We start from the raw sequence: 57,055 nt of genomic DNA, 5'->3' as shown, positions 1-57,055 counted from the left end.
ACGATGTCAAAGGGAATCTGGCGGTCCAGCGCCGGGTTGTCACGCAGGGTGAAGGTGACGCCATGGCGGCGAAACAGCAGATCAGCCTCGCGCTGACGGGCGGACAACGCTTCGTCAGACAAACCATCCAGCCATTGGGCGTAGGCAGCATAGTGCGCGCGCGGCGTGGCGCCGTCGAACATTTCATCATAAAGCCCAGGATTGGGCGGGGGCAGGCTGGGCATGGCGGCGCATTCCGGGCAAACAAGCATCAGCCCGATATTCAGCAAGGGGTGTGCCATGCTGGCGCGCCCGGACAATACGCTGCGGATGGCGCTGAATGCGCCAACGCGCACCATAATGGTGCGCGTTGTACGGGATACGCCGCGCGGCAAGGCGCAATACCTGAAGAGGAGATGCGCCAAGCACCACTCACCCCCGTGCAGCACTCACGGCCAAGCGCGTGGCCGCAGACCGTGCGACGCCGTCAGGAGAGCCGGGCCGTTCAGCGCACCTGGCCATCAATCGCCTGGGCAATCACTTGCGCCCAGTGCTGGGCCAGGGTTTTGTCCTCAGCCTCGACCATCACCCGCACCACCGGCTCGGTGCCGCTGGGGCGCAACACCACGCGGCCGCAGCCGGCCAGCGCGGCTTCGGCTTCGGCCAACGCCGCCGCCGACGCGCCTTGCCAGTCCATGCCGGCTTGCAGACGGACATTGATCATGGTCTGCGGGAAGGGCTGCCAGTCGCGACACACGCCAGCCAGGTCGGTGTCCAACACTGACAGGGCGGTGAGCACTTGCAGGCTGGAAATAATGCCGTCGCCAGTGGTGTGGCGGTCCAGGCACAGCAAATGGCCAGAGCTTTCGCCACCCACCTGCCAGCCACGCGCCAGCAATTGCTCCAGCACATAACGGTCGCCGACCTTGGCGCGGGCAAATTCGATGCCCTGGCGCGCCAGCGCCTGTTCCATGGCCAGATTGGTCATCACCGTGCCAACCACGCCGCCTTCCAGCTGGCCGGCGCGCTTGCGCGCCTTGGCCATCACGTACAGCAGCTGGTCGCCGTCGTACAGCCGGCCAGCGCGATCCACCATCATCAGCCGGTCGCCATCGCCGTCCAGGGCAATGCCATAGTCGGCATCGTGCGCCAGCACCGCCTGTTGCAGCGCCTTGGTGTGGGTGGCGCCGCAGTGGTCGTTGATATTAAAGCCATTGGGTTGGGTGGCGATTTCAATCACGTCGGCGCCCAGCTCGTGAAACACTTTGGGGGCAATGTGATAGGTGGCGCCGTTGGCGCAGTCCACCACCAGCTTCAGGCCGCGCAGGTCGCGGTCGTTGGGGAAGGTGCTTTTGCAAAACTCGATATAGCGGCCCTGGGCGTCGGTCAGCCGCTTGGCGCGGCCCAGCTCGGCCGAGGGGCGCACTTGCATCGGCGTGTCGATGCGCGCTTCGATTTCCAACTCCAGCGCGTCGTCCAGCTTGACGCCGCCTTCGGCAAAAAATTTGATGCCATTATCCTGATAGGGATTGTGCGAGGCGGAAATCACCACACCGGCCTGCAAACGCAGGGCGCGGGTCAGGTAGGCGATGCCCGGCGTGGGCAGCGGGCCAGCCAGATAGACATCCACGCCGGCAGCGGCAAAACCGGCTTGCAGCGCGGCTTCCAGCATATAGCCAGAAATGCGGGTGTCTTTGCCAATCAACACGCCAGGGCGGTGGCCGCTGTCGTGGTTGATCAACACCTGGCCGGCGGCGTAGCCCAGCCGCAAGACAAAGTCCGGGGTAATCGGCGCTTGGCCGACTTCACCGCGAACGCCATCGGTGCCGAAGTATTTGCGTGCGCTCATCGTGTCCTCTTGAGGTGATGCAGGGCGCGCAGGCAGGCTGAGGGCTCAGCATGGGCGCGCGCCGGGATGATGTCCTGATTCTACCCGTTCCACGCCATGCCGTAAGCATTAAAGTTTTGCCAAGACGCACAATGCTCAGCACGCGCGCTGCGCGTCGCGCATCGCATGCCACACCGCCAAGGCATCGCGGGTGGCGGCCACATCGTGCACGCGCACCACTGCCGCGCCATGCTGGCACGCCAGCACCGCCGCCGCCACACTGGCCGCCACCCGCGCCGCCGGTTCGCTCTGGCCCGTGACGGCGCCGAGCATGGATTTGCGCGACAGCCCCGCCAATACCGGGGCCAGACGGGCGCACTCGCCCAGGCGCGCCAGCAAGGCGTAGTTGTGCTCGACGGTTTTGCCAAAGCCAAAGCCGGGGTCCACCAGCAGGCGCTCGCGGGCAATGCCACCAGCCAGCGCGGCGTGCACGCGTGCACCCAGGTAATCAATCACCTCGGCCACCACATCGCGGTACTGCGGCGCGCGTTGCATGCTCTGCGGCGTGCCCTGCTTGTGCATCAGGCACACGGCGGCGGACGAAGCCGCCACGGCGGCAATCGCGCCGTCGTCTTCCAACGCCGCCACGTCGTTGATCACGTCCACCCCCAGCGCCAGGCCGGCGCGCATCACCTCGGTGCGGCGGGTGTCCAGCGAAATCGGCACATCCAGCTCGCACAGCGCTTCCAGCACCGGCAGCACCCGATCCAGCTCCTCCTGCACCGACACCAGCGGCGCATTCGGGCGGGTGGATTCGCCGCCCACATCCAGCATGTCGGCGCCTTCGGCCAGCATGGCCTCGGCGCGGGCGCGGGCGGCGGCCACGCCCTGATAGCGGCCGCCATCCGAGAACGAATCCGGGGTGACATTCAGAATGCCCATGATCAAGGGGCGATCCAGCAACAGGACAAAGCGGCCGGCATGCAGGGAAGCGGCGGACATGTTTTCAGCTCCATAAAAAGCGGCGCGGCAGCCGAAGCTGCCGCGCGAGGGGATGGCGAGAAAGAATCAGACTTCCTGCGCCGGTTTGATGGTGGGCGTGGCCGGGGCGGGCGGGGCCGGCGGCGTGTTGCCCGAGCCGGTGTTGCCAGCCGGACGCGGCGGGCGCGGCGGACGGCCTTGCATGATGTCTTCGATTTGCTCGGCGTCGATGGTTTCCCATTCCAGCAGCGCAGCGGTCATCACTTCCACCTTGTCGCGATTTTCATCCAGCAGGCGACGGGCCAGGGTGTACTGGTCGTCGATGATGCGACGGATTTCGTTGTCCACCTGCTGCATGGTGGCTTCCGACAGGTTTTTGTGCGTGGTCACTGAGCGGCCCAGGAACACTTCGCCTTCGTTTTCGCCGTACACCATCGGGCCGAGCTTGTCGCTCATGCCGTAGCGGGTGACCATGTCGCGGGCCATCGAGGTGGCGCGCTCGAAGTCGTTGCTGGCGCCGGTAGTCATCTGGTTCATGAACAGCTCTTCGGCAATGCGGCCGCCGAACAGCACCGAGATGCGCTGCAACAGATAGTCACGGTCGTAGGCGTAGCGGTCTTGCTCCGGCAGCTGCATGGTCACGCCCAGCGCGCGGCCGCGCGGGATGATGGTGACTTTGTGCACCGGGTCAGATTTGGGCAGCAGCTTGGCGACAATGGCGTGGCCAGACTCGTGGTAAGCGGTGTTTTTCTTTTCCTCGTCGGTCATCACCATGCTGCGGCGCTCGGCGCCCATCATGATTTTGTCCTTGGCGGATTCGAAGTCTTCCATGTCCACCAGACGCTTGTTGCGGCGGGCGGCAAACAGCGCAGCCTCGTTGACCAGGTTGGCCAGATCGGCGCCAGAGAAGCCCGGCGTGCCGCGCGCGATGATTTCCGGTTTGACGTCCACCGCAATCGGCACCTTGCGCATGTGCACATTGAGGATCTGCTCACGGCCGCGAATGTCCGGCAGCGGCACCACCACCTGGCGGTCGAAGCGGCCCGGGCGTTGCAGCGCCGGGTCGAGCACGTCCGGGCGGTTGGTGGCGGCGATCACGATCACCGTGGAATTGGTGTCAAAGCCGTCCATTTCCACCAGCAGCTGGTTCAGCGTTTGTTCGCGCTCGTCGTTGCCGCCGCCCAGACCGGCGCCGCGCTGGCGACCCACCGCGTCGATTTCATCGATAAAGATGATGCACGGCGAGTTTTTCTTGGCGTTCTCGAACATGTCGCGCACGCGGGCGGCGCCGACGCCGACGAACATTTCCACAAAGTCCGAGCCGGAAATCGAGAAGAACGGCACCTTGGCTTCGCCAGCAATGGCCTTGGCCAGCAGGGTTTTACCAGTGCCGGGGCTGCCGGCCAGCAGGATGCCGCGCGGGATGCGCCCGCCCAGCGTTTGATAACGGCTGGGGTCGCGCAGGTAATCGACGATTTCCTTCACTTCTTCTTTGGCTTCGTCGCAACCGGCGACGTCAGCAAAGGTGACGGTGTTTTGTTCTTGATCCAGCATGCGCGCGCGGCTCTTGCCGAAGCTGAACGCCCCGCCCTTGCCGCCGCCCTGCATCTGACGCATGAAGAACACCCACACGCCAATCAACAGCAGCATCGGGAACCAGGAGATGAAGATATTCATCAACAGCGACGGCTCTTCTTCCGGCTTGGCCGAGAAGCGCACATTGCTCTTGATCAGCTGGTTGACCAGCTGCGGATCGTAGGGGGCGTAGGTGGTGAAGGCGCTGCCGTCAGCGCGGCGGCCCTTGAGCCACTGCCCGCGCAAGGGGTGGCCCTCAATCACCACGGACTGCACGCGGCCCGCTTCGACATCGCCAATGAAGGTGGAATATTCGACCTGGTTTTGCGTCTCTTGACGCTTGCTGAACTGGTTGAACACCGTCATCAGCACGAGGCCGATAATGACCCATATGGCGATGTTTTTACCGATGTTGTTCAAAGCGGACTCCTTACTGTGCCCTGGCCTGCCAAAAAATATAGCCGGGCTGTTTCCTGGCAGAAAAACTTCATCAGAAACAGCGCCTTTTTCATTGTAAACCCTGAACCGCAGCCTGTCAGCGCCGATTTTTGCCCAGCAGGTAGATTTCGCTGCTGCGGTCGCGTGAGGCTTTGGGTTTGCGACTGAGCACCTCGGTAAAGGTTTCTCGCATCGCCTTCAGGAAAGCATTGAATTCGCTGCCCTGAAACACCTTGACCAAAAAATGTCCGCCAGGTTTCAGGTGTTCCTGGGCAAACATCAGGGCCAGCTCCACCAGATAGGCGCTGCGCGCCTGATCAATGGTGCTATTGCCAGACATGTTGGGGGCAATGTCGGAGATTACAAGGTCAACCGGCCGACCTTCCAGCAGTTGCACAAACTGCGCCAGCACGTCGTCCTCACGAAAATCGCCCTGAATGAACTGCACGCCGGCAATCGGATTCATCGGCAGGATGTCCAGCGCCAGCACGCGGCCGCGTTCGCCCACCTTGTCAATCGCCACCTGCGACCAGCTGCCCGGCGCCGAACCCAGGTCGGCCACGGTGATGCCGGGACGCAGCAGTTTGTCTTTTTCGTCGATTTCCAACAATTTGTAGGCGGCGCGCGAACGGTAGCCATCCTTTTGCGCCATATGCACATAAGGGTCGCTTACATGCTCTTGCAACCATGCCTTGCTGGTTTTGCTGCGTGCCATACAGTAAACTCGTGTTTTGAAACTGTTCTTTATAGACAACGAATACGATGAAAATCGAACTCTCTTCTGATCAGCGCAGTCATCTGAAAGCGCTGGCCCATTCGCTTAACCCGGTGGTGATGATTGGCAACAACGGTCTGAGCGAAGCGGTGATGCGTGAAATCGCCGTCAACCTCGACGCCCACGAACTGATCAAAATCCGCGTGCTGGGCGACGACCGCGAAGCCCGCGTGGCCATGTTCGAGCAAATCTGCGACGAACTGGGCGCCGCCCAGGTGCAGCACATTGGCAAGCTGCTGGTGATTTATCGCCCGACCGGCGACGCCAAAATCGCCCTGCCCAAAAGCAAGAAAAAACCCGCCTGATCAACCCCCTGAATTCCCGCTCAGGCGGGAATGACGCGATTTTCGCGGGGGATTTCAGGCAAGTAAAAAGCGGCGAGCTCACCTCGCCGCTTTTTTTATGCACAGCAGGCTGACGCCAGGCATGCGGCCGCAGACAGCGCAGCCAGTCACGTTGAAACACGAGGGTTCATGCTCCACGACGAACCCCTCGCCGCGCTACACCACGTCATTCCCGCGCAGGCGGGAATCCAGGGGCATCCACAGCGTGCTGGCTATCCGGCACGCTCAATGCCCACCGCGCACGCTGTGGCGCGGTCTGGGTTCCCGCCTTCGCGGGAACGACGCCTTGGGTGAAACTTATGCCGAAAGCGGTCTACGCACCAGTCAATCGGTTCAGATCATGGTGACTGAGCCACGCTCAATCGCCCCGGCGGCGCGGCCACAGCACCCAGGCCAAACCCAACAGGCTTTGCAGCAAATACACGCTGCTGGACACGCCATGCCAGGGGCCAAAGCCCAGGCCGAGCATCTGCGCTGGCGCGCCAGCGGCGTCCACCGGCACGGCCTTGAGCCGCTCGATCACCGGGTGAATCAGCCACTGATTGGCCAGCGAGCAGGCCAGCATGGCCCACACCAGCCGGGCTTCGCCGCGCCGCAGCCCGGCGCCGCCGTGGCGCAAGGCGTAAAACCCCAGCCACACCAGCGCGCAGGCCAGGCCCAGCCACTCCACCAGGGTGAACACCCGCCCGGCCAACTCGCCGGCCAGTTGGGTGTCCAGCCGGGCAAACAGAATGGGGGCCACGCCCCAGCCGGCCAGCCATTGGCCGCCAATCCACAGCGTCATCGCCAGTTGGCGCAAGCGGCTGTTCCAGCTGCGTTCATCCATTGCCCAGGCTCCTGGAGTGGGGGCTGCTCAGTTACAGATATTGCACGTCCAGCACTTCGTATTCACGCAGGCCGCCCGGCGCTTGCACTTCGGCCACGTCGCCGGCTTCTTTGCCAATCAGCGCGCGGGCAATCGGCGAATTGACCGACACTTTACCCAGTTTGATGTCGGCTTCGTCGTCGCCGACGATCTGGTAGCGCACTTCGTCGTCGGTTTCCATGTCCAGCAGCTGGACGGTGGCGCCAAACACCACGCGGCCATCGGCGTCCAGGGTGGACGGGTCGATGACTTGCGCATTGGACAGCTTGCCTTCGATTTCGGCGATGCGGCCTTCCACAAAGCCCTGACGCTCTTTGGCGGCGTCGTATTCGGCGTTTTCCGACAGGTCGCCATGGCTGCGCGCTTCGGCGATGGCGGCGATCACACTCGGACGCTCCACGCTTTTCAGGTGTTGCAGCTCGGCCTTGAGCTGCTCGGCGCCCACCACGGTCAGCGGAACTTTGATCATTTTGCTTCTCCAGGGAAGCCGGCGACAGGCCGGTTTCCACACAATAAAAGGCAAGCCGCCGTTGAAAAACGGCGGCTTGCGAAGGTTCGTCTGTAGAACGGAATGCCCCGATTGTAGCGGCAAGCCCGGCGGTTTCCAAGTGCGAAAACCGCCAGAACATGTCATCGGGAAGTCAAACGCGCGCCGATGGCAAAACGCCAGGCGCGCGCCGCCGTGAAACCGCCGGGCCGCAGGCCCGGCAGTGCAGGCAATTACAGCTGGCTGTGCAGCGACTGCACGCTGTACACGCCCAGGTCTTGCAGATGACGCATGCCAATGCACACGGCGCGCGCGCCGGCCAGGGTGGTGTACTGCGGAATGCGGCCTTGCAGCGCCGAGCGGCGGATGGAATAGCTGTCTTGCACCGCCTGACGCTTTTCGTCCACGGTGTTGATCACCAGACAAATTTCGCCATTCTTGATCATGTCCACCACATGCGGACGGCCTTCGGTGACTTTATTGATGGCGGTCACCGGCAGGCCCTGTTCGCTGATCATTTGCGCGGTGCCACGGGTGGCCACCAGCTCAAAGCCCAGGTCCAGCAGGTCGCGGGCCACTTCAACAATGCCGTTCTTGTCCGACTGGCGCACCGACAGGAACACCTTGCCCTGTTTCGGGAAGCGATCGCCTGCGGCCAGCTGGCTCTTGACGTAGGCTTCGGCAAACGAGCCGCCCACGCCCATCACTTCGCCAGTGGATTTCATTTCCGGGCCGAGAATGGTGTCCACGCCCGGGAACTTGATGAACGGGAACACCGCTTCTTTGACGGCGAAGTACGGCGGAATCACCTCGCGGGTCACGCCCTGGGCGGCCAGGGTGATGCCGGCCATGCAGCGCGCGGCGATCTTGGCCAGCGGCTGGCCGGTGACCTTGGAGACAAACGGCACGGTGCGCGAGGCGCGCGGGTTGACTTCCAGCACGTAGATGGTGTCGCCCTGAATGGCAAACTGCACATTCATCAGGCCCACCACGTTCAGCGCCTTGGCCATGGCGATGGTCTGGCGACGGATTTCGTCCTGCACCTCAGCGCCCAGGCTGTACGGCGGCAGCGAGCAGGCGGAGTCGCCAGAGTGCACGCCGGCTTGCTCGATATGCTGCATGATGCCGCCGATGATCACCTGTTCGCCGTCGCTGATGGCGTCCACGTCCACTTCGATGGCGTCGTTCAGGAAGCGGTCCAGCAGCACCGGGCTGTCGTTGGACACCTTCACCGCCTCGCGCATATAGCGCTCCAGGTCGGCCTGCTCGTGGACGATTTCCATGGCGCGGCCGCCCAGCACGTAGGACGGGCGCACCACCAGCGGGTAGCCGATTTCAGCGGCCAGGCGGATGGCTTCTTGCGGGTCGCGCGCGGTGCGGTTGGGCGGCTGCTTGAGGTTGAGCGCGTGCAGCATCTTCTGGAAGCGCTCGCGGTCTTCGGCGCAGTCGATCATGTCCGGCGTGGTGCCGATGATGGGCACGCCGTTGGCTTCCAGCGCGCGGGCCAGTTTCAACGGGGTTTGGCCGCCGTACTGCACGATCACGCCGATGGGTTTTTCCACATTCACCACTTCCAGCACGTCTTCCAGCGTCAGCGGCTCGAAGTACAGGCGGTCAGAGGTGTCGTAGTCGGTGGACACGGTTTCCGGGTTGCAGTTGACCATGATGGTCTCAAAGCCGGATTCGCGCAGGCTGAGTGCGGCGTGCACGCAGCAGTAGTCGAATTCAATGCCCTGGCCGATGCGGTTCGGCCCGCCGCCCAGCACCATGATTTTCTGGCGGCTGGACGGTTGCGCCTCGCACTCTTCTTCGTAAGTCGAGTACATATAGGCGGTGTTGGTGGAGAACTCGGCCGCGCAGGTGTCCACGCGCTTGTACACCGGGCGGATGCCGGCGGCCCAGCGCTTGTTGCGCACCGCGCCCTGATCCACGCCCAGCAGTGCGGCCAGACGGCGGTCGGAGAAGCCCTTGCGCTTCAGGCGGCGCAGGGTGTCGGCGTCCAGCGCGTCCAGGGATTGGCCCTTGACGGCGGCTTCTTCGGCCACCAGGTCTTGCAGCTGGGCCAGGAACCACGGGTCGATCTTGCACACTTCGAAGATTTCGCGCGCGCTCATGCCAATGCGGAAAGCATCGGCCACGTACAGCAGGCGTTCCGGCCCCGGCTCGCCCAGTTCGCGGACGATGGTTTCGCGGTCGGTCGAGCGCTCGTCCAGGCCGGACAAGCCGGTTTCCATGCCGCGCAGGGCTTTTTGCATGGATTCCTGAATCGAACGGCCCATGGCCATCACTTCGCCCACCGACTTCATTTGCGTGGTCAGGCGGTCGTTGGCCTGCGGGAATTTCTCGAAGGCAAAACGCGGAATCTTGGTGACCACATAGTCAATCGACGGCTCGAACGAGGCCGGGGTGGCGCCGCCGGTGATGTCGTTTTTCAGCTCGTCCAGGGTGTAGCCCACCGCCAGCTTGGCCGCCACCTTGGCGATCGGGAAGCCGGTGGCCTTGGAGGCCAGCGCCGAGGAGCGCGACACGCGCGGGTTCATTTCAATGACGATCATCTCGCCATTGTCCGGGTTGATGGCGAACTGCACATTCGAGCCGCCGGTGTCCACGCCGATTTCACGCAGCACCGCCAGGCTGGCGTTGCGCATGATCTGGTATTCCTTGTCGGTCAGCGTCTGCGCCGGGGCCACGGTGATGGAGTCACCCGTGTGTACGCCCATCGGGTCGAAGTTTTCAATCGAGCAGATGATGATGCAGTTGTCGGCGCGGTCGCGCACGACTTCCATTTCGTATTCTTTCCAGCCCAGCACCGATTGCTCAATCAGCAGCTCGTGGGTGGGGCTGGCTTCAAAGCCGCGTTCGCAGATGGTGACGAACTCTTCTTTGTTGTAGGCAATGCCGCCGCCCGAGCCGCCCATGGTGAACGAGGGGCGAATCAGCGTCGGGTAGCCCACCTGCGCCTGCGCGGTCAGCGCCTGCTCCATGGTGTGGGCGACAAAAGACTTGGGGCAGAACAGGCCGATTTTTTCCATCGCCAGCTTGAACTTGCCGCGATCTTCGGCTTTGTCGATGGCTTCTTCGGTGGCGCCGATCATTTCGACGCCAAATTTTTCCAGCACGCCATTGCGCGCCAGGTCCAGCGCACAGTTCAGCGCGGTCTGGCCGCCCATGGTCGGCAGCAGCGCATCCGGGCGTTCCTTTTCGATGATCTTGGCCACCATCTGCCAGGTGATCGGCTCGATATAGGTCACGTCGGCCATGTCCGGGTCGGTCATGATGGTGGCCGGATTGGAGTTGACCAGGATGACCTTGTAGCCTTCCTCGCGCAGCGCCTTGCAGGCCTGGGCGCCGGAGTAGTCGAATTCGCAGGCCTGGCCGATCACAATCGGGCCAGCGCCGATAATCAGGATGCTTTGGATGTCTGTACGTTTGGGCATTCTTGCACTCTACACAATCAATTTATGAATTCGAACGATTTGCTGTTAGTTCAGGCTGGCGCTGGCCAGCTTGGCGCCAAAGCCGACAAACACCGCGCCAGCGGCGCCAGACAGCGAGGCGGCCAGCTTGCGGCGGCGGCGAAACGCGTCCGCCAGGCGGGCGCCGGCGATGATGACGGTGGTCAGATACAGCGCGCTAAAGCACTGCAAAATGCCGCCAAGAATGGCAAAGGTCAGCGCCGGATAGGCGTAGTTCGGGTCAACGAACTGCACGAAAAAGGACACAAAAAACAAGATGGCCTTGGGGTTCATCAAGCTGATGACCAAAGCCCGCACAAAAGGGTTGGCGGCATTCACCGCCCGCGCCGGGCTCACCTCGGCCAACTGGCGCTGACGCCAGGCGCGCCAGGCGCCCAGCAGCATATTCACGCCCACCCAGGCCAGATAGCCGCCGCCCAGATACTTGACCACGGCAAACAGCGCCGGATTGGCTTTCAGCAGCCCGGCGGCGCCCGTGGCGGCCAGCGTCATCAGGATGAAATCACCGACAAACACGCCAGCGGCCCCGGCAAAACCGGCCTTCACCCCGCGCTGGGCCGCCACGGACAACACATACATCGAGTTGGGGCCCGGCAGCAGCACAATAAAAATCGTGCCCAGAATATAGGTGGTCAGGTCGGTGATGCCGAACATGCTGTGCTCCCAGGGTCAGGCCGGCTGGCGTTCCGCCATGGCGGCCGTAAAGCGGTCAAACAGATAGGCCACATCGTTCGGGCCCGGGCTGGCTTCCGGGTGGCCCTGGAAAGAAAACGCCGGACGGTCGGTCAGGGCAATGCCCTGCACGGTGTGGTCAAACAGGCTGCGGTGCGTCACGCGCACATTGGCCGGCAGGCTGGTTTCGTCCACCTGGAAACCGTGGTTCTGGCTGGTGATCATCACCCGGCCGCTATCCAGATCCTGCACCGGATGGTTGGCGCCGTGATGGCCAAACTTCATCTTGCTGGTCTTGGCGCCAGTGGCCAGGCCCAAGAGCTGATGGCCCAGGCAAATGCCAAACACCGGCAGACGGGTGTCGAGCACCTGACGAATGGCGGCAATGGCGTAATCACACGGCTCGGGGTCGCCCGGGCCGTTGGACAGGAACACGCCGTCCGGATTCAGCGCCAGCACCTCGGCCGCCGGGGTTTGCGCCGGCACCACCGTCACCTTGCAGCCGCGTTCGGCCAGCATGCGCAGGATGTTGTGCTTGACGCCAAAATCGTAAGCCACCACATGGAACTTCGGCTCGGTCTGCGCGCGGTAGCCGTGGCCCAGCGCCCATTCGCGGTCGGTCCAGGCGTAGGGCTCGGCGCAGCTGACCACCTTGGCCAGATCCTGGCCGGCCATTGAGCCAAAGCCGCGCGCCAGCTCCACCGCGCGAGCGGCGTCCACTTCACCGGCCATGATGCAGCCGGCCTGAGCGCCTTTTTCGCGCAGCAGGCGGGTGAGCTTGCGGGTGTCGATGTCGGCAATGGCCACCGTGCCATTGCGGGTGAGGTAATCGCCCAGCGACTCTTGTGCACGGAAATTGCTATGCAGCAAGGGCAGATCGCGGATGATCAAGCCCGCGGCAAACACGGCGCGCGACTCGGCATCCTCGGCGTTGGCGCCCACATTGCCGATATGCGGGTAAGTCAGGGTGACCAGCTGGCGGGTGTAGGACGGATCGGTAAGAATTTCCTGATAACCGGTGATGGCGGTGTTGAACACCACTTCACCGACGGTATGGCCGGTCGCGCCAATTGCGCGGCCGGTAAAGACAGTCCCGTCAGCCAAGGCAAGAATTGCGGGAATCGTGGACACTGGCTGCTCCTGATACATTTGATTTTAAAGGCTTGATGCGAATAACGGGACAAGGCGTATTCCGCCCGTCCCGTTTTGATAAACTTTCGGATTGTACCTTTTTTTGACCCTCATTCGCAACTTTGCGGCAGCGCAACACGCGTCGCCGATGCGTCACGACCAGTCAGAATCCGGACACCCTCCAGGCTGATGCCGGCGCGGCGCTGTCTTGGGTTGTAGTGCATGCGGGGCGGGGAGGCAAGGGAACGCGGGGGAGATGGCGCACGCGAACAAGCGGCATATACTGTGCGCATCCGGCACGGCATGGCTTGCGGCTGTGCAGCTTTTTTCTGTGTTAAAGGTCTTTTCCGATGCTGCGCACCCTGACAATCCAAGGCTTTAAATCCATCGCCAATCTTGAGCTGGAGCTTGGCCGAGTCAATTGCTTTATTGGCGCCAATGGCGTGGGCAAAAGCAATGTACTGGAGGCACTGGGCATTCTTGGCGCGGCAGCCAGCGGCGTAGTGGACGACGAAAGCCTGCTGCGCCGAGGTGTGCGCGCCGGCACGCCGCGCTTATACAAAACCTCGTTTGCCGGCCTGCGCACCCCGCCGCACATCAGCATGGGCATCACCGCCAGCCCGCACGCGGCGTATCGCATCTCCCTGCTCAATCCGCTGGATGCGCCAGAACCCGCCTGGGCCTACAAAACCGAAACCCTGAACGATGGCGAGCGCGATATTGTCTCTGCCGGCGTGCGCAGCCAAGCCAAATCGCTGAACCCCAAAGCCGGGCTGGCGGCGCTGAAACGGGTGGAGCTGGCCGAGGACAACCCCGCAGCACAACTGATGCAAACCCTGCAAGACTACGCCATTTACTGTCCCAACACCCCGGCGCTGCGCGGCATTGCCCCCGACCCGCAAACCCGCGCCCCCGTTGGCCTGAACGGCGGACGCCTGGCCGAAGGCTTTGCCGACCTGCAACGGGCGCTGCACGCAGACAACCCACCCGGCGAAGCCATGCTGGATGACATTCTGACGCTGATCGACTGGGTGGATGAGGTCGAAGTCAGCCAGCACGCCAGCACCCTGCTCTCCAACCAAGTGCCGCGCGGCAAGTGGATGCTGAAATTCACCGACCGCTTCATGAACGCCAACCGCAACACCCTGACCGCCTACGACGCCAGCGAAGGCGCGCTGTATATCCTGTTCTGCGCCACACTCTGCCTGGCGGAATACGGCCCAAAAGTGTTTGCCATCGACAACCTCGACCAAGCGCTTAACCCCCGGCTATTAAGCCGGCTGGTCAGTCACCTGGCCGCCTGGCTGGAGCATCGCGACCCAGATCAACAGCTGCTGTTTACCGCCCATAACCCCGCTGTGCTGGACGGGCTGGATTTAAACGACCCAGAAGTGCGCCTGTTTGCCGTAGACCGCACCCAACAAGGCCACACCTCGGTGCGCCGCATCGTGCTATCCGAGCCCTTGCGCCAGTTGCTGCACAACTACCCACTCTCCCGCCTGTGGATGATGGGCCACCTGGGCGCGGTGCCAAATGTCTGAGCCTTTGCGCATTGCCCTGGTGGCGGAAGGGCCGACAGACCAACCGTTGATTGCAGCGGCGTTGAACGCCATCTTGCCCGGCCAGCCATTTGTGCTGACGCAATTGCAGCCAGAACCCACCTATCCGCAACTGGGCACGGGCTGGGGCGGGGTACTGAAATGGTGTCATACCGCTGGCGCACGCCATACCGGGCCAATAGACAGCGACCCCACGCTGGAATTGTACGATTTGCTCATCATCCATCTTGATCTGGATGTTTGCGGCAAACAGTATGCCGATTATCCGCAGCTGCCTGACGATGAACGCAGGGCAAACTGGGGCGCGCTACCCATTCACTACTGCTGCCCACCCGCCAGCACCGACGCGGATAAGCTGGCCAGCGTGCTGCAAACCTGGCTCACCCCGGCCACCATACCGCCCATAAGGACGCACCGTGCTATGCCTGCCGGCGCAATCATCGGGAACCTGGCTGGCCGTGGCGACCCTGCCGGACGAACACGCTCAGCTATGCGCCGCGCCCGGCTTAGAGTGCAACACCCAGCTGGAAACATGGCTCTCCGAACTCGCGCCCAAGGCACACAAGATCAAGAAAACCCAGCGGGAATACCGGAAGCATGCACCCGCAATTCAAGAACGGTGGAGCGACATCAAACAGCGCTGTAGGCAAGCGAAGCGGTTTGAATTTGATGTGCGGCAGGTGTTTGAGATTGCCCGGCTAAACATTAACGCTGTTACACTTGGTGTTTGAGACCGCCCATAATCCATTTGGTGAACCCATACCTTTCCAACAAAGGAGCATCTATGAGAGACAAAATTCACATTGAACAAAATCACGATCACATTGGTGGCAATTTCAAATGGGAGATAGAGCCAACGTGTAAGTGCGGAAAGATCAAAGACGCCACAGAAGAAAAATTTGTTTTCGTAAGCAATTTTACTAACAGGGGATTTAATCAGTTCTACATGATGCCTGTCACCGCTGATGGATATCTATTTCGAGACGATGGGGTGCAAATTTCGCATTGTCCTTGGTGTGGCGATGAAATCAAGGGGAAAAAGAAATACCCATCCAAGTGAAGCAAAGAACTTTAGCCGGTTGCTCTAACTATGCATTCGAGGTGACCTGTGCGAAAAACCGCCCAGGCACCTCAACTTCACGTTAGTCAACACAAATACTTCACTCAAAAACTCACCATGTATCTAAACACCACCCAATTAACCGCCCAAGAAAACTATCGCCATCTTGTCGGCGGCATCATCCCTCGGCCAATCGCCTGGATCAGCACGGTTTCCGCAACGGGTGTTACCAACCTGGCTCCCTACTCATTTTTTACCGTGGCCAGCTGCAATCCTCCCGTCCTGCTGTACACACAAATCACGTCGAGAAGCGGCAAGAACAAAGACACGCTCACAAACATTCTTGCCACGAAATCCTGTGTGATCAATATCGTGAGTGCGGCATTGCTGAAAAAAATGAATGCCACATGCGAAACCTTTCCACCCGAAATCAGTGAGTTCTCAGCGGCGGGGATCGAATCTTGTGAAAGCCGATTTGTTGCGGCGCCGGCAGTGGCTGCATCAAAAGTTCGCTATGAGTGCGCGCTTCGAGAAGTGATTCAGGTGTCTTCCGAGCCATCGGGCGGCAGCGTTGTTTTGTTGGATGTGCTTGGGATCTACGTTGCCGATGATGTGCGCGTTCAATCAGACATCAGCCATGATCTTCTTGATGCGGTGGGTAAACTTGGCGGTGATGGGTACGCATATACGCGAGAGACCACGGCCCTTGCCCGACCTAAATCTGTAACCTAAAGCATGTTTCTAACCATCCCATAGCAGTAAAACCAGAGCCCATATCTAAAAACTTATACCCCAAACAAGGAAAATTGATGTTTACACCAAAATATTTTAACGTACATTGGTATGGTCCATACGTTACAGAGGAAGCTGGCAATCTGACAGACCCAAATCTTGTGCTGTATATGATCTGCGGCACTCATGGCATGTATGGAAAGAATGTGCCTCTTTATATTGGCAAAACAATTCGATCCATTACCCAAAGACTGAAAGAGCATGACTGGATAAATCGTGAACCAGATCCAGTACAAATTTATGCAGCCGCGATTAGCAAGCCTTTTTTAGCATGGGATGAGCTCAAGAACGAATATGCGTACCCAGCCCCCGAAAATCAAATCATTGAGGAAATTGAATCTTTGATTATCTTTGCCCATCAACCGGTCTATAACACCAGATCCAAAGGAGGGCGTCAAAGTCTAGATCACGACTTTGTTGTTTTCAATACGGGTCGTCGCTCTACATTACTCCCAGAAGTTTCCTCCATGTACTGGTATGGATGAGCGAATGGCGAGCCAGGCAAAAACATATTACCCATAAAAAACACCCCCACAAAAAAACCCCGGACAGTCCACCCGTCCGGGGTTTTTCACTTCTGACTACAATTTACTGCCTGGCGCCCTCAGCTCAAAACGCCGCTTCATCCAGCGCCAGCACCGATTCCCCACCGTGCAGAATCGCCACGGTCAGGCCACTGACTTGCGGCAGCAGGTGTTCGCCGTAAAAACGGGCGGTGATCAGTTTGGCGGTGAGGAAGTCCACGTCGGCGCCGTCTTCGGCCAGTTTGGCTTGGGCGGCGAGGGCGGCGCGGGCCATTTGCCAGCCGCCCAGCACGATGCCCATCAGCTTGAGGAAGGGCACCGAGCCGGCTGCCGGCAGGCGCGGGTTGCTGGCAAAGTGGGCGAGCACAAAGTCCACGCAGCTGCTGGCCTGGTCAACGGCGATGTTCAGCGCGGCCTGGAAGGCTTGCAGCTCGGGGCCGGCGTCGGCCAGGCGGGCGGCCACGGCTTTGACTTCGGCCAGCACGGCGCGGGCGGTGGCGCCGTTTTCCGAGGCCAGTTTGCGGCCGATCAGGTCCAGCGCCTGGATGCCGGTGGTGCCTTCATAAATGGCGGTGATGCGGGCGTCGCGGTAGTACTGGGCGGCGCCGGTTTCTTCGATAAAGCCCATGCCGCCGTGTACTTGCACGCCCAGCGAGGTGATTTCGTTGGCTTGCTCGGTGTTCCAGCCCTTGACGATGGGGATGAGGAAGTTCACCAGCGCCTGGTTGCGGGCTTTTTCTTCCGGGTGGGGATGGGTGGCGGCGCGGTCCAGCGCGGTGGCGGTGTAGTAGGCCAGGGCGCGTTGGGCTTCGATCTGGGCGCGCATGGTCATCAGCATGCGGCGCACGTCCGGGTGCTTGATGATGGCGGCGCTGGCCGGATTGGGGCTGCCCAGTTCGCGGCTTTGCACGCGGTCGCGGGCGTAGGCCACGGCGTGCTGGTAGGCACGCTCGGAGATGGCCATGCCTTCCACGCCCACGCCCAGGCGGGCGTGGTTCATCATGGTGAACATATAGCCCAGGCCCTTGTTCAGCTCGCCCACCAGATAACCGATGGCGCCGCCTTGGTCGCCAAAGCTCATCACCGCGGTGGGGCTGCCGTGGATGCCCAGCTTGTGTTCGATGGACACGCAGCGGGCGTCGTTGCGCGCGCCCAGCGTGCCGTCGGCGTTGACCAGGTATTTGGGCACGATAAACAGCGAAATGCCCTTCACCCCCGCCGGGGCGTCCGGCAGGCGGGCCAGCACCAGATGGACGATATTATCGGCCATGTCGTGCTCACCCCAGGTGATGAAAATCTTTTGGCCGGTGATGGAATACGTGCCATCGCCATTGTCCACGGCCTTGGTGCGCACCTGCGCCAGATCAGAGCCGGCGTTGGGTTCGGTCAGGTTCATGGTGCCGGTCCACTCGCCGCTGGCCATGCGCGGCAGGTAGGTGGCTTTCAGGTCTTCGCTGGCGTGGTGATGGATGGCTTCGATGGCGCCCAGGGTCAGCAGCGGGGCCAGCGAAAACGACAGATTGGCGGAACACCACATTTCTTCGGTGGCCATCGCCACCAGCGCCGGCAGGCCCTGGCCGCCCACGTCTTGCGGGGCGCGCAGGCCCACCCAGCCGCTGTCGCGGAACTGGTGGTAGGCGTCGGCAAAGCCTTCGGCGGTGGTCACCTGGTAGTCTTTCCAGGTGTTGCCCTTGTCGCCGTTGCGGTTGATCGGGGCGAGCACCCCTTCGGCAAACTTGGCGGCTTCGTCCAGAATGGCGTCCACCAGTTCGACATTGCAATCTTCGTAGCCGGGCAGGGTGCACACCGCCGGCAGCTCGGCCAGTTCAGACAGCACAAAACGGATGTCCTTGAGCGGGACTTGATAGGTCATGCTTACTCCTCTGCGATGTAGAAACGGCCACCACTCAGAGTTCTCTCCGCCAGACGGGCGCTCTGACTCTACTCTGGTGACAGCCGTGTGGATTCACCCGCCGGGTTGTCCGGGCAGGCGTGGCGACCGACGCTTCTGGCGGCGTCTGGGCGCCGGCCCTGTGTGGCCAGGGCCATCCGCGCGTCTTGCTTACTTGGACAATTCGGTCATCAGTTCCGGCAGCACGCTGAACAGGTCGCCCACAATGCCGTAATCCGCCACCTGGAAGATCGGGGCTTCTTCGTCTTTGTTGATGGCGACGATGACTTTGGAGTCCTTCATGCCGGCCAGGTGCTGGATGGCGCCAGAAATGCCCACGGCCACGTACAGCTGCGGCGCCACCACTTTGCCGGTTTGGCCCACTTGGTAGTCGTTCGGCGCGTAGCCGGCGTCCACAGCGGCGCGGGATGCGCCCACGGCAGCGCCCAGTTTGTCGGCCAGCGGCTCGATCACGGCCTTGAATTGCTCAGCCGAACCCAGTGCGCGGCCACCAGACACCACGATCTTGGCGGCAGCCAGTTCCGGGCGGTCAGACACGGTGAGTTCCTGGCTGACAAAGCTGGACAGGCCAGCGTCGGCAGCGCCAGAGACGGCTTCCACGGCGGCGGCGCCACCGGAGACAGCGGCGGCTTCAAAGGCGGTGGTGCGAACGGTGATCACCTTGATGGCGTCGCTGGATTGCACGGTGGCCATCACGTTGCCGGCGTACACCGGGCGCACAAAGGTGTCGGCGCTTTCCACAGCGGTGATTTCGCTGATCTGGGCGACGTCCAGCAGGGCAGCCACGCGCGGCAGCAGGTTTTTGCCAAAGGTGGTGGCCGGGGCCAGCACATGGCTGTATTGCTTGGCCAGATCCACCACCAGCGGGGTGAGGTTCTCGGCCAGCGGGTGGGCCAGGGCGGCGGCGTCAGCCAGCAGCACCTTGCTCACGCCAGCAATCTGCTTGGCGGCGTCCGCAGCGGCGGCGCAGCCAGCGCCAGCCACCAGCAGGTGGACATCGCTGCCCAGCTTTTGCGCGGCGGTGACGGTGTTCAGAGTGCCAGACTTGATCTGGCTGTTGTCGTGTTCGGCGATAACCAGGATAGCCATAGTATTACAGCACCTTTGCTTCGTTTTTCAGTTTGGCCACCAGCTCGGCTGCGTTGGCCACCTTGACGCCGGCGGAGCGCTTGGCCGGCTCGGCGACTTTCAGGGTTTTCAGGCGCGGGGTCACGTCCACACCCAGATCGGCCGGGCTGGTTTTGTCCAGCGGCTTTTTCTTGGCGGCCATGATGTTGGGCAGCTTGACGTAGCGCGGCTCGTTCAGGCGCAGGTCGGTGGTCAGCACGGCCGGCAGGCTGAGCTTGACGGTTTCCAGACCGCCATCCACTTCGCGGGTGACGTTCACCGAGCCATCGCCCAATTCAACCTTGGAGGCAAACGTGCCTTGCGCCCAGCCCAGCAGCGCGGCGGTCATCTGGCCGGTTTGGTTGGCGTCGTCATCAATGGCCTGCTTGCCCAGAATCACCAGTTGCGGGGCTTCTTTGACGGCCACTTGCTTGAGCAGCTTGGCCACGGCCAGCGGCTGCAATTCAGCGTCGGTTTCGACGTGAATGGCGCGGTCGGCGCCCATGGCCAGCGCGGTGCGCAGGGTTTCTTCGCACTGCTTGACGCCCATGGAGACGGCGACGATTTCGGTGGCCTTGCCGGCTTCTTTCAGACGAACGGCTTCTTCGACGGCGATTTCGTCAAACGGGTTCATCGACATCTTGACGTTGGCAACATCAACGTCAGACCCGTCCGCTTTAACGCGGACTTTCACGTTGTAATCCACAACGCGTTTCACGGCGACTAGGACTTTCATATTCCTCCAGCTGCAGATGTGTCAGTGTGAGTGGCTAAAAACATGCCCTGCACGGGCGCCCGCACGCACGCATGCGCGCGCGCAGCCGATTTTTAAACGACTGTTTGAATGTACTCTGCAAACTCGCTGATGGCAAGTGGGCAGTGTGCAAGGCAAATTGCATTTTTGCGCGGCTGACCTCAGAATGGCAAGTTCCACGTTGCAGTGCAACATAACCGAGGAGTCAGTCGTGCCTACTGTTTACTTCGAAGATCTCTCCGTTGGTCAGAGCGCCGAATACGCCAAAACCGTGACGGAAGCGGACATTCTGCTGTTTTCTGCCGTATCTGGCGACAACAACCCGGTGCATCTGAACGCCGAGTATGCCGAAAACTCGATGTTCAAGAGCCGCATCGCCCACGGCATGCTCTCGGCTGGCTTCATTTCTGCCGTGTTGGGCACCCGCCTGCCGGGCGAAGGCGCCATCTACCTGGGCCAGACGCTGAAGTTCAAGGCCCCGGTGCGCATTGGCGACACCGTGACCGCCACCGCCACCGTGGCCGCGCTCGATCCGGCCAAAAAGCGCGTCACCCTGACCACCGTGTGTAAAGTCAAAGACACCGTGGTGATCGAAGGCGAAGCCGTGGTGATCGCCCCGAGCAAGGCCTGAGTCATGGTGGCGCTGCGCGTAGTCCCGGTCACTGACGAAGCGGGACAGATCATCGAGCCGGCGCTGCTGGCGGCAGCTGGCGAGGTTCACCGCCAGCTGCGGCCGATGCTGCCCGAAGACTACCCGGCCAAAATGGCACGGGTGTTTGCCGGCGGCGCGCGCATGGTGGTGGCCGTGCACGACGGGCGCGTGCTGGGCCTGGCCTTGTATCGCCTGTACGAAAACACCTACGAAAACCTGCGGCTGTATGTGGACGATCTGGTGACCGATCAAGCCACCCGCTCGCAGGGCGTGGGCGGCGCCTTGCTGGACTGGTGCGAAACGCTGGCCCGCTCGCGCGGCGCCGAGTGGCTGGCGCTGGATTCTGGCACCTGGCGCACCGACGCCCACCGGCTGTATTTCCGCAAGGGGATGGTGATTTCGTCCTTCCACTTTACCCGTAAGCTGGCCGACGGGTAAGAGTCGCAAACAAAACTCTCCTGGCCTTGTTGCACGACCTTGCCGTACTTCTTGTACTGTCTACGGTCGTGCGCCTCGCCAGGACCGCTGCGCTGAGTTTTGTGCGCGACTCACCATCCTGGTGCGACGCGCGCGTGCAATAGCGCGCCTGCGTCGCCCCGTCGCGCTACAATCCCGAGCAAACATCTGTTTGCGAGCCGTCCTGATGAACCACCCCGAACATGTGCTGGCGCACCTGACCTTCTGGCGCAAAGAAATCTCCCAGCAATTGGCCGAATGGATCGAGCACTGCGACGGCGCGGTGGCGGTGGATCGTCACGCCCGTGTGGTGTGGATCAGCAAACCCTATCTGGAAGCCCTGGGCCTGACCCGCCCGGAAGACGCGCTGGGCCGGCATATTCTGGAGCTCACCCCGCATTCGCAAATGCCGGAAGTGGTCGAAACCGGCCGCCCCATCCTGCTGGACATCTGGACAATCAGCGAGCGCAGCTTTGTGATTTCGCGGGTGCCGCTCAAGGACGAGCACGGCGAGGTGATTGGCGCGCTGGGCTTTGTGTTGTATGAAAGCAGCAAACACATCAAGCCGCTGCTGGCCAAATTCGCCCGCCTGCAAAGCCAGCTGGAATGCACGCAAAGCGCGCTGTTGCAGGCGCGCAGCAATAAATACACCCTGGCCGATATGGTGGGCCACTCCAGCGCCATGCAGCAGCTCAAGCGCGCCGCCCGTCAGGACAGCACCGTGCTGCTGCTGGGCGAAACCGGCACCGGCAAAGAGCTGCTGGCGCACGCCATCCACGCCGAATCCGCCCGCACCGGCAAGCCGTTTGTCGCCATCAATGTCGCCGCCATTCCCGATAGCCTGCTGGAAGCCGAATTATTTGGCGCCGCCGCCGGCGCCTACACCGGCGCCGACCGCAAGGGCCGTCTGGGCAAAATCCAGCTGGCCGACGGCGGCACGCTGTTTCTGGATGAAATCGGCGATATGCCGCTGAACCTGCAAGCCAAGCTGCTGCGCGTGCTGCAAGAAAAAGAAGTCGAGCCGCTGGGCAGCAATCGGGTGTGTCCGGTGGATTTGCGGGTGATTGCCGCCACCAGCGCCGACCTGCCGCGCCGGGTGGCCGACGGCAGTTTTCGGGCAGATTTGTACTATCGGCTGAACGTGCTGCCGCTCACCCTGCCGCCGCTGCGCCAGCGGCTGGACGACCTGCCCAGCCTGTGCGAATTCATCCTGGCCCGGCTGGCGGAAAAAACCGGCTCGCTGCCGCGCGACATCGACGCCGCCGCGCTGGCGCTGCTGCGCGAACAACGCTGGCCGGGCAATCTGCGGCAATTGCGCAACACCCTGGAACAAGCCGTGGCGATGACCGACGGCGACACCCTGGGCGCCGCCGAGCTGCGCCCCTTTCTGCCCGACCCCACCCCGGCCGCGCCGCCTGCGCGCACCCTGGCCGACGCGGTGGCCGCCACCGAGCGGCAGATGATTCAGGCCGCGCTGGTCGAGCAACAAGGCCGGGTGGTGGACGCCGCCCGCCAATTGGGCGTCTCACGCGCCACCCTGTATAAAAAACTGGCGCAGTACGGGCTGGGCGGACACGAAGGCTGACGCCAGGCCGGGCGAAAACTCCGCTGCAAACGCTGGACAAGCCCCCTGTCGCCACCAATAATCAGGAGTTTTACCTAGCGCCCGCGTCATCCCGCACAGCGGGCCATCTTGATTGATTGCCGTCATGTCCGAGCCCACCGCCCCCGATCTTGCCGCCCAACTCCAGGCCGCCATCGCCCATCACCAAGCGGGAGAACTGGCCGAGGCCGAGCAAGGTTACCGCGCCATTCTGGCCGAACAAGCCAACCACCCCGACGCCTGGCACAACCTGGGCATTCTCGCCCTGCAAGTGGAGCAGCACGACACCGCGCTGGAACTGCTGCGCGGCGTGCTGCAAGCCTACCCTCAGCATGGTCAATTCTGGATCAGCTATCTACAGGCGCTGATGCGCATCGGCCAGTTCGACCTGGCCCGCGCCGTGCTGGCACAAGGCCGCGAATTGGGCCTGGACGGCGAACCGGTGGACGCCATCGCCCGCCAACTGGAGCTTTTGCCCGGCGCCGCACCAGACACGCCAGGCGAAGCCACTCCGTCAACCGATACGGCAGCGCAGACCGACACCCCGACTCAGGAAGAAACGCCGACGGCAGCGGAAACCGCAGAACCGGCAGACATCCGTGAGCCAGTGGAAGAGCCTACCCCGACAGAACCGCTGGCGCCGACGGCAACAGAAACCACAGAACCGGCAGACATCCGTGAGCCGGCGCAAGAGCCTACCCCGGCAGAACCGCTTGCGCCGACAGCGACAGAAACCGCAGAAGTACCGGAGCAGCAGGGGGCTGAGGTATCGGCAGCCATGCCCGACCAGCCAGAAACCATGACGCCAGCCGCCGCCTTTGAGCCCACACCGATGCCAGCAGAGGCCGAGACAGACCACGATCCCCAAGCATTGGCGCAGGGGCTGGCCGCGCTGGCCGCACAGCGTTACACCGAAGCCTGGCGCAAACTGCGTCAGGCCAGCCGCCAGCAGGGAGACGAAGTGGAAGTCTGGCTGGCGCTGGGCGAGGCATGCCAGGGGCTGGGCCGGCTGGATGAAGCCGCCGAGGCCTGGCGGCAGGCGCTGACCCTGGAGCCCGCCAACTGGGCGGCAGAATCTGCACTGTTACGTCTGAGCCAGCTGCAACCGGCGCTGTCGGCCGCCGCTGCCGCCGAGCGTCACCTCAGCGCTGGCGCCACACTGGAAGCCCACTGGCCCGAGCCCGCCGCGCCGACACCGCGCCAGGCACACGACGCCTTGCGCGTGGGCTTTATCGGCCCTGGCCTGTGCGACCACCCGCACGCCCAGGTGCTGTTGCCCCTGTGGCAAGCGTTGGCCAGCAGCTCGCTGGAAGTCTGGGCCTATCACGATGCCGTGCAACACGACGCCATCACCGAGCGCCTGCGCGCCGCCTGCGCCGGCTGGCGCGAGGTAGCCGGGCTGGACGACGACAGCCTGCTGGCGCAGATCATCGCTGACGAAATCGACATTCTGGTGGATTTGCACGGTCATCAGCCGGGCAATCGGCTGGCAGTGTTTGCCCGTCAGGCCGCTCCGCTGCAAGTGGGCTGGCTGGGTCATGCCGACGGCAGCGGGCTCAGTCGCATGCACTGGCGGCTGACCGACGCCGCCACCCACCCGGCCGGCGTCGAGGCGCAGCACCGCGAACAGCTGTGGCGGCTGGCCGACGGCCAGTATTGCCACCAACCACTGTGGCATGTGCTGCAACAGCGCCCATCCAGCGATTACGCCGTGCGCGGCGCACCGGCGCTGCATCGCGGCCATGTGACCTTTGGCGCTTGCCTGCCGGCCGCGCAACTGAATGGCGAAGTGATTGCCCTGTGGGCACAGGTTCTGCATGCGGTGGCCGATTCACGCCTGCGCCTGGAACTGCCCGGCCTGGATGCCAGCGACAGCCCGCTGCATGTGGCGCTGAGCACCCAGTTTGCCGAGCGCGGCATTGGCGGCCACCGTCTGCAACTGTTGCCGCACGACCCCAGCCGGCTGGCGGTGCGCGCCCACGATATTGATATTGCGCTGGATAGCTTTCCGGTGAGCGTGGGCCTGTCGGCGTGCGAGCTGCTGTGGATGGGCGTGCCAGTGATCACCCTGCCCGGCGCCCGGCCGGCCTCGCGCGCGGCCGCCAGTCTGCTGACCACGCTGGGCTGCCCGCAGTGGATTGCCCACAGCAAGGTGGACTATGTACGCATCGCCAAAACCCTGGCCAGCGATTTGCCGCAACTGAACCGCACCCGTTTGAGCCTGCGGGTGGAGATGGAAAGCAGCCCGCTGCGCCAGCCGCAGCGCTTTGCCGAACAGGTGGAGACGGCCTTGCGTGGCATGTGGGCGGCGCGCAGCTAAGCGCCGCTCATTGCACACAACACGCCCCCGACAGCCGCTGTCGGGGGCGTGTTTTTTGATGGCAAGCCAGGTGGCCAACCCCAGCGCAAGCCATTGTCTCGAATCCCAGACAAACCCGTCTACAAAACGAGACAATTTATCACAATATAAAACAATCAGTTAGCGCCATCCTCGGCCAAGATTCCAACTCAGTGGACAGTTTCTGGCGCAAATCGCCCGCTTTTGCGGGCAAAACACACTGATTTTTTTGAGTTTCCCTTGTAGATCAGCCCATTAACCCGCTTGGCCCCGCTCTTGCAATGCCGGCCCGCCGCGCGAGCGCAGGCAGCCACCCCGGCTGCCGCCCCACGCGACAGCCCAATGGCGCAGACCGGCGGGTGTGTGGAGCGCGTGCACAGACGTGCGGCACAACAACTACAAGGGAGAAACACATGTTTCATCACACTCTGCGCCTGAGCGCGCTGGCGCTGGCGTGCGCCAGCCTGGGCGCCCTGGCCGACACCACCATTTACGGCAAGATCAACCTCTCGCTGGAGCACGTCGCCGCGCGCGGCGCCGGCAATGGTCAGGACATCCTGCCCATGCAGCGGGTCACCAGCAATTTGTCCTATCTGGGCTTCAAGGGCGAAGAAGACCTGGGCGACGGCCTGAAAGCGGTGTGGCAGGTCGAGCAGGACATCAACCCGGACAACTGTGCGGGCAGCTGCGGCGGCTTTGCCAACCGCAATTCTTTTGTTGGCCTGAAGGGCAGCTGGGGCCGGGCGATTGCCGGGCGCTACGATATGTACTGGACTTCGCATATCGCCGGCATGGAGAGCCGCATCATCAACGCCGGCCTGGCCGGGTCGATTCTGTCGGTGTTTGGCACCTTTGGCGGCTACAACCCCACGCCCGGCAACAGCAAGCGCGGCACCGCCGCGCTGATGGGCGGCCGCGCAGTGAATGTGCTGCGCTACGACACCCCCAATCTGGACGGCTGGACGGGCAGCCTGAGCTACGCCACCGGCGAAACCCGTGGCGCCAGCGGCAGCCCCAGCGCCTGGCAAATCGAATCCGACTACAAAAAAGGCCAGTTGGTGGCCAATCTGGTGTATCTGCACGCCAATGACAGCAACGGCAGCCTGACCAACACCAGCGGCGCCGCCTACGATGGCATGCGCACCGACGCCGCCAAGCTGGTCACCGCCTGGCGCTTTGACCAGGGCACGCTGCTGGGCCTGGGCGCGGAATACCTGGCCACCCGCTACCCGGAAGGCGGCCGCGTGCGGCGCATGGCCTACGCCATGCACCTGGGGCAATCGCTGTCGCCCGCCGCGTATGTGGGCATGACGGTGGGCCGCGCTGGCCGGGTGAATAGCTCGGTGGCGGGCGCCGCCAACACCGACGACACCGGCGCGCGCTTCATCAGCATGATTGCCAGCTATAACCTCTCCAAGCGCACCATGGTCTACGCCGAGTTTGCCCGGCTGTATAACGCCGCCAACGCGGGTTATTACTTTGTCTCCACCGGCAACCTGAACGCTTCGGGCCTGAGCGCCGGCAAGGGGGCGGATCCGCGGTCGTTGATGATTGGCATGAACCACACTTTCTAAGCGCCATTCACCCCCACAACAAACAAACCGGCGGCGCGCCGCCGGCCAACAACACCAGAGGAGATTGACATGAGCTTCACCATCGCCGCCCACGCCGCCGCCCAGGCCTATGGCTATCCGCTGCTGATCAAGCAGCTGCTGCACACCACGCTCACCCAGGCCAGCCAGCAAGAAATTGTCTACGCCGACCGCTTTCGCTACACCTATGCCGACTTTTACCAGCGGGTGCAGCGGCTGGCCCAGGCGCTGACCACGCTGGGCGTGGGCATGGGCGACACCGTGGCGGTGATGGACTGGGACAGCCATCGCTACCTGGAAAGCTATTTTGCCGTGCCGATGATGGGCAGCGTGCTGTTCAATGTGAATGTGCGCCTGTCGGAAGACCAGATCATCTACACCATGAACCACGCCCGGCCCAAGGTGCTGCTGGTGAATGCCGAATTCCTGCCGGTGTTCAACGACATCCGCGCCCAGCTGGAATCGGTGGAACACGTCATCCTGCTCAACGACGGCGCGCCGCAGGACGCCGCCGCGCTGGGCATGGCCGGCGAATACGAAGCGCTGTTGGCCGCCAGCCCGGCGCAGTTTGATTTCCCCGACTTTGACGAGCACACCCGCGCCACCACCTTTTACACCACCGGCACCACCGGCCTGCCCAAGGGGGTGTTTTTCAGCCATCGCCAACTGGTGCTGCACACCCTGTCCGCCGCGCTGGGCCTGGCCAGCAACCCTGAGCATGGCCGCCTGCACCGCGAAGACGTGTACATGCCGATTACGCCGATGTTCCATGTGCACGCCTGGGGCATTCCGTATATCGCCACCCTGCTGGGCATCAAGCAGGTTTACCCCGGCCGCTACCTGCCCGAGAGCCTGCTGAACCTGATCGCACAAGAAAAAGTCACCTTCTCGCAGTGCGTGCCCACCATTTTGCACATGCTGCTCACCCACCCGCGCGCCAAGGAGATTGATCTGACCGGCCTGAAAATGGTCATCGGCGGCTCGGCGCTCACCGAAGGGCTGGCGCACACTGCGCTGGCGCGCGGCATGGATGTGTTTGTCGGCTACGGCATGTCGGAAACCTGCCCGATCATGAGCTTGTCCCGCCTGACCCGCGAGCAACTGACGCAGGACGCCGCTGCGCAAATTCCGCTGCGCATCAAAACCGGCCAGGCCATCCCGCTGGTGGACCTGCGCATTGTCGATGACAACATGGCCGACCTGCCGCACAACGGCAGCCGCACCGGCGAAGTGGTGGCGCGCGCGCCCTGGCTCACCCAGGGCTATCTGCACAACCCGGCCGCCTCGGACGAGCTGTGGGCCGGCGGCTATTTGCACACCAACGACATCGGCATGATGGACGAGCGCGGCGTGCTGCAAATCACCGACCGCCTGAAAGACGTGATCAAAACCGGCGGCGAGTGGATTTCCTCGCTGGAGCTGGAATCCCTGCTCACCCGCCACCCGGCGGTCAGCGAATGCGCGGTGATCGCCATCCCCGACGCCAAATGGGGCGAACGCCCGCTGGCGCTGGTGGTGCTCAAGCCCGAGCAGCAAGCCAGCGCCGACGAGCTGCGCGCCCATCTGCGCGACTTTGCCGAGCAAGGCCATATCTCGCGCTGGGCGGTGCCCGAGCACATCCGCTTTGTCGATGCGCTGGCGCGCACCAGCGTGGGCAAGCTGAACAAACGCGCGCTGCGCGAGCAGTTTGTTCAGCAAAGCCAGGGCTAACAGCCTCCTTGGGTTGCCGGCCCGCCGTCCCCGTCGGCCGGCTTACCCCCATGTTGGAGCGGGCGCTTCCGCATGGCCTGCACCCCCGCGACAGCGGGGGTGTTTTTTTGCCTGTCTACAGGTTCACGCCCGCCCCCGCCGCACCCGCCACAGCAACCCATACCCGCACGCCAGAAACCCGCACATGCCCAGCGCCAGGGTAAGCGGGGAATCCCACAGCAGGGGCGAGATCACCCCGGCCACCAGGCTGGAGAACAGTGTCTGGGTGAAGCCTTGCAGTGAGGAGGTGGCGCCGCGCAGACTGGGGAAGCAGTCCATCAGGAAGAGGGTGACGGTGGGGGCGACCAGCGACATGCCAACGGTGTAGCAGGCCAGCGGCAGCACGCTCCAGGGCAGGGCGGGCGGCAGCCACAGGTTGTACAGCAGGTTGCTGACGGCGGCGATGGCCATCAGGCTGTAGCCCAGCGAGACGATTTCGCGCGGGCTGCGGCGGCCGGCCAGGCGGCCGGAGAGAAACGCGCCCAGCATGATGCCGCACACCGCCGGGCCAAACAGGTAGATGAATTGCTGTTCGTTCAGCCCCAGATGGCGCATCAGGAACACCGGGGCGGAGGGGATGTACAGAAAAAACCCGCTGAAATTGCACGCCACCGCCACGGCGAGCAGGCGGAATTCGCGCTGGCCGGCCACCAGGCGGTAATTGGCCAGCAGGGCGTGCGCTTGCAGCGGCTGGCGGGCGTGGCTGGGGTGGCTTTCGTGCAGAAACAGCCAGGCGGCCAGGGTGAGCGCGGCGCCGATCAGCGCCATGAAGATAAAAATCGAGTGCCAGCCAAACGCGCCAAACAGCCAGCCGCCAATCACCGGGGCGATGGCCGGCGACAGGGAAAACAGCATGGTGACGTGCGACATCAGCTTTTGCGCGGCCGGGCCGTCCAGGGTGTCGCGGATCACCGCGCGGCCAACAATCAAGCCGGCGCCGCCGGATAGGCCTTGCAGGGCGCGAAACAGCAAGAGCTGCGGCAGGGTTTGCGCCAGCGCGCAGCCCAGCGAGGCCAGGGTAAACACCAGGGTGGAGGCGACAATCACCGGCTTGCGCCCCAGCGCGTCAGAAATCCCGCCGTGCCACAGCATCATCAGGCCGTAGCAAAACAGATAGACGGTCAGCGCCTGTTGCATGGCCACCGGCGAGGCGCCCAGCGCGCGGGCGATGGTGGGCATGGCCGGCAAAAAGGTGTCGATGGAAAACGGCCCGAGGGTGGCCAGGGCGGCCAGCATCAGCGCCAGGGCAAAGTGACTGCGTTGCGGGGCGGCGGTCATGGAGTGGGGTCTCGGGTGAGGGGCGGCGGTCAGCGGCCGCCACAAAAGCAAAACCCCCGATGGCGCAAGCGGCATCGGGGGTGACAGGAAGCGCCGGAATCAGGCGCCGCCGCCGTTCTGTTCGTTGTCGAGGAAGCTCTTCAAGCGTTCGGAACGGGTGGGGTGGCGCAGCTTGCGCAGCGCCTTGGCTTCGATCTGGCGAATGCGCTCGCGGGTGACGTCGAATTGCTTGCCGACTTCCTCAAGGGTGTGGTCGGTGTTCATTTCGATGCCAAAGCGCATGCGCAGCACCTTGGCCTCGCGCGGGGTCAGGGTGTCGAGCACTTCCTTGGTGGCCTCGCGCAGGCTGGCGTACATGGCGGCGTCGGACGGCGCCATGGTGACGGCGTCTTCGATAAAGTCGCCCAGATGGCTGTCGTCGTCGTCGCCAATCGGGGTTTCCATGGAGATCGGCTCCTTGGAGATTTTCATGATCTTGCGGATCTTCTCCTCGGGCATTTCCATGCGCGTCGCCAGCTCGGCCGGATCCGGCTCCAGGCCGGTTTCCTGCAAGATTTGCCGGCTGATGCGGTTCATCTTGTTGATGGTTTCGATCATGTGCACCGGAATGCGGATGGTGCGCGCCTGGTCGGCGATCGAGCGGGTGATGGCCTGGCGAATCCACCAGGTGGCGTAAGTCGAGAACTTGTAGCCACGGCGGTATTCGAACTTGTCCACCGCCTTCATCAGGCCGATATTGCCTTCCTGGATCAGGTCGAGGAACTGCAAGCCACGGTTGGTGTACTTCTTGGCAATCGAGATCACCAGACGCAGGTTGGCCTCGATCATCTCGCGTTTGGCCATGCGCGCCTTGGATTCGCCCAGGGCCATCTGTTTATTGATGTCCTTGAGCTCTTTGATCGGAATCATCGCCTTTTGCTGCAACTCGCCCAGCTTGCTCTGCTTTTCGATGATGGCGTACTTGAAGCGCTCGAGTGCATTGCTGTAGGGCTTGCCCACGGCGATTTCGCGCTCCACCCAGGCCGGATCGTTTTCGCTGCCGGGGAAGGTTTCGATGAAGCGGGCGTGCGGCATCTTGGCCTTCTGCTCGCAGATGTCCATGATTTCGCGTTCGAAGCGGCGGATTTCATCCACGCTGCTGCGCAGGCTTTCGCACAGGGCTTCCACTTGCTTGACCGAGAAGCGCACCTTCATGAATTCGGCGGTGATGGCTTCTTGCTGCTCAAGATAGGCCTTGCTCTGGCTGCCGCTCTTTTCCAGCGCTTTGAGCATCTTGACGTACAGGGCTTTGACCACGCCAAAGTGCTCAAGGGTTTGCGCCTTGAGTTCTTCCAGATTGGCGTTGTTGACCGCAGCGGCGGCTTCGCCGTCTTCGTCTTCTTCCTCGTCGTCTTCTTCATCGGCGAGCAGTTCTTCGTCGCTGGGCTCGGCGAATTCGGCAGCTTCTTCTTCCGGGGCATCCGGGTCGATGAAGCCGTCGATGAGTTCGTCCACGCGCATCTCGCCCGCTTCGATGCGGTCGATCAGCGCCAGCACTTCGGCCACGGTGCCGGGGCAGGCGGAAATCGCCTGAATCATGTGCTTGAGGCCGTCTTCGATGCGCTTGGCGATTTCGATTTCGCCTTCACGGGTCAGAAGCTCCACCGTCCCCATTTCACGCATATACATGCGCACCGGGTCAGTGGTGCGGCCGAATTCGGAATCCACGGTGGAAAGCGCGGCTTCTGCTTCTTCCACGGCGTCTTCGTCCGCCACCGCCGGGGTGGCGTCGGACATCAGCAGCTGTTCGGCATCGGGGGCTTCGTCGCAGACCTGAATGCCCATATCGGTGATCATGCCGATGATGCTTTCGATCTGCTCGGCGTCGAGCACGTCTTCGGGCAGGTGGTCGTTGATCTCGGCGTAGGTCAGGTAGCCGCGTTCCTTGCCCAGTACGATCAGTTGTTTTAGCCGCTTGCGGCGCTCGTCGGCGTTGTCCGCGAGCGTTTGCGCTTTGATTTCAACATCCTTATCGTTTTCGGGAGTTGCCGCCATTATTGCGTCCTGGAAAAATCGAGCTGAAAAATCAGAAAATTATAACACAAATCAAGACCGACTTGGGCCGGCTGACATCCTGAGCAGTTCAAGCAGGCGACGTTTTTCTTCATCCGTCAGGCCCTGATGACGTTCTTTTTCGGTCAGCCGCTCCAGTTGGGCGTGACGGATATTGTCCGCCAGCCGTCGTGAAGCGTCGCTGACCTCTTGCGGCAAGGCGTCGGCCAGGTCGCCGTCCTGCCAGGCTTGGACCAGCAGGGGGCGCAAGCGTTCGCCCAGTTCGGTGTCGCGCAGGCGTTCTTCCAGCTGCGCCGGGCTGGGCGGCGTGGCTTCGGACTGAATCAACAGCGCCAGCGCCAGCAGCGCTTGCAGTTCCGGCCCGCATTCGGCTGGATCGATGTCCAGCTGCACCTGCGCGGCCAGCGCCGGGTTGAGCGCCAGCCAGCGAATCAGCCGGCGCACCAGCGAGGGATCATGCCGGGGGCCGCGCGCGCCGCCGCGCGGATGGGTTTTTTTGCCAAAGCGCGGCGTGCGCCCGGTCAGGCGGTCCAGCTCGTTCAGGTCGATCTGCGCGAGCTCAGCCACCCGCCGGCGCAACATCACGCCCAGGGTCGGGGCGCCCACTTTGGCCAGCAAGGGCGTGGCCAGCTTCACCAGCTCGGCGCGACCTTCCTGCGATTGCATATCCACCCGCCGGGTCAGCTCGTTTACCAGGTAGGCGGACAGCGGCAGGCTGTCGCGGGTTAAGGCTTGTTCAAATGCGTCGCGGCCAAACTCGCGCACATAGCTGTCCGGGTCGTGCTCGCTGGGCAAAAACAAAAAGTGCAGCGCCTTGCCATCCACCAGCGCTTCCAGGCTGTTTTCCAGCGCGCGCCACGCAGCGCGCTGACCCGCGGCGTCCCCATCAAAACAATAGAACACATGGTCAGCCTGGCGCAGAAGTTTTTGCACATGGGTGGGCGTGGTGGCGGTGCCCAGCGCGGCCACGGCGTAGTCAATGCCGTATTGCGCCAGCGCCACCACGTCCATATAACCTTCCACCACCAGCACGCGGCCAGCGTCGCGGATGCCCTGGCGCGCTTCGTACAGGCCGTACAGCTCGCGGCCCTTTTCAAACAGCGGGGTTTCCGGCGAGTTCAGGTATTTTGGCTCGCCCTGATCCAGCACCCGCCCGCCAAAGCCAATGATGTCGCCACGGCTGGAGCGGATCGGAAATATGATGCGATGACGAAAGCGGTCGTAACGGCGGCCATCGTCGTGGCGCAGCACCAGGCCGCACTCCACCAGATTGTCGTCCAGATAGTCGTCAAACGCCTGTTGCAGCGGCGTCCAGCCGTCCGGCGCATAGCCCAGGGCAAAGCGCGCGGCGATTTCGCCGGTCAGCCCGCGTTTTTTCAGGTAGGCAATCGCCTCGGGCGAGCGCTTGAGCGACTGCTTGTAAAAGCGCGCCGCCTGGCCCATGCACTCCAGCAGGCTGGGTCGCTGGCGCGCCGCCTGTTGCTGCTGCGGCGAGGCCGGCGCCTGCGGCACGGACATGCCCACTGACGCGGCCAGCTCGTTCACCGCGTCGATAAAGCCCAGCCCGGCGTGCTCCATCACAAAGCGGATGGCGTTGCCGTGTGCGCCGCAGCCAAAGCAGTGGTAAAACTGCTTGCTGGGGCTTACCGAGAACGACGGGCTTTTTTCTTTGTGGAACGGGCAGCAGGCCATGTAGTTCTGGCCGGCCTTTTTCAGCGGAACGTAGCGCTCCACCACGTCAACAATGTCAACGCGGGTCAGTAATTGGTCAATGAAATCCTGCGGAATCATCGCGCCGCCCTGGCTGGCGTCAGCGCGTCAGCCGCGCCTTGATGCGGGCAGACACCGCCGCCATGTCGGCGCGGCCGGCCATCTGGCTTTTGACTGCGCCCATCACCTTGCCCATGTCCGGCAGGCCGGCCGCGCCGGTGCTGGCCACGGCGGCTTCGATCAGCGCGTCGATTTCGGCGTCAGTCAGCGGCTGCGGCAGGTAGTCGGCCAGCACGGTCATTTCAAAGCGCTCGCGATCGGCCAGATCCTGGCGGTTGGCGGCTTCGTATTGCGTCACCGAATCCCGGCGCTGCTTGAGCATTTTGTCCACCACGGCAATGATGGCGGCGTCGTCCAGCTCGATGCGCTCGTCCACTTCTTTTTGCTTCATGGCCGCCAGCAGCAGGCGGATGGTGGCCAGACGCTCGGCCTCGCGCGCCTTCATGGCGGCTTTCATATCATCGTTGATGCGGGCTTTCAGGCTCATGAGATGCTCCAGAATGTCAGGGCCGGGCGGGCGGCCAAAGAGTCGCTAACAAAACCTGCCTGGCGTGCTTGCCCGACTGTGTGTGCAGTCTGCGGTCGGGCATCTCGTCAGGCGCGTGACGCTGAGAGTCGCTCACAAAACCCAGCGCAGCGGCCCTGGCTAGGCGTGTGCAGACAGTGCAAGCAGTACGGCAAGGTCACACAACAACGCCAGGGGGTTTTGTTAGCGGCTCTAAGTTTGGTTGGTGACGCTAAACGGGCAAAAGCAAGGCCGTGCAAACGCCAGGCCAGAAATAGAGAAACCGCGAAGCTTGCGCTCGCGGTTTCGTGCAGTCGCGACTGAGCAGTCGAACGATCTGTCGAGATCAGTACAGCTTCGGCGGCAGGGTCTGGCTGCGCAGGCGCTTGTAGTGGCGCTTGACGGCAGCGGCGAGCTTGCGCTTGCGCTCGGCGGTCGGCTTCTCGTAGAACTCGCGGGCGCGCAGCTCGGTCAGCAGGCCAGTTTTCTCAACAGAGCGCTTGAAACGGCGCATGGCCACTTCGAACGGCTCATTCTCTTTCACGCGAATGCTGGGCATGAAAAATCACCAATCCTTAAGATTTATCTAAATTAAAAAATACAACACTGAGCCAAAGAGTGTAAACCAGCAAGCCGGCTTTGTAAAACAGATGGATGCGCTGAAGGGGGCGACAACAAGGGCTGTCGCGGTAAGGCGACAGTGACAGAAAGGATAGGCGGGCGCGCATCGTGTCCGCCGAGCTTACCCGCACTGCGCCCCACGGCCAGCGCACGCTGGCCATGATCGCCTTGGCGACGGTGACGGCATGAGCGGGCGCGCGAATGGCCAGTAAAACGCAGCGAACAGCGCGGGCAAGCCAAGCCGCCCGCATCGCCGCGAAGCTTATTTGCAGGAGGTAATCAGCCCGGCGCTCGGCGAGCTGGGGCTGCCGTGGTAGAGCTTTTTCGGCATGCGCCCGGCCAGATAGGCCTCGCGGCCGGCTTGCACGCCCAGGCGCATGGCGTGGGCCATGCGAATCGGGTCTTGCGCGCCGGCAATGGCGGTGTTCATCAACACGCCCTGGCAGCCCAGCTCCATGGCGATGGCGGCATCGCTGGCAGTGCCCACACCGGCATCCACCAGCACCGGCACCTTGCTTTGCTCCAGAATCAGTTGCAGGTTCCACGGGTTGAGAATGCCCATGCCCGAGCCGATCAGGCTGGCCAGCGGCATGATGGCGCAGCAGCCGATGTCTTCCAGCTGGCGGGCGACGATGGGGTCGTCCGAGGTGTACACCATCACGTCAAAGCCTTCTTTCACCAGCGTTTCGGCGGCTTTCAGCGTTTCGGTGACGTGCGGAAACAGCGAAGTCGGGTCGCCCAGCACTTCCAGCTTGACCAGGCGATGGTCGTCCAACAGCTCACGCGCCAGGCGCAGGGTGCGCACGGCGTCGTCGGCGGTGTAGCAGCCGGCGGTGTTGGGCAGCAGGGTGTAGCGGCCCTTGGGCAGCGCGTCGAGCAGGTTGGGCTCGTCCGGGTTTTGACCCAGGTTCACCCGGCGAATCGCCACGGTGACGATTTCGGCGCCAGAAGCGTCCAGCGCTTCGGCGGTTTGGGCAAAGTCACGGTATTTGCCGGTGCCAACCAACAGGCGCGAACCATATTCGCGGCCGGCGATGATAAGCGGATCTTGCATGGAGCGTCCTTTGTAATGCAGTTCAGCACACAGAATTCAGGCAGATAAAGTCGGGCGGCGGCTATAGCCAGTCACCTTGAAGCACGAGGGTTCATGCGCTACGACGAACCCCTCGCCGCGACACCGAGTCATTCCCGCGCAGGCGGGAATCCAGGCGTGCCTACAGCGTACTGCGGTCTACGCGCCGGCCCGTCGGTTCAGATCATGGAGACTGGCTACTAGGCAGCGGGCTTGGCGCGACACTTAGCCGCCACCCACCGCCACCACCAACTCCAGCCGATCGCCATCGGCCAGCCATTCTTGGTCGTGGCGGCTTTTCGGCACGATATCGCCGTTGCGCTCAATCGCCACGCGCTTGCCGGTCAGCGACAAATGGGCAATCAAGCCAGCGCACGTCATCGCCGCCGGCAGGGTTTTGGCCTCGCCATTGAGGACAATCTGAATCATCAGTGGTTCTTTCCCAGAAGATCAGGCCGGCAACGCCGGCCGTGGAATGCAGCGGGGATTCTAGCATGGGCGACAGCCAGGGCTGTCAAGGCAACCGACCCAGAATCGGGTGCCAGGTAAAATCCGTTGCCGGCTCAAGCCCCGCCACAGCGGCGGGCAAGGGGCGGCTGTGATGCACACACACCATATTGGCCGACACCAAAGAGCCAAACATATTATCAGCGCGGCCAAAGTGATTGTCGGGGTTGAATAGCGGCGGAAAGTGCCAGAACATCCGGTAGCCGTGCTGATGTAGCCAGCGCATCAAGGCTTGCGCCATCTCTGGCCGGTCGTTTTCGACATAAAGGTGCGGGCTAAATTTATTGAGCAAGTGTTGCCCACCCGCCAGCACATCCAGTTCCATGCCCTCCACGTCGATCTTGATCAGCTCAACATGCGGTGCGCCGGAAAAATCATCCAGCGTCATGCAGGGCACATGGCGGCCTTCCATACCATCCAGCAAGGATACGCCGCCGAAGTTGTCTTCTTGCTCCGGATCAAGCTCAGGCACGGTGAGATAACCCGTTTGCGCGCCGACGCCTGCCCAATAACAGTCCACCTGAGTCAGGCTATTGAGCGCCACATTGGCGCACAAGGTTTGAAACACCAGTCGCTGAGGTTCAAAAGCCAGCAGCCGCCCGCTTGGGCCCACGTGCCTGGCCAGGCCGACAGTGTGACTGCCGATATTGGCGCCCACCTCCATCACCACATCGCCCTCGCCGCACAATTGGCGCAGCATGCGCATTTCCAGATGAGAGAACTCCCCATAGTAAGAAAGTGACTGGCCAATATATATGTCGTTCTGATTGAACAAAAAAATGCCATCACGCCCTTGCACCATGTGGTTGTACTGGCTATCGGAGCATGCGCTGGCGAAGGTGGGAAGTGACATCTTCTCTCCGTAAGAACTGGGTTAAGGGCGGTTAACAAAACTCCCTGGCGATGTACACGACCTTGCCGCACTACCCGTACCGTCTGCGGTAATGCGCCCGGCCAGAACCGCTGCGCTATGTTTTGTGAGCGACACTCCGCGCGATGAGCAACATGGCAGGCTATACCCACTCGAGAACTGATGCGGCACGATGGGAGTCCACAGGGATATGGTGAATTTGAGGCAAATCCCGAAAGAACACAATGGACACAACAATCGCTTGGTTTTTTCTTGCAGCCATTTTAGTGCTCATCGGCCTGGCCGGCACCATCCTCCCCGCCCTGCCCGGCCTGCCGCTGTTGTTTGCCGGCCTGTGGCTGGCGGCGTGGGCGGATGGCTATCAGCATATGTCCGGCACCACGCTGGGCTGGCTGGCCGGGCTGGCGGCCTTGGGCATGGCGATGGATGCGCTGGCCGGCTGGCTGGGCGCGCGCGCCTATGGCGCCAGCAAGCAGGCGCTGTGGGGGTCGCTGATTGGCGGCGTGGTGGGGCTGTGGTTTGGCTTGCCCGGCTTGCTGCTGGGGCCTTTGCTGGGCGCGGTGGCGGGGGAATGGCTGGCGCGACGCGACGCGTGGCGTGCCGGCCAGGTGGGCATGGCCACGCTGGTGGGGCTGGCGCTGGGCATGCTGGCCAAGATTGGCTGCGCGCTGGCGATGTTGCTGGGCTTTGCCTGGGCGTGGTGGACGTAGCCCGGCGCCACACAGCGCGCAGGGCCAGCGTCAGCGCCCTGCCCGCGCAGCGCTGGGTGCGGCGCACATGGCTTGGCGCGGCTCACCACGCTCAACGCTACGATTCTGGCCGGGCACGCAAGACTGTGCCACAAGGCCAGGAGGGATTTGTCGCCGCGCGTAGAGCGGCTGACAAAACTCAGCGAAGCGATCCTGGCTAGGCGCGCGACCGCAGACAGTACGGGTAGTACGGCAAGGTCGTGCAACAACGCCAGGAGGGTTTTGTGAGCCGCTCTTCTTAATGCAGCGACGGCGCCGGCCCATTGGGCGGCGCATCAGTAAACAAACCTTCTGCGTCGCCTTCGTCGAACACATAGCGCTGGTTGCAAAAATCACACTGCACTTCCACGCTGCCTTGCTCTTGAATCACGCTGGCGACTTCTTCCGCGCCCATCATCTGCAACATGCCGGCCACCCGCTCGCGGCTGCAGGTGCAGGCAAAGTTCAGGCTGGCCGGCTCGAAGCATTGCACCGATTCCTGGTGGAACAAACGATACAGCAGGGTGTCCGCCGGCAAGGTGAGCAGCTCTTCGGCGCTGACGGTTTCCGCCAGCGCTTGCACGCGCGGCCAGCCGTCGCTGTCGCCGTGGCCTTCCGGCAGGCGTTGCAGCAGCATGCCGGCGGCGCTGTCGCCGTTGCAGGCCAGCAGCAGCCGGGTGTCCAGCTGTTCCGAGCGCAGCATATAGTGCTCCAGCATGGCGGCGACGTTGTCGCCCTCCAGCGCGACAATGCCCTGATACGGCTGGCTGCCGTTGCGCGGGTCCAGGGTAATCACAAACTGGCCCTGGCCCAGCAGCGCAGCCACGCTGGCGTCGTCGTCCAGTTCGCCGTCCCAGCGGGCGGTGGCGCGCAGGGTGTGGTCGGCGTTGATTTCCACCACCGCCAATTTCAGCGCGGCGCTGCCCTGCATCTGCATCACCAGCGTGCCGTCAAACTTCAGATTGGCCGCCAGCAGCGCGCCGGCCGCCAGCAGCTCGCCCAGCAGGTCGCGCAGGCGCGGCGGGTAGGCGTGGTGAGACAGGATTTCCTGCCAGGCTTGATCCAGGCGGATCAGCGCCCCGCGCACCGGGGCTTCATTGAACAGGAAACGTTGCAACACATCGTGCATGGAAACTCCAAATATCAAAAAACCTTGCCGCGCCTGAGCGTGGCTCACAACACTCAGCGAAGCGGTCTTGGTTAGGCGTACGACCGCAGACAGTGCAAACCGTACGGCAAGGCCGTGCAACAGCGCCAAGAGGGTGTGGTGAGCGGCGCTTAGTCGCGCAGCGTGGTGGAATACAAAGTCAGCGGGGCGGCGGTGTTGATGTCAAACTCGCAACCGGCCTCCACCCCCAGCTGGGCCACGGCGGCGGCGGTGTCCAGTGTGTTCCAGGCGGCGTACATCGCCCCCAGCGCGTAATCGCGCCCCGAGCCAATCGCCCAGAAGCGGGTGTATTCGTACACCTCGCGCATCGAATACACGGCAAAAATCCCGCTGGGGTTGGCGATCAGCACCGTCATCTGGCTGGATTCGTAAGGGTCGTTTTCTTCTTCGTCCGGCTTGAGAAAAAAATCTTCTTTCAGCTTGGGGTGCAGCTTGCGAAAAGTGTCGAACACCGCCGCACGGCTGGAAAAATCACGGTTTTTCAGCTTGCTCAGCGCCGACTGAAACACCAGGTCGTGCGCGGCGCTGCCGGAAATGCCGATAAAGCTGTCGTCCAGCTGAAAAATCTTGTTATAGCGGGCATCGTAAGTGGAGGTCAGCCGGGTGTCGCCAAATGTGGACTGACTGTCGGCGGCAATCGCCACTTCCCGCCCCTTGCGCGCCACGGTGATGGTGGTCATGGCTTGGTTTTTTCCTGAAGGCAATAAGGCGTAAGATAAAGCCATTTGGGCAAAAAGCAAGCCAATGGCCGAGCACGGCCGGCGGCGCATCCATGAGGTCACACCATGTGCCAGCTGCTGGGCATGAACTGCAACACCCCGACGGACATCCTGTTTTCTTTTGAAGGCTTTCACCGGCGCGGCGGGCTGACCGACCAGCACGCCGACGGCTTTGGCATCGCCTTCTTTGAAGGCGTGGGCTGCCGGCTGTTTCTGGACGACCAGGCCAGCGCGCACTCGCCAGTGTCGGATTTGATCCGCCGCTACCCGATCAAATCCAAAAACGTCATCGCCCACATCCGCAAGGCCACCCAGGGCCGGGTGGCGCTGGAAAACACCCACCCGTTTCACCGCGAGCTGTGGGGGCGCAACTGGATTTTTGCCCACAACGGCAATCTGGAGCACTTTGCCCCGGCGCGCGGCCAGTATTACCGGCCGGTGGGCGACACCGACTCTGAAGCCGCGTTTTGCCACCTGCTGGAAACCCTGCGCCAGCGCTTTGCCGAACCGCCGCCGCTGGCCGAGCTGACCGCCGCCGTGCGCGAACTGGCCGCCAGCATCCGCGCCCATGGTGTGTTCAACTTCATGCTCAGCAATGGCGACGTGCTGTTCACCCATTGCAGCACCCACCTGCACTACCTGGTGCGACAAGCGCCGTTTAGCGTGGCGCACCTGGTGGACAACGACGTGAGCATCGATTTTGCTGAAGTCACCACCCCCAGCGACCGGGTGGCGGTGATTGCCACACAACCGCTGACGGATAATGAAACCTGGACAGCGCACCCGAAAGACACCGTGCTGGTGTTTCGGGATGGCGCGCCGTTGGCGGGCTAAGCGTCGCCCACCAAACCCAGCGAAGCAGTCCTGGCCAAGCGTGTGCAGACAGGCAAGGTCACACAACAACGCCAGGGGGTTATGAGCCGCTCTTAGCGTCGGTCAGCCCCACCCACAGGAGCCCCAAGCATGCCGCAGGTGTTTTCCCCCGCGCGCGTGGCCGCGCTGACCGAGCGCGAGCGCGCCGACTATATCGCCCAGCGCCCGCGCTCGGCGGCGCTGGCCGCCGGCAGCGGGCATTTGCTGTCTGGCGTGCCTATGCACTGGATGCGCGACTGGGGCACGCCGTTTCCGCTGTATATCGACCACGCCCAGGGCGCGCAGTGCGTGGATGTGGATGGCCACGTCTACACCGATTTTTGTCTGGGCGACACTGGCGCGATGTTTGGCCACTCGCCCGCGCCAGTGGCCGCCGCCATTGCCGAGCGCGCCGCGCGCGGCTACAGCTGCATGCTGCCCGGCGCCGACGCCAACTGGGTGGGCGCGCATCTGGCCGAGCGCTTTGGCCTGCCGGTGTGGCAAATCGCCACCACGGCCACCGACGCCAACCGCTTTGTGCTGCGCTGGGCGCGCGGTTTGAGCGGCCGGCCGGTGGTGGTGGTGTTTGATGGCTGTTATCACGGCACGGTGGACGACACCCTGGTGCGACAAGACGCCGACGGCCGCACCGTTGCCCGCAGCGGGCTGGTGGGCCAGGTGGCGGATTTGGGGCAATACACCCGCGTCGTGCCGTTTAACGACCTGGCGGCGCTGCACGCGGCGCTGGCGCCCGGCGACGTGGCCTGCGTGCTCACCGAGCCGGCGCTGACCAATATCGGCATGGTGCTGCCGGACGAGGGCTTTTTGGCGGGCGTGCGCCAGCTCACCCGCCAGCATGGCGCACTGTTGGTGATCGACGAAACCCACACCATCAGCACGGGCTACGCCGGCTACAGCGGCCAGATCGGCCTGGAGCCAGACATGCTGGTGCTGGGCAAACCGATTGCCGGCGGGCTGCCGGCGGCGGTGTATGGCATGAGCGCCGAGGTGGCCGCCCGCGCCGAGGCGCTGCTGGCCAGCAAGCCGGATGGCCACAGCGGCATGGGCACCACGCTCAGCGCCAATCTGTTCACCCTGGCCGCCATGCGCGCCAATCTTGAGCAGGTGATGACCCGCGACGCCTACGCCCTCACCACGCCCCGCGCCGCCCGCCTGGCCGACGCCCTGCGCGCGCTGTTTGCCCGCCATCGCCTGCCCTGGTGCGTCACCCAAATCGGCGCGCGCTGCGAATTCCAGTTTTGCCCCACCCCGCCGCGCACCGGCGCCGAGGCGGAAGCAGCCATGGACCACGCGCTGGAGCGCTTGATTCACCTGAGCCTGCTCAATCAGGGCGTGCTGATCACCCCGTTCCACAACATGATGCTGGTGTGCCCGGACACGCCGGAAACGGCGATCACCGCGCTGGTGGATGGGGTGGAGGCGGTGCTGGAGGCGCTGCGGGGGTAAGCGCGGCGCTCCCCCTGGCGTTGTGGTCTGAGCTTGCCGTACTGCTTGTGCTGTCTATTCGCCTGGCCAGGATCGCAGCGCTGATTAGCGGTAAAAATCTGCGCGCAAAAAGCCCCCGTCAGTGAATGCTGACGGGGGCTTTGATTTTGGGCGTTTGGGGCGGCAGGCTGCGCCTACACATCCGCCTCCACCAGATTGCCTTTTTCTTCCATCCACGCCCGGCGGCTGGCGGCTTCGCCTTTGCCCATCAGCATGGTGAAGGTGGCGTCGGCCGTGCCAACCGGCGGCAGCACCACGCGGCTGAGCCGGCGGGTGTCGGGGTGCATGGTGGTGTCTTTCAGTTGCTCGGGGTTCATTTCGCCCAGGCCCTTGAAGCGGCCGATGCTCCAGCTGCCTTCGCGCACATGTTCGCTGCGCAGTCGCTCCAGCATGCTGTCCAGCTCGGCGTCGTCCAGCGCGTAAAACTTGCGCGGCGGGCGGGTTTTGCCCTGGCCGGGCACGTCCACGCGGTACAGCGGCGGCTTGGCCACGTAGATGTGGCCGGCGCGGATCAGCGCCGGAAAATGGCGATAGAACAGCGTCAGCAGCAGCACCTGGATGTGCGAGCCGTCCACGTCGGCGTCCGACAGGATGGCGATTTTGCCGTAGCGCAGGCCAGACAGATCCGGGCTGTCGTCGGCGCCGTGCGGGTCTACGCCGATGGCGACGGCGATGTCGTGGATTTCGGCATTCGAGAACAATTGGTCGCGGTCGGTTTCCCAGCTGTTGAGCACCTTGCCGCGCAGCGGCAGGATGGCCTGGTATTCCTTGTCGCGGGCCAGTTTGGCCGAACCGCCGGCCGAATCGCCTTCCACCAGAAACAGCTCGTTGCGCTGGATGTCTTCGCTTTCGCAGTCGGTAAGCTTGCCGGGCAGCACCGCCACGCCGGAGCCTTTTTTCTTTTCGACTTTTTTCACCGACTTCAGCCGGCTTTGCGCCTGGCGGATGGCCAGTTCGGCGATTTTGCGCGCGTGGTCCACATGGGCGTTCAGCCAGATTTCCAGCGGGTCGCGCACCAGGCTGGCCACCAGTTTCAGCGCGTCGCGGTTGTTAAGTTTTTCTTTGGTCTGGCCCTGAAACTGTGGATCGAGCACCCGCGCCGACAGCACAAAGCGCACCCGGCCCCACACGTCTTCGGCTTGCAGTTTGACGCCGCGCGGCAGCAGATTGTGGTGATCGACAAAGCTTTTCACTGCCTCGAACACCCCGGTGCGCAGGCCGGCTTCGTGGGTGCCGCCGCTGGCGGTGGGGATCAGGTTGACATAGCTTTCGCCGCCGCCGTTGTGCTCAAACCAGGCCAGCGCCCAGGCGGCGCCTTCGCCGGGGGAGAATTGCTCGTGCTCGGCGCCAATGTAATTCTCGCCGGCAAAAGCCGGGGCGACAGGTTCGTCGTCGCCATACAGTTCAACCAGGTAGCTTTTCAGGCCGTCCGGGTAGCGCCAGCTGCGCACCTCGTGCTGGCCGTCGGCTTTTTCCAGGGTGAGGGTCACCGCCACGCCGGGCAGCAGCACCGCCTTGGCGCGCAACAGGCGCTCCAGCTCGGCGATGGAATAACGCGGGCTTTCAAAATAGCGCGCGTCCGGCCACACGCGCACGCGGGTGCCGCTGGTGCGCGGCGGGCAATCGCCCAGCTTGCGCAGGGGCTCGATCACCTCGCCGCCAGAGAACGCCAGCTGCCAGACCGCGCTTTCGCGTTTGACTTCCACTTCCAGCCGGGTGGACAGCGCATTGGTCACCGACACGCCCACGCCGTGCAGGCCGCCAGAAAACGCATACGCGCCGCCGTCTTTTTTATTGAACTTGCCGCCAGCGTGCAGGCGGGTGAACACCAGCTCGACCACTGGCACGCCTTCGTCCGGGTGCAGGCCAACCGGAATCCCCCGGCCGTCGTCCTCCACGCTCAGCGAGCCGTCCAGGTGCAGGGTGACGGCGATTTTGCGGGCAAAGCCGCCCAGCGCTTCGTCGGCGGCGTTGTCGATGACTTCCTGGCAGATGTGGGTGGGGTCGGTGGTGCGGGTGTACATGCCCGGCCGTTCCTTGACCGGCTCCAGGCCCTTGAGCACGCGCACGGAAGATTCGTCGTAGGATTTGCTCATCGGTGGCATTCAGTGAAGACTGCGCCGCCGCGTCTGGGCGGCGGCAAAAAACAAATATCCCGCCGACAGGCGGGATGCGGATGGGGCGTCAGCGGCGCGCCGCAGCGGGCGGGGCCTCGGGCAGGGACGGCGGAGCCAAACCCTGGCGTGGGTCCAGCCCTTTCAAAAACTTGGCCAGCTCGCCCAGCGCGCGCTCGTAGACGTCGCGCTTGAATTCAATCACCGCGTCCACCGGCGCCCAATAGGTATTCCAGCGCCAGGCGTCGAACTCGGGGTGATTGGTGGCGCGCAGGCACACGTCGTTGTCACGGCCGGTCAGCCGCAACAAAAACCAGATTTGCTTCTGGCCGCGATAGCTGCCGCGCCACTCACGGCGAATCCAGTGCGTGGGCACGTCGTAGCGCAGCCAGTCGCGGGTGCGCCCCAGAATCTTGACGTGGTGCGGCGACAGGCCGACTTCTTCCATGAGTTCGCGGTACATGGCCGCCTCCGGGCTTTCGCCCGGCTTGATGCCCCCTTGCGGAAACTGCCACGAGTGCTCGCGCACCCGCTTACCCCAGAACACTTCATTGCGGGCGTTGCAGAGGATGATTCCGACGTTGGGGCGGTAACCGTCCCGGTCTAACATGATGCAACCTGCTCAATATCCAATGGCCTGAATTCTGGCACATTTCTCGCCAATAAGACAGACGGAGCAGGGCAAAGGGCGTCAGCGGGCGGTTTTTCAGGGACGCGCCGCCAGCAAGCTGGCGGCCATTTCCATCAGCGAATGGCTGGCGGCCGCCAGCCCAGTGATGGACAGATGCAAATCACGCGCCTCAAGGCACAAGGCGCTGCCGCCAAACTCCAAGGTCAGCGCATTGAGCTCCGCCACGCTCAGTTGCGCCAATTCAGGATAATTCGCCACAGGCAACACAATCGCGCTCTGGTCGGCAAACCCCAGCCACACCGCCTGACGCTCGGGCAGGTAACGAATGCTGGCGGCGCGCAACTCATCCTGCCGCCGCCGGCCACGCGCGACCGCCTGGGCCAGCCCCAGCTCAGTCACTGGTTCATCATCGCGCACCCGCGCCTTGACCGTTTTCATAGTTCGATCTCCACCGCATGAGGCTCACCAGGCCGTGGCGACGCTCACCGCCCCATCCCCTCGCGCGCCCAGCGCAAGGTGTCTTCAATCAGCGCGTCGCTGGCGGCGCCCAGCGCGCGCGCGCCGGCTTCGGCATGCGCCTGGCTGGCCGGGGCGCTGGCGCTGAAGGTGTGGCGGGCGCGCAAGGCGCCGTGACTGTCACGCAGCTCCGCCTGCCAGCGCGCTTCGCCCTGGCTGTGCAGATCGGGCTGGTAAACCTGTTCGAAGCGGTCCAGATACAGGCGCAGCGACCAGGGTGCGCTGGCGGCCACCGGGATGGCGGACAGGCGTTGGCGCAGACGGGCGGCCAGCAGCGCGGCCGGGCGGTCGGCCCACAGGCTGTCGCGATAGCGCGCCAGTTGCGGGCGCAGGGCGTCCAGTTGGTAGTGCATGGCCAGGCCGTTCAGCCAGGCGGCTTGCTCGACGGTGACCGCCAGCGCCGGCATGGCCGGCTGGGCGGCGCTCAGCGGGGCGGGCTCGGGCAGGCGGTAGCGGGTTTCCGCCAGCGGGGCGCTGGCGCAGGCGGCCAGCGCCAGCGCGGCCAGGCAGGGCAACAGACGGACAATCACGGGCTTCATCGTGCGGCTCCGGCAAAGCCGGCCTCTCCGGGGCCGGGGGGATCCATCGGCGCGCCCAGCAATAATTGTTGCGGGCGACGAGTGTGGCTGTCGATCAAGCCATCCAGCGCCTGGGCGGTGTGCTCGGCCTGGCTGGCCAGTTGATCCAGCCGGGGCAAGGTGTCCTGGTTCAGGCGGGCGCTGGCCTGGCCGACGGCGGGGCCGGCCTGGGCCAGCACGGCGCGCAGGCCTTGCGACAGCTGGCGCAATTCGTCGGCCAGTTGGCGGGCGCTGGCCAGAGTGGCGGTGGATTGCTCGCCCAGCGCCGGCAGCTGCGCCGAAAAGCGGTTCAGATTGGCCAGCAGGCTGGCCAGCTCGCGGCGGTTGGCGTCGTCCAGCAAGAGATTCAAGCGCTCACCCAGCTGGCGCGCCTCGCCCAATGCCGCCGGCAGCTTGCTGGTGGTGTCTTGCCACAGCGATGGCCGCATCGGCAGCGGCGCGCCGGCCGGGTCGCGCCAGGGCGGGCCGCCGTCGTCGTGCAGCTCGACAAAGGTCAGCCCGGTCAGCCCTTGTGTGCCCAGCCGCGCCCACGCCTGGGCGCTGAGCCGCACCGTGCTGTCCACCGCCACGCGCACCCGCACTTGCTTGGGATCGGCCGGGTCGATGCCCAGCTCGACCACCTTGCCCACCGGGATGCCGCGATACTGCACCGCCGCTTCGCGGTTCAAGCCGCTGACCGACTGGCGCGAGAGCAGGGTGTATTCCACCCGCTCGCCCTGGCGCACGCCGCTCATCCAGATCACCACCGCCGCCAGCGCGGCCAGCAGGGCGATGACAAACAGGCCGGTCCACAGGGCAAAGGCCTTACTTTCCATGGTTCTCCCCTTGCGGGTCATGCGCGGCGAAATACGCCTGAATAAAAGGGTGATCGGCGCGGCGCACGGCCGCCAGCGGGCCGATGGCCACCACGCGGCGGTCAGCCAGCACCGCCACGCGGTCCAAGAGCGGCGCCACGCGCTCCAGCTCGTGGGTGACCATCACTGCGGTCAGCCCGTGCAGCGCGCGCAGCTCGGCAATCAGCGCCACAAAGGCCTGTGCGCCAAGCGGGTCCAGCCCGGCGGTGGGTTCATCCAAAAATAATAATTCCGGGTCCAGCGCCAGGGCGCGGGCCAGCGCGGCGCGCTTGATCATGCCGCCGGACAATTGCGCCGGCAGTTTGTCGCCATCCTCCGCCGCCAGGCCCACCTGCGCCAGCTTGCAGCGGGCAATGTGGGCGGCGTCGGCGCGGCCAAGGCCGCCACGCTCCAACAAGGGCAGGGCGACGTTCTCCAGCACGCTCAGCGCCGAAAACAGCGCGCCGCTCTGAAACAGCACGCCACAGCGCTGGCGCAGGCCGCGCTGGGCGAGAAACTGCTCAGGGCTCACCCGCACGCCCAGCACCTCCACCACGCCGGCAGCTGGCTGGGTGAGGCCGATCATATGGCGCAGCAAGGTGGTTTTGCCGCAGCCAGAGGCGCCAACCAATGCCAGCACTTCGCCTTGCTGCACGTCCAGATCAAGCTGATGGTGAATCACCCGTTCGCCAAAACGGGTGCTCACCCCGCGCAGCCGCACGGCCGGCGCGCTCATGGCCGTGGCCTCAGGGTGATGGAAAACAGCACGGCAAACAGCGCGTCGGCGACAATCACCAGGGTGATGGCCGCCACCACGGCGCGGGTGGTGGCGCGGCCCAGGCCTTCGCTGGATGGCGGCGCGGTCAAGCCAAAGTGGCAGCCAATCAGGCCAATCAGCAAGCCAAACGCCGCCGATTTGCCCAGGCCAATCCACAAATGCACCAGCTTGACCACGCGCGGAAAACGATCGAGAAACTGGCCAAACGACAAGCCCAGCTCCCAATGCGCCGCCAGCATGCCGCCGACCAGCGCCAGCGCGCTGGTCCACACCGCCAGCAAGGGCAGCACCAGCAGCAGGGCAACGGTTTTTGGCCAGGCCAGGCGCAAGGTGGCGGATAAACCCATGGCGGCCAGCGCGTCGAGCTCTTGATTCAGCTTCATCGTGCCCAGTTGCGCGGTCATCGCCGAGCCCGAGCGCCCGGCCACCAAAATCGCCGCCAGCAGCGGACCCAGCTCGCGCAGAATGCTGATGCCGAGCAAATCGACAATCAGCACATTGGCGCCGTAGCGCGCCAGCTGCTGCGAGGATAAATAAGACAGCACCACGCCAATCAAGAGGCCGACCAGCGCGGTGATGCCCAGCGCAGACACCCCGGCGTGGTAAATATTGGCCGACAGCTCGCGCGCCGGCAGCGCCGACGGATGACGCAGCAGGTGCAGGCTGGCCAGCAGCAGCCGCCCCCACAGCATGCACACCAGTTGCGCCTGCGTCAGCAAGGCCAATGCGCCGCGCCCCACGGCGCGCAGCGGCGCCAGCGCATCGCGGCGGATGGGCGTCGGCGCAGGCGCTTGGGCGGCGACCAGGTCGCGCCACAGCGTGCGCTGGGCCTCGGTGGCGCGCAGCGCGGCGGGCAGCTGGCCTTGCCAGTCCTGCCACAGCCACAGCGCGCCCACCGCGTCCAGCTCGGCATGGCTGACGTCCCAGCGCGCCTGGGGCGACTGCGCGCGCACGGCGGCACGCAGCCCGGCGTGGTCGCGCAGGCCGGCAAACGTCCAGCTGCCGGCCAGTTGCACCTCGCCGTCGGCGCTCAGGCGCAGCGTTGGCGAGGCGGCGAAAGTGGGGTTCACCGCGCGTCCAGCGCCGCCAGTTCGGCGTCGGCAAAGCCAGCCTGGCGGCGGGCAGCCAGGTTGAACGGCCCACGCGGGCGCGGCGCGCGGTAGGCCAGGCGCAGCGCTTCGGCATGGGCCACAGGCTCCAGGCCGCGCGCGGCGCAAAACTCGGCAAACCAGCGCACGCCCAGCGCCACATGGCCGATTTCATCGCGCAGAATCACATCCAGAATCGCCACCGCGTCCAGGTCGCCCACCTGGCGCAGCTTGGCCTGAATGCCGGGCGAGACATCCAGCCCGCGCGCTTCCAGCGTGCGCGGCACCAGCGCCAGCCGCGCCAGCAGGTCGTCGGCGGTGCGCTCGGCCATGTCCCACAGGCCGTTGTGGGCGGGAAAATCCCCGTACTGGTGGCCCAGGGTGTTCAGGTGGGCGTTCAGCAGCTGAAAATGCTCGGCTTCTTCCTGCGCCACGCCCAGCCAGTCGCGGTAAAACGCCTCGGGCAAGCCGGCAAAGCGCCAGACGATGTCCAGCGCCAGGTCAATGGCGTTGAGTTCGATATGCGCCAGCGCGTGGATCAGCGCGGCGCGGCCTTCCCGCGTGCCCAAGCCGCGCTGGGCCAGTTGGCTGGGCGGGATCAGCTCCGGGCGGGCCGGGCGGCCGGGCAGCGGCGCGGGCGGGGTGAGGGCAAGCTCAGCGCCGCAGGGCGTGGCAAGATCCAGCGCGGCGACGGCGCTGAGTTTGGCGGGCAGTTCGGTCAGCGCCAGCGCGTCACGGGCGGCCAGGCGAAGAGGGGTGGGCGTCATGGCAAATCGGTCAACAGGGTTGACATCCTCCCCGGCCTGAAGGCCGGAGATCCCTACGGCGCTCAGGCGCGGCATTGCGCCACCCCTGAGTCGCTTCGGTGGGTTCCTGCTGCTGGCGGCATGACTGCACCGCTCACTTCACAGGCTAACCGGGCGTGTCCCGCCCTTAGTATATTGATCGCGCCGACGACATCGGCGTTTTCTTCAAAGCCGCATTCGACGCATTCAAACTTGGCTTGTGTCTGTCGATTGTTTTTTGACACATGGCCGCAACTCGGACAGGTGCGGCTCGTGTTCTGCGGCGGCACGGCGATGAGATGTCCGCCGCTCCACGCCAGCTTGTAGTCCAGTTGGCGGCGGAACTCGGCCCAGCCTTGGTCGAGGATGGCTTTGTTCAGGCCGGACTTGGCCCGAACCTTTCTGCCCGGACTTTCGGTTGTTCCTGCCGCCGATTTGGACATATTCCGCACCTGCAAGTCCTCGATGCACACCATCGCGTGGTTTTGGCTGATCGTGGTTGAGGTCTTGTGCAGGAAGTCGCGGCGGGCATTGCCGATGCGGGAATGGATGCGCTGGACGCGGACTTTGGCCTTCTTCCAGTTGTTGCTGAATTTGGTTTTGCGACTCAGCGCCTGCTGCGCTTTGCGCAAGGCGGCTTCACGCCGCTTGAAGCTGTTGAGCGGTGCGTAGAACGTGCCGTCCGATAGCGTGGCGAACCGGGCAATGCCCATGTCGATGCCGACTACGCCCCCCTGCGGGGTGGGCTGCTCAATCTCGCGTTCGGTCTGGATGCTCACGAACCACTTGCCGCAAGACTGGCTCACGGTGATGTTCTTCACCGCGCCCAATACATCCCGGCTGTTGCGGTAGCGCAGCCAGCCGAGCTTGGGCAGGAAGATGCGGCTGTTGGCCTGATCGAGCTTGATCTGTTTTGGGTCGGGGTAGCGGAAGCTGTCGTGCCGACCCTTCTTCTTGAAGCGAGGGAAGTCGGCCCGCTTGGCGAAGAAGTTGCTGTAGGCCCGTTCCAGGTCTTTGAGCTTCTGTTGCTGCGGATGAACCGGCGCATCGGCCAGCCATGGGGTTTCCGTGCCGTTGCGCCACTCGGTGAGCAGCTTGCACAGCCCGGCGTAGCCGAGCTTCTTCTCGCCCTGCTCGTAGCGCGCTTTCTGCAACGCCAGCGCTTTGTTGAAGACGAACCGGCACAAGCCAGCAAAGCGGCGCATTTGCCGCGCCTGCTGGCCGTCTGGCATCAGTTCATATTTGAAGGCTTGAAGTCGTTGCATGGCTCAATCATATCCCAAAGGACGGCTGCGCCGTCCGTGCTATCCTTCCCCGGCCTGAAGGCTGAGGCTTGTCGCGCACTGGGTCAAGTTGGCGACGTGGCCAGGCGCGTGCGCTGGCCAGCAGACCGCCACCATAGCAAAAAGTGCGCGGCCATACGCAAAAAACCCCCATCGCTGGGGGTTTTTTGTTGCGCTCGGCAAGTGCTTACTTCTGCACTTCCTTGGCCAGGTACAACCAGGTTTCCACCACGGTGTCCGGGTTCAGCGAGATGGTCTCGATGCCCTCTTCCACCAGCCACTTGGCGAAGTCCGGGTGATCGGACGGGCCTTGGCCGCAGATGCCGACATACTTGTTCAGGCGGCGGCAGGCGTCGATGGCCATGTGCAGCATGGCTTTCACCGCCGGGTCGCGCTCGTCGAAGGTCGGGGCAATCGGGCCGCCGGAGTCGCGGTCCACGCCCAGGGTCAGCTGGGTCATGTCGTTGGAGCCGATGGAGAAACCATCGAAGTGCTCCAGGAACTGTTCGGCCAGCACGGCGTTGGTCGGCAGTTCGCACATCATGATCAGGCGCAGGCCGTTCTTGCCACGCTCCAGGCCGAAGTCCTTGAGGATCTGCACCACCGATTCGGCTTCCTTGAGGGTGCGCACGAACGGGATCATCACTTCGACATTGGTCAGGCCCATCACGTCGCGCACCTTGCGGATGGCGCGGCATTCGAGCTCGAAGCAGTCGCGGAATTCCGGGGCGATGTAGCGGGCGGCGCCACGGAAGCCGATCATCGGGTTTTCTTCATGCGGCTCGTACAGCGAACCGCCGACCAGGTTGGCGTACTCGTTCGACTTGAAGTCGGACATGCGCACGATGACCTTTTTCGGGTAGAACGCCGCAGCCAGGGTGGCCACGCCTTCGGCGATCTTGTCCACGTAGAAGTCCACCGGGCTGGCGTAGCCGGCGATGCGGCTGCGGATGTCGGCTTGCAGTTCCGGCGACAGGCTGTCCAGCTCCAGCAGGGCTTTCGGGTGGATGCCGATCTGACGGTTGATGACGAACTCCATGCGCGCCAGGCCCACGCCTTCGTTGGGCAGTTGGCAGAAGTCGAAGGCCAGCTCCGGGTTGCCGACGTTCATCATGATCTTGACCGGGGAATCCGGCATTTGATCCAGCGCCAGGTCGATGATTTCGACTTCCAGCAGGCCGTCATAGATGTTGCCGGTGTCGCCTTCCGAGCACGACACGGTGACTTGCATGCCATCCTTCAGCACGTCGGTGGCGTTGCCGCAGCCGACCACAGCCGGGATGCCCAGTTCGCGGGCGATGATGGCAGCGTGGCAGGTGCGGCCGCCACGGTTGGTGACGATGGCGGCGGCGCGCTTCATCACCGGCTCCCAATCGGGGTCGGTCATGTCGGTGACCAGCACATCGCCCGGCTTGACGCGATCCATTTCGGAGGCGTCCTTGATCAGGCGCACCACGCCCTGGCCCACTTTCTGACCAATGGCGCGGCCTTCCACCAGCACGGCGCTCTTGTTCTTCAGGCGGTAGCGGCGCAGGGTGTCCACGCGGGATTCTTGCGACTTCACGGTTTCCGGGCGAGCTTGCAGGATGTACAGCTTGCCATCCACGCCGTCCTTGCCCCACTCGATGTCCATCGGACGGTCGTAGTGTTTTTCGATGATCAGGGCAAAGCGGGCGAGTTCTTCGACATCAGCGTCGTTGATGGAGAACTGGGTGCGCAGTTCCGGGGCGACATCCAGGGTTTTCACCGAACGGCCGGCTTCGCGGGTGTCGGTGAATTCCATCTTGATCAGCTTGGAGCCGAGGTTCTTGCGCAGGATGGCCGGGCGCTCAGCCTTGAGGGTCGGCTTGTGCACATAGAATTCATCCGGGTTCACGGCGCCTTGCACCACGGTTTCGCCCAGGCCGTACGAGGCGGTGACGAACACCACGTCGTTAAAGCCGGATTCGGTGTCGATGGTGAACATCACACCGGCGGCGCCACAGTCGGAGCGCACCATGCGCTGGATGCCGGCGGACAGGGCCACCACATCGTGGGCAAAGCCCTTGTGCACGCGGTAGGAAATGGCGCGGTCGTTGTACAGCGAGGCGAACACATGCTTGATGGCCGCCATCACGTTCTCGAAGCCGAGAATGTTCAGGAAGGTTTCTTGCTGACCGGCGAACGAGGCGTCCGGCAAGTCTTCTGCGGTGGCGGAAGAACGCACGGCCACCGAGATGGCAGCGCCGGAGTCGGCGACCATCTGGTCGTAAGCGGTGCGGATTTCTGCTTCCAGCTGCGCCGGGAACGGCGTATCCACGATCAGTTGGCGGATTTCCTTGCCAACGCGAGCGAGCTCGACGACATCGTCCACGTCAAGCTTGGCGAGCATCGCGTTGATGCGGTCGGCCAGGCCGTTGTGAGCGAGAAAATCGCGGTAAGCCTGCGCGGTGGTGGCGAAACCGCCAGGCACGCGCACGCCGGAGCTGGCGAGCTGGCTAATCATTTCGCCCAGCGACGCATTTTTGCCGCCGACGGTTTCCACGTCGGTCATGCGCAGCTTGTCGAACCAGACAACGTAATTCTCTGCCATGTAACGAACTTCCTGTGCTAGATGGGGGCTATCGAAAACCGGATTCTATCCGAAAGCGTAAACTTTGCGTAACCTTAATGCACTGCACAAAAGCCGGATTTGCCCTGCGAAAGTGCATGTTCCCACGGGTATAATCAAGCGCAATGCTCATTTAGCCGGAGTTCACATGCCACATCGCCGCTCAGCCTTCTTTGTTTCCGACCGCACCGGCATCACCGCCGAATCCTTGGGCCACACGCTGCTGACCCAGTTCGAGACGGCGGAATTCAAGCGGGAAACCATTCCGTTCATCGACACGCCAGACAAGGCCGGCGAGGTCAGCCGGCGCATTGCCGAGCGCGCGCAGAGTGACCATCACCGCCCGCTGGTATTCTTGTCCATTATCGACCCTGGCGTGCGCAAGGCCATTGAGGTGGACGATTGCGCGCTGGTGATTGATCTGTTTGATTCGTTCATCAGCACGCTGGAACAAGAACTCGGCCAGCACGCATCACGGGCAGCGGGCAAATCCCACGGCATCACCAACGAGAAAACCTATCATCATCGAATCGACGCGGTGAATTTCTCGCTCAATCATGACGACGGCGTGAAACCGAGTGATCTGGCTGAAGCCGATGTCATTCTGGTGGGGGTGTCGCGCTCGGGCAAAACCCCGACCTGCCTGTATCTGGCGCTGCAATACGGCATTCGTGCCGCCAATTATCCGCTGACGCCGGAAGATTTTGGCAAACCGATTCTGCCCAAATTGCTGCTGCCGCATCGTCACAAATTGTTTGGCCTGACCATTACCCCGGATCGCCTGGTGCAAATCCGCTCGGAACGCCGGCCGAACAGCACTTACGCCTCGCTGGACAATTGCCGCTTTGAGGTAAAAGAAGCCGAGGCGATGATGCGCCAGCAGGGGGTGACGTTTATCAGCACCACGCACAAATCCATCGAAGAAATCGCCAGCACCATCATCCACAGCGCCCGGCTGGCCAAGCGTTTTTGAACGCGGCTCAGCCAAGCCGGCTGGCGCGCTGGTGCGCGCCTGACCGGCTTAACGGCGGCCGGTTTTTTTCTGCGTTGCTGACGGCCGTGACTGCGGCTTTCCTGCAACAGTCGGGCGTTTGCCCAGCGGTTTGCCGTGCGGCACGCGGACCGATTTGGCCGCGCCAGGGCGCGCGGCGCCGCTTTCTGGCGGAATCAGCTGCTGCGGGCCATGGCCAATCAGGTCGGCGCGGCCCATCTTCACCAGCGCTTCGCGCAGCAAGGGCCAGTTTTCCGCGTCGTGATAGCGCAAAAACGCCTTGTGCAGTTTGCGCCGGTAGGCATCCTTGATCACTTCCACTTTTTCAGAGCTGCGCGCCAGTTTTTTCAGCGGATTGCGCCCGGTGTGCCACATGGTGGTGGCCAAGGCCATCGGCGTGGGGGTGAATGCCTGCACCTGGTCGGGTTTGAAGCCGTTGTGCTTCAGCCACAACGCGAGGTTGAGCATGTCTTCGTCGCTGGTGCCGGGGTGGGCGGCGATAAAGTAGGGAATCAGATACTGCTTCTTGCCGGCCTGCTGGCTGAAACGCTCAAACAGCGCCTTGAAGCGCTCGTAACTGCCAATGCCCGGCTTCATCATCTTGGACAAAGGCCCGTCTTCGGTGTGCTCCGGGGCGATTTTCAGATAGCCGCTGACGTGGTGGGTGGCCAGCTCGCGGATGTATTCCGGCGACTCCACCGCCAGGTCGTAGCGCACGCCCGAGCCAATGGTGATGCGCTTCACCCCCGGCACAGCGCGCGCCTTGCGATACAGCTGGATCAAATCGCTGTGGTCGGTGTTGAGGTTTTCGCAAATGCCCGGATACACGCAGGACAAACGGCGACAGGAGGCTTCAATATTGCGGTCTTTGCACGCCAGCCGGTACATATTGGCGGTCGGCCCGCCCAGGTCGGTGATGTGGCCAGTAAACCCCGGCGTTTTGTCGCGAATATGCTCGATTTCCTGCAAAATCGATTCTTCTGAACGGCTTTGAATAATGCGGCCTTCGTGCTCGGTGATCGAGCAGAAGGTACAGCCGCCAAAGCAGCCGCGCATGATGTTCACCGAAAAACGGATCATGTCCCAGGCCGGAAAGCGGGCATTGCCATAGCTGGGGTGCGGCTGGCGGGCGTAGTGCAGATCGTAAACGTAGTCCATCTCCGGCGTGGTCAGCGGAATCGGCGGCGGGTTGATCCACACATCGCGCTCGCCATGCGCCTGCACCAGCGCGCGGGCATTGCCCGGGTTGGATTCCAGGTGCAGGGTGCGGCTGGCGTGGGCATACAGCACTGGATCGTAGGCCACAGCTTCATACGCCGGCAAACGCACCACGGTTTTGGCACGCTGCGCCTTGCGCTGGCGCACGCGCTCGGCGGCAGAAATCAATCGCACCGGCTGCGGCGCGCTGGGGTCGGCCGGCGCCGGGTTGACCGGCTCCATGGCGTAAGGGTCGGGATGCGGGTCCACCCGGCCTGGCGCATCCACCGTGGTCGAGTCAATTTCCTGCCAGCTGTCGTCTGGCCGCCAGCCCTGGCTGGTCAAAAACGCTGTGCCGCGAATATCACGCATCTGCGCCAGCCGCTCGCCGTGCGCGGCGCGGTGCGCCACTTCCAGCAAGGCGCGCTCGGCGTTGCCAAACAGCAGCAAATCCGCCTTGGCGTAGGCCAGCACCGATTGGCGCACTTTGTCGCTCCAGTAGTCGTACTGGGCAATCCGCCGCAAGCTACCCTCAATGCCGCCAATCATGATGTCTACACCCGGAAACGCCTCGCGGCAGCGCTGCGCATACACCACCACCGCCCGATCCGGCCGCTTGCCGGCCTCGCCATGCGGGGTGTAGGCGTCGTCAGAGCGCGGTTTGCGGTCTGCGGTGTAGCGATTGATCATCGAATCCATATTGCCGGCGGTGACGCCAAAAAACAGCCGGGGCCGACCCAGCGCGCGAAACGGCTCGGCGCTTTTCCAGTCGGGCTGGCTGATGATGCCCACCCGAAAGCCTTGCGCCTCCAGCAGGCGGCCAATCAGCGCCATGCCAAAGCTGGGATGGTCGATATAGCCGTCGCCGGTCACCAGAATGATGTCGCAGGTGTCCCAGCCCAGCTGCTTCATTTCAGCGCGGCTCATCGGCAAAAATGGCGCCGTGCGCGCGCCGGTCATCGGCTGACGCGGCAGGGAAATAATCGAGGGCGGGGCGGCGGAATCGGTCGAAAAAGTCATGGGCAGGCCTGGGCAGTGCGCGGTAAGACAAGCTGGACATTGTGCCAGACAATCCGCCACACCGGCAAAAAGGGCTTTGAATTCATCTGGATAGCCGTGCTATCAGCATGGGTTTGCCATGCATGGGGGCTAAACGACGCAAAGAGAGACGTGATTGGGATAAACCCGCGCGAAGCGCGGCTCACAAAACGCAGCAATTGCGTGAGCCGAGCTAAAAATACAAAACCCCCTGTAGCGTTGCTACAGGGGGTTTGAATGGGAGCCTGGCGTTGACCTACTTTCACACGGGTAATCCGCACTATCATCGGCGCGAAGTGGTTTCACTGTCCTGTTCGGGATGGGAAGGAGTGGGG

The 57,055-nt window shown here is 63.4% G+C and carries 50 protein-coding genes and 1 rRNA gene (1 of these 51 cut by a window edge); 16 read left to right on the top strand and 35 right to left on the bottom strand.

Going from position 1 to position 57,055, the window contains the following annotated elements; all coding sequences use genetic code 11:
- The 5 genes from DFR34_RS02195 to rlmE all read right to left on the bottom strand — a co-directional run.
- Nucleotides 1-281, bottom strand: the start of a protein-coding gene (locus tag DFR34_RS02195) for a circularly permuted type 2 ATP-grasp protein (RefSeq protein WP_308418004.1). The gene continues 1,201 nt to the left of window position 1, outside the view; 281 of the gene's 1,482 nt are visible here — the first part of the coding sequence; the start codon lies at nt 279-281; the stop codon falls past the left edge of the window.
- A 203-nt stretch (nt 282-484) separates the two neighbouring features.
- Complete coding sequence (gene glmM / locus DFR34_RS02190) at nt 485-1,828, bottom strand: phosphoglucosamine mutase (RefSeq protein ID WP_110389532.1); 1,344 nt, start codon at nt 1,826-1,828, stop codon at nt 485-487.
- 135 nt (nt 1,829-1,963) lie between these two features.
- The gene (gene folP, locus DFR34_RS02185; protein ID WP_110389531.1) at nt 1,964-2,809 is read right to left on the bottom strand and encodes a dihydropteroate synthase; all 846 of its coding nucleotides are present in this window, start codon (nt 2,807-2,809) and stop codon (nt 1,964-1,966) included.
- A 66-nt stretch (nt 2,810-2,875) separates the two neighbouring features.
- Nucleotides 2,876-4,783, bottom strand: coding sequence for an ATP-dependent zinc metalloprotease FtsH (gene ftsH / locus DFR34_RS02180; RefSeq protein ID WP_110389530.1), 1,908 nt, complete (start codon nt 4,781-4,783; stop codon nt 2,876-2,878).
- A gap of 115 nt (nt 4,784-4,898) precedes the next feature.
- Complete coding sequence (rlmE, locus tag DFR34_RS02175) at nt 4,899-5,516, bottom strand: 23S rRNA (uridine(2552)-2'-O)-methyltransferase RlmE (RefSeq protein ID WP_110389529.1); 618 nt, start codon at nt 5,514-5,516, stop codon at nt 4,899-4,901.
- 47 nt (nt 5,517-5,563) lie between these two features.
- On the opposite strand from rlmE, the gene yhbY reads away from it, so the two are divergent.
- The gene (gene yhbY, locus DFR34_RS02170) at nt 5,564-5,881 is read left to right on the top strand and encodes a ribosome assembly RNA-binding protein YhbY (RefSeq protein ID WP_110389528.1); all 318 of its coding nucleotides are present in this window, start codon (nt 5,564-5,566) and stop codon (nt 5,879-5,881) included.
- A 397-nt stretch (nt 5,882-6,278) separates the two neighbouring features.
- Here yhbY and DFR34_RS02165 read toward each other — a convergent pair whose 3' ends face one another.
- The 5 genes from DFR34_RS02165 to carA form a co-directional block, all read right to left on the bottom strand.
- Nucleotides 6,279-6,746 carry a DUF4149 domain-containing protein gene (locus DFR34_RS02165; protein ID WP_110389527.1) on the bottom strand — a complete coding sequence of 156 codons (468 nt, stop codon included), beginning with the start codon at nt 6,744-6,746 and terminating at the stop codon, nt 6,279-6,281.
- 31 nt (nt 6,747-6,777) lie between these two features.
- Nucleotides 6,778-7,254, bottom strand: a complete 477-nt coding sequence (gene greA, locus DFR34_RS02160; RefSeq protein WP_110389526.1) for a transcription elongation factor GreA — start codon at nt 7,252-7,254, stop codon at nt 6,778-6,780.
- 251 nt (nt 7,255-7,505) lie between these two features.
- Nucleotides 7,506-10,709: a carbamoyl-phosphate synthase large subunit gene (gene carB, locus DFR34_RS02155; RefSeq protein WP_110389525.1), complete on the bottom strand. Its 3,204-nt coding sequence runs from the start codon at nt 10,707-10,709 to the stop codon at nt 7,506-7,508.
- Nucleotides 10,710-10,754: 45 nt separating this feature from the next.
- Nucleotides 10,755-11,402, bottom strand: coding sequence for a leucine efflux protein LeuE (leuE, locus tag DFR34_RS02150; protein WP_110389524.1), 648 nt, complete (start codon nt 11,400-11,402; stop codon nt 10,755-10,757).
- A 15-nt stretch (nt 11,403-11,417) separates the two neighbouring features.
- Nucleotides 11,418-12,551, bottom strand: coding sequence for a glutamine-hydrolyzing carbamoyl-phosphate synthase small subunit (gene carA / locus DFR34_RS02145; RefSeq protein ID WP_110389699.1), 1,134 nt, complete (start codon nt 12,549-12,551; stop codon nt 11,418-11,420).
- Between the two features lie 350 nt (nt 12,552-12,901).
- Here carA and DFR34_RS02140 point away from each other — a divergent pair, with 350 nt between their 5' ends.
- From DFR34_RS02140 to DFR34_RS16715, 5 genes are all read left to right on the top strand, one after another.
- Nucleotides 12,902-14,092: an AAA family ATPase gene (locus DFR34_RS02140; RefSeq protein ID WP_110389523.1), complete on the top strand. Its 1,191-nt coding sequence runs from the start codon at nt 12,902-12,904 to the stop codon at nt 14,090-14,092.
- Nucleotides 14,093-14,526: 434 nt separating this feature from the next.
- Nucleotides 14,527-14,841, top strand: coding sequence for a hypothetical protein (locus tag DFR34_RS17305; protein WP_211309262.1), 315 nt, complete (start codon nt 14,527-14,529; stop codon nt 14,839-14,841).
- A gap of 53 nt (nt 14,842-14,894) precedes the next feature.
- Complete coding sequence (locus tag DFR34_RS16720; protein WP_146215033.1) at nt 14,895-15,170, top strand: hypothetical protein; 276 nt, start codon at nt 14,895-14,897, stop codon at nt 15,168-15,170.
- A gap of 48 nt (nt 15,171-15,218) precedes the next feature.
- On the top strand, nt 15,219-15,902 hold the full coding sequence (locus tag DFR34_RS02130) for a flavin reductase family protein (protein ID WP_245906792.1): 684 nt from the start codon (nt 15,219-15,221) through the stop codon (nt 15,900-15,902).
- A 77-nt stretch (nt 15,903-15,979) separates the two neighbouring features.
- Entirely contained in the window at nt 15,980-16,447 is a 468-nt protein-coding gene (locus DFR34_RS16715) for a GIY-YIG nuclease family protein (protein WP_146215032.1), read from the top strand.
- A 124-nt stretch (nt 16,448-16,571) separates the two neighbouring features.
- On the opposite strand, the gene DFR34_RS02125 is transcribed toward DFR34_RS16715, so the two are convergent.
- The 3 genes from DFR34_RS02125 to DFR34_RS02115 form a co-directional block, all read right to left on the bottom strand.
- Nucleotides 16,572-18,359 (bottom strand): acyl-CoA dehydrogenase, encoded by a 1,788-nt coding sequence (locus DFR34_RS02125; RefSeq protein WP_110389521.1) that lies wholly within the window; start codon nt 18,357-18,359, stop codon nt 16,572-16,574.
- A gap of 189 nt (nt 18,360-18,548) precedes the next feature.
- Nucleotides 18,549-19,487 (bottom strand): electron transfer flavoprotein subunit alpha/FixB family protein, encoded by a 939-nt coding sequence (locus tag DFR34_RS02120; protein WP_110389520.1) that lies wholly within the window; start codon nt 19,485-19,487, stop codon nt 18,549-18,551.
- Nucleotides 19,488-19,491: 4 nt separating this feature from the next.
- Nucleotides 19,492-20,241, bottom strand: a complete 750-nt coding sequence (locus DFR34_RS02115) for an electron transfer flavoprotein subunit beta/FixA family protein (RefSeq protein WP_110389519.1) — start codon at nt 20,239-20,241, stop codon at nt 19,492-19,494.
- A gap of 229 nt (nt 20,242-20,470) precedes the next feature.
- Between DFR34_RS02115 and DFR34_RS02110 the strand changes: the two genes are divergently transcribed.
- The 6 genes from DFR34_RS02110 to DFR34_RS02085 all read left to right on the top strand — a co-directional run bounded on the left by DFR34_RS02110 (nt 20,471) and on the right by DFR34_RS02085 (nt 28,610).
- Nucleotides 20,471-20,890, top strand: coding sequence for a MaoC family dehydratase (locus DFR34_RS02110; RefSeq protein WP_245906791.1), 420 nt, complete (start codon nt 20,471-20,473; stop codon nt 20,888-20,890).
- A gap of 3 nt (nt 20,891-20,893) precedes the next feature.
- A complete protein-coding gene (locus tag DFR34_RS02105) occupies nt 20,894-21,349 on the top strand; it encodes a GNAT family N-acetyltransferase (RefSeq protein ID WP_245906790.1) in 456 nt (151 codons plus the stop codon).
- A gap of 205 nt (nt 21,350-21,554) precedes the next feature.
- Nucleotides 21,555-22,952: a sigma-54 interaction domain-containing protein gene (locus DFR34_RS02100; RefSeq protein ID WP_110389517.1), complete on the top strand. Its 1,398-nt coding sequence runs from the start codon at nt 21,555-21,557 to the stop codon at nt 22,950-22,952.
- Between the two features lie 124 nt (nt 22,953-23,076).
- Nucleotides 23,077-25,290 carry a tetratricopeptide repeat protein gene (locus DFR34_RS02095; protein WP_110389516.1) on the top strand — a complete coding sequence of 738 codons (2,214 nt, stop codon included), beginning with the start codon at nt 23,077-23,079 and terminating at the stop codon, nt 25,288-25,290.
- Nucleotides 25,291-25,721: 431 nt separating this feature from the next.
- Complete coding sequence (locus tag DFR34_RS02090; protein ID WP_158281716.1) at nt 25,722-26,882, top strand: porin; 1,161 nt, start codon at nt 25,722-25,724, stop codon at nt 26,880-26,882.
- A 69-nt stretch (nt 26,883-26,951) separates the two neighbouring features.
- Nucleotides 26,952-28,610 carry a fatty acid--CoA ligase gene (locus DFR34_RS02085; protein WP_110389514.1) on the top strand — a complete coding sequence of 553 codons (1,659 nt, stop codon included), beginning with the start codon at nt 26,952-26,954 and terminating at the stop codon, nt 28,608-28,610.
- Between the two features lie 123 nt (nt 28,611-28,733).
- On the opposite strand, the gene DFR34_RS02080 is transcribed toward DFR34_RS02085, so the two are convergent.
- The 8 genes from DFR34_RS02080 to DFR34_RS02045 form a co-directional block, all read right to left on the bottom strand.
- The gene (locus DFR34_RS02080; protein WP_110389513.1) at nt 28,734-29,927 is read right to left on the bottom strand and encodes a multidrug effflux MFS transporter; all 1,194 of its coding nucleotides are present in this window, start codon (nt 29,925-29,927) and stop codon (nt 28,734-28,736) included.
- Between the two features lie 99 nt (nt 29,928-30,026).
- Complete coding sequence (rpoD, locus tag DFR34_RS02075) at nt 30,027-31,961, bottom strand: RNA polymerase sigma factor RpoD (protein WP_110389512.1); 1,935 nt, start codon at nt 31,959-31,961, stop codon at nt 30,027-30,029.
- 51 nt (nt 31,962-32,012) lie between these two features.
- Entirely contained in the window at nt 32,013-33,770 is a 1,758-nt protein-coding gene (gene dnaG, locus DFR34_RS02070) for a DNA primase (protein ID WP_110389511.1), read from the bottom strand.
- 19 nt (nt 33,771-33,789) lie between these two features.
- Complete coding sequence (locus DFR34_RS02065) at nt 33,790-34,236, bottom strand: GatB/YqeY domain-containing protein (RefSeq protein ID WP_110389510.1); 447 nt, start codon at nt 34,234-34,236, stop codon at nt 33,790-33,792.
- Nucleotides 34,237-34,600: 364 nt separating this feature from the next.
- Nucleotides 34,601-34,813: a 30S ribosomal protein S21 gene (rpsU, locus tag DFR34_RS02060; RefSeq protein WP_110389509.1), complete on the bottom strand. Its 213-nt coding sequence runs from the start codon at nt 34,811-34,813 to the stop codon at nt 34,601-34,603.
- Nucleotides 34,814-35,137: 324 nt separating this feature from the next.
- Nucleotides 35,138-35,929 carry a thiazole synthase gene (locus DFR34_RS02055; protein ID WP_110389508.1) on the bottom strand — a complete coding sequence of 264 codons (792 nt, stop codon included), beginning with the start codon at nt 35,927-35,929 and terminating at the stop codon, nt 35,138-35,140.
- A gap of 243 nt (nt 35,930-36,172) precedes the next feature.
- Nucleotides 36,173-36,376 carry a sulfur carrier protein ThiS gene (thiS, locus tag DFR34_RS02050; RefSeq protein ID WP_110389507.1) on the bottom strand — a complete coding sequence of 68 codons (204 nt, stop codon included), beginning with the start codon at nt 36,374-36,376 and terminating at the stop codon, nt 36,173-36,175.
- A gap of 85 nt (nt 36,377-36,461) precedes the next feature.
- A complete protein-coding gene (locus DFR34_RS02045) occupies nt 36,462-37,307 on the bottom strand; it encodes an FkbM family methyltransferase (protein ID WP_110389506.1) in 846 nt (281 codons plus the stop codon).
- A gap of 242 nt (nt 37,308-37,549) precedes the next feature.
- Here DFR34_RS02045 and DFR34_RS02040 point away from each other — a divergent pair, with 242 nt between their 5' ends.
- A complete protein-coding gene (locus DFR34_RS02040; protein WP_110389505.1) occupies nt 37,550-38,035 on the top strand; it encodes a DUF456 domain-containing protein in 486 nt (161 codons plus the stop codon).
- Between the two features lie 277 nt (nt 38,036-38,312).
- On the opposite strand, the gene hslO is transcribed toward DFR34_RS02040, so the two are convergent.
- Nucleotides 38,313-39,182, bottom strand: a complete 870-nt coding sequence (gene hslO, locus DFR34_RS02035; protein WP_110389504.1) for an Hsp33 family molecular chaperone HslO — start codon at nt 39,180-39,182, stop codon at nt 38,313-38,315.
- Between the two features lie 149 nt (nt 39,183-39,331).
- Complete coding sequence (locus tag DFR34_RS02030; RefSeq protein ID WP_110389503.1) at nt 39,332-39,901, bottom strand: Ntn hydrolase family protein; 570 nt, start codon at nt 39,899-39,901, stop codon at nt 39,332-39,334.
- Nucleotides 39,902-40,006: 105 nt separating this feature from the next.
- Between DFR34_RS02030 and DFR34_RS02025 the strand changes: the two genes are divergently transcribed.
- Nucleotides 40,007-40,774 carry a class II glutamine amidotransferase gene (locus DFR34_RS02025; RefSeq protein ID WP_110389502.1) on the top strand — a complete coding sequence of 256 codons (768 nt, stop codon included), beginning with the start codon at nt 40,007-40,009 and terminating at the stop codon, nt 40,772-40,774.
- A gap of 129 nt (nt 40,775-40,903) precedes the next feature.
- Nucleotides 40,904-42,259, top strand: coding sequence for an aspartate aminotransferase family protein (locus DFR34_RS02020; protein ID WP_110389501.1), 1,356 nt, complete (start codon nt 40,904-40,906; stop codon nt 42,257-42,259).
- Between the two features lie 173 nt (nt 42,260-42,432).
- Here DFR34_RS02020 and DFR34_RS02015 read toward each other — a convergent pair whose 3' ends face one another.
- The 10 genes from DFR34_RS02015 to ppsA all read right to left on the bottom strand — a co-directional run bounded on the left by DFR34_RS02015 (nt 42,433) and on the right by ppsA (nt 53,476).
- Nucleotides 42,433-44,394: a DNA topoisomerase IV subunit B gene (locus DFR34_RS02015; protein WP_110389500.1), complete on the bottom strand. Its 1,962-nt coding sequence runs from the start codon at nt 44,392-44,394 to the stop codon at nt 42,433-42,435.
- Between the two features lie 88 nt (nt 44,395-44,482).
- A complete protein-coding gene (locus tag DFR34_RS02010; protein WP_110389499.1) occupies nt 44,483-45,022 on the bottom strand; it encodes an RNA pyrophosphohydrolase in 540 nt (179 codons plus the stop codon).
- Between the two features lie 96 nt (nt 45,023-45,118).
- On the bottom strand, nt 45,119-45,481 hold the full coding sequence (locus DFR34_RS02005; RefSeq protein ID WP_110389498.1) for a DUF2442 domain-containing protein: 363 nt from the start codon (nt 45,479-45,481) through the stop codon (nt 45,119-45,121).
- A gap of 44 nt (nt 45,482-45,525) precedes the next feature.
- The gene (locus tag DFR34_RS02000) at nt 45,526-46,098 is read right to left on the bottom strand and encodes an ABC-type transport auxiliary lipoprotein family protein (RefSeq protein WP_110389497.1); all 573 of its coding nucleotides are present in this window, start codon (nt 46,096-46,098) and stop codon (nt 45,526-45,528) included.
- Nucleotides 46,095-46,952 carry an MlaD family protein gene (locus DFR34_RS01995; protein WP_158281715.1) on the bottom strand — a complete coding sequence of 286 codons (858 nt, stop codon included), beginning with the start codon at nt 46,950-46,952 and terminating at the stop codon, nt 46,095-46,097. Before DFR34_RS01995 ends, DFR34_RS02000 begins: the two co-directional genes overlap by 4 nt.
- Nucleotides 46,942-47,706 carry an ABC transporter ATP-binding protein gene (locus DFR34_RS01990; protein WP_110389495.1) on the bottom strand — a complete coding sequence of 255 codons (765 nt, stop codon included), beginning with the start codon at nt 47,704-47,706 and terminating at the stop codon, nt 46,942-46,944. Before DFR34_RS01990 ends, DFR34_RS01995 begins: the two co-directional genes overlap by 11 nt.
- Nucleotides 47,703-48,818, bottom strand: a complete 1,116-nt coding sequence (locus DFR34_RS01985) for an MlaE family ABC transporter permease (RefSeq protein ID WP_211309261.1) — start codon at nt 48,816-48,818, stop codon at nt 47,703-47,705. The genes DFR34_RS01990 and DFR34_RS01985 overlap by 4 nt, the downstream gene beginning before the upstream one ends.
- The gene (locus DFR34_RS01980) at nt 48,815-49,603 is read right to left on the bottom strand and encodes a ferritin-like domain-containing protein (protein ID WP_110389494.1); all 789 of its coding nucleotides are present in this window, start codon (nt 49,601-49,603) and stop codon (nt 48,815-48,817) included. Before DFR34_RS01980 ends, DFR34_RS01985 begins: the two co-directional genes overlap by 4 nt.
- Nucleotides 49,604-49,665: 62 nt before the next feature.
- Nucleotides 49,666-50,886, bottom strand: a complete 1,221-nt coding sequence (locus tag DFR34_RS01975; protein ID WP_110389493.1) for an RNA-guided endonuclease InsQ/TnpB family protein — start codon at nt 50,884-50,886, stop codon at nt 49,666-49,668.
- 205 nt (nt 50,887-51,091) lie between these two features.
- Nucleotides 51,092-53,476 (bottom strand): phosphoenolpyruvate synthase, encoded by a 2,385-nt coding sequence (ppsA, locus tag DFR34_RS01970; RefSeq protein ID WP_110389492.1) that lies wholly within the window; start codon nt 53,474-53,476, stop codon nt 51,092-51,094.
- Nucleotides 53,477-53,642: 166 nt separating this feature from the next.
- Here ppsA and ppsR point away from each other — a divergent pair, with 166 nt between their 5' ends.
- Nucleotides 53,643-54,467 (top strand): posphoenolpyruvate synthetase regulatory kinase/phosphorylase PpsR, encoded by an 825-nt coding sequence (gene ppsR, locus DFR34_RS01965; RefSeq protein ID WP_110389491.1) that lies wholly within the window; start codon nt 53,643-53,645, stop codon nt 54,465-54,467.
- Nucleotides 54,468-54,515: 48 nt separating this feature from the next.
- Here the strand turns inward: ppsR and DFR34_RS01960 are convergent, their stop codons facing one another.
- Nucleotides 54,516-56,702: a YgiQ family radical SAM protein gene (locus DFR34_RS01960; protein ID WP_110389490.1), complete on the bottom strand. Its 2,187-nt coding sequence runs from the start codon at nt 56,700-56,702 to the stop codon at nt 54,516-54,518.
- Nucleotides 56,703-56,963: 261 nt separating this feature from the next.
- Nucleotides 56,964-57,055 (bottom strand): 5S ribosomal RNA (rrf, locus tag DFR34_RS17935); the annotation flags it as partial.

The sequence above is a fragment of the Rivihabitans pingtungensis genome (assembly GCF_003201855.1).
Classification (GTDB): Bacteria; Pseudomonadota; Gammaproteobacteria; order Burkholderiales; family Aquaspirillaceae; genus Rivihabitans; species Rivihabitans pingtungensis.
Note: the sequence above shows the minus strand (reverse complement) of the source record. Positions and strands in the feature narration are given on the sequence as shown.

Bases quoted from the DNA above. Each gene is read 5' to 3' on its own strand.
- DFR34_RS02025 (WP_110389502.1), top strand. From the start codon at position 40,007: ATGTGCCAGCTGCTGGGCATGAACTGCAACACCCCGACGGACATCCTG.
- DFR34_RS02165 (WP_110389527.1), bottom strand. From the start codon at position 6,746: ATGGATGAACGCAGCTGGAACAGCCGCTTGCGCCAACTGGCGATGACG.
- DFR34_RS02000 (WP_110389497.1), bottom strand. From the start codon at position 46,098: ATGAAGCCCGTGATTGTCCGTCTGTTGCCCTGCCTGGCCGCGCTGGCG.
- DFR34_RS02090 (WP_158281716.1), top strand. From the start codon at position 25,722: ATGTTTCATCACACTCTGCGCCTGAGCGCGCTGGCGCTGGCGTGCGCC.
- DFR34_RS02105 (WP_245906790.1), top strand. From the start codon at position 20,894: ATGGTGGCGCTGCGCGTAGTCCCGGTCACTGACGAAGCGGGACAGATC.
- rpoD (WP_110389512.1), bottom strand. From the start codon at position 31,961: ATGGCGGCAACTCCCGAAAACGATAAGGATGTTGAAATCAAAGCGCAA.
- glmM (WP_110389532.1), bottom strand. From the start codon at position 1,828: ATGAGCGCACGCAAATACTTCGGCACCGATGGCGTTCGCGGTGAAGTC.
- thiS (WP_110389507.1), bottom strand. From the start codon at position 36,376: ATGATTCAGATTGTCCTCAATGGCGAGGCCAAAACCCTGCCGGCGGCG.
- DFR34_RS02085 (WP_110389514.1), top strand. From the start codon at position 26,952: ATGAGCTTCACCATCGCCGCCCACGCCGCCGCCCAGGCCTATGGCTAT.
- DFR34_RS01975 (WP_110389493.1), bottom strand. From the start codon at position 50,886: ATGCAACGACTTCAAGCCTTCAAATATGAACTGATGCCAGACGGCCAG.
- DFR34_RS01990 (WP_110389495.1), bottom strand. From the start codon at position 47,706: ATGAGCGCGCCGGCCGTGCGGCTGCGCGGGGTGAGCACCCGTTTTGGC.
- DFR34_RS02020 (WP_110389501.1), top strand. From the start codon at position 40,904: ATGCCGCAGGTGTTTTCCCCCGCGCGCGTGGCCGCGCTGACCGAGCGC.
- DFR34_RS02120 (WP_110389520.1), bottom strand. From the start codon at position 19,487: ATGGCTATCCTGGTTATCGCCGAACACGACAACAGCCAGATCAAGTCT.
- DFR34_RS01980 (WP_110389494.1), bottom strand. From the start codon at position 49,603: ATGACGCCCACCCCTCTTCGCCTGGCCGCCCGTGACGCGCTGGCGCTG.
- dnaG (WP_110389511.1), bottom strand. From the start codon at position 33,770: ATGATTCCGCAGGATTTCATTGACCAATTACTGACCCGCGTTGACATT.
- DFR34_RS02040 (WP_110389505.1), top strand. From the start codon at position 37,550: ATGGACACAACAATCGCTTGGTTTTTTCTTGCAGCCATTTTAGTGCTC.
- DFR34_RS02005 (WP_110389498.1), bottom strand. From the start codon at position 45,481: ATGAAAACGGTCAAGGCGCGGGTGCGCGATGATGAACCAGTGACTGAG.
- DFR34_RS02015 (WP_110389500.1), bottom strand. From the start codon at position 44,394: ATGAGCAAATCCTACGACGAATCTTCCGTGCGCGTGCTCAAGGGCCTG.
- DFR34_RS01960 (WP_110389490.1), bottom strand. From the start codon at position 56,702: ATGACTTTTTCGACCGATTCCGCCGCCCCGCCCTCGATTATTTCCCTG.
- DFR34_RS02140 (WP_110389523.1), top strand. From the start codon at position 12,902: ATGCTGCGCACCCTGACAATCCAAGGCTTTAAATCCATCGCCAATCTT.
- greA (WP_110389526.1), bottom strand. From the start codon at position 7,254: ATGATCAAAGTTCCGCTGACCGTGGTGGGCGCCGAGCAGCTCAAGGCC.
- DFR34_RS01995 (WP_158281715.1), bottom strand. From the start codon at position 46,952: ATGGAAAGTAAGGCCTTTGCCCTGTGGACCGGCCTGTTTGTCATCGCC.
- DFR34_RS02100 (WP_110389517.1), top strand. From the start codon at position 21,555: ATGAACCACCCCGAACATGTGCTGGCGCACCTGACCTTCTGGCGCAAA.
- DFR34_RS02125 (WP_110389521.1), bottom strand. From the start codon at position 18,359: ATGACCTATCAAGTCCCGCTCAAGGACATCCGTTTTGTGCTGTCTGAA.
- DFR34_RS16720 (WP_146215033.1), top strand. From the start codon at position 14,895: ATGAGAGACAAAATTCACATTGAACAAAATCACGATCACATTGGTGGC.
- rpsU (WP_110389509.1), bottom strand. From the start codon at position 34,813: ATGCCCAGCATTCGCGTGAAAGAGAATGAGCCGTTCGAAGTGGCCATG.
- DFR34_RS02045 (WP_110389506.1), bottom strand. From the start codon at position 37,307: ATGTCACTTCCCACCTTCGCCAGCGCATGCTCCGATAGCCAGTACAAC.
- DFR34_RS02010 (WP_110389499.1), bottom strand. From the start codon at position 45,022: ATGTTAGACCGGGACGGTTACCGCCCCAACGTCGGAATCATCCTCTGC.
- DFR34_RS02095 (WP_110389516.1), top strand. From the start codon at position 23,077: ATGTCCGAGCCCACCGCCCCCGATCTTGCCGCCCAACTCCAGGCCGCC.
- DFR34_RS02030 (WP_110389503.1), bottom strand. From the start codon at position 39,901: ATGACCACCATCACCGTGGCGCGCAAGGGGCGGGAAGTGGCGATTGCC.
- carB (WP_110389525.1), bottom strand. From the start codon at position 10,709: ATGCCCAAACGTACAGACATCCAAAGCATCCTGATTATCGGCGCTGGC.
- DFR34_RS02080 (WP_110389513.1), bottom strand. From the start codon at position 29,927: ATGACCGCCGCCCCGCAACGCAGTCACTTTGCCCTGGCGCTGATGCTG.
- yhbY (WP_110389528.1), top strand. From the start codon at position 5,564: ATGAAAATCGAACTCTCTTCTGATCAGCGCAGTCATCTGAAAGCGCTG.
- folP (WP_110389531.1), bottom strand. From the start codon at position 2,809: ATGTCCGCCGCTTCCCTGCATGCCGGCCGCTTTGTCCTGTTGCTGGAT.
- DFR34_RS02065 (WP_110389510.1), bottom strand. From the start codon at position 34,236: ATGAGCCTGAAAGCCCGCATCAACGATGATATGAAAGCCGCCATGAAG.
- hslO (WP_110389504.1), bottom strand. From the start codon at position 39,182: ATGCACGATGTGTTGCAACGTTTCCTGTTCAATGAAGCCCCGGTGCGC.
- DFR34_RS02115 (WP_110389519.1), bottom strand. From the start codon at position 20,241: ATGAAAGTCCTAGTCGCCGTGAAACGCGTTGTGGATTACAACGTGAAA.
- ppsA (WP_110389492.1), bottom strand. From the start codon at position 53,476: ATGGCAGAGAATTACGTTGTCTGGTTCGACAAGCTGCGCATGACCGAC.
- leuE (WP_110389524.1), bottom strand. From the start codon at position 11,402: ATGTTCGGCATCACCGACCTGACCACCTATATTCTGGGCACGATTTTT.
- DFR34_RS02055 (WP_110389508.1), bottom strand. From the start codon at position 35,929: ATGCAAGATCCGCTTATCATCGCCGGCCGCGAATATGGTTCGCGCCTG.
- DFR34_RS16715 (WP_146215032.1), top strand. From the start codon at position 15,980: ATGTTTACACCAAAATATTTTAACGTACATTGGTATGGTCCATACGTT.
- ppsR (WP_110389491.1), top strand. From the start codon at position 53,643: ATGCCACATCGCCGCTCAGCCTTCTTTGTTTCCGACCGCACCGGCATC.
- rlmE (WP_110389529.1), bottom strand. From the start codon at position 5,516: ATGGCACGCAGCAAAACCAGCAAGGCATGGTTGCAAGAGCATGTAAGC.